The organism is Anaerococcus faecalis, assembly GCF_013371425.1.
GTDB classification, from domain to species: domain Bacteria; phylum Bacillota; class Clostridia; order Tissierellales; family Peptoniphilaceae; genus Anaerococcus; species Anaerococcus porci.
Genome location: NZ_JABVBA010000002.1, coordinates 228,227 through 285,897 on the forward strand (window position 1 = coordinate 228,227; position 57,671 = coordinate 285,897).

Genomic DNA, 57,671 nt, shown 5'->3' on the forward strand with positions numbered 1-57,671 from the left:
CTAGAATATTAGCTTATAATATAATTAAAAAACAAGGTCTAAATTCAAATATTATTTTAAAAGACTATGCTATAAGTGCAGACGAAAAATTCATACAAAAAAAAGCAAGCCTTAATAATATTTATCCTAGTATTGATTTAAATTCTAAGGCAAGTGATGATTTTTATGAAATAGTTAAAAAGTCATCTGTCAAAGAGTTTCTAAAATCTGCAAGTATAAATGAAAAAGATGGGTCTTATATGATACCAGCCAATGAACTTATAGAAAAATTGGAAAATAAAGGGATTTATGCAAATTTTACAACAGAAGTAAAAACTGAAACAAAAGATGATAAAAATATTTATTCTGTAGACATCAAATTTAAAAATTCCCAAGCAGGTGATCCTGTAGAAGAGCTTGCTGTACTTGCTGATAAAAATAATCTTTTAAAACCTGTTATTTTAGATAAAAATTATAAGTATTTAGCTCAAAATGCCAATACTCTAAATAATGTCTATCCTTCAATTGATATATCAGAAGATGACATCAAGGATTGGGATTATACCTTTAATATTGATAAAAAGGACTTTTTTGAATATTATGCTACAAAAGATAAGCTTCATGACAAGGATACTGTAATAAAAACTCTTAGTAAGTCAGATAGTGCTAAGGAAATTCTTGATTATATTAAACTTATATCAGGAATAGAAAATGATAACGATTATGAATCTATAGGTGTGCTTACTATTGATAATCTAATAAATAGGCAAGGATCTTTTGGTTTTAGGCCTATAAATTTGGTTTATAATCTAGATGAAGCTACAGTATTAAGAATAGAAGAGAATATAGATAAGGCAAAGGGAATAAGTGTTGCAACAATTCCTATAAGGTCTTATCCTAATAGAAATTTAGCAAGTCATATCCTAGGTTACATGGGGCCTATTGCAACAGATAATGAAGTTAAAAAATATGTTAATGAAAAATCTTATCTAAGAGATGAAATTATAGGTAAGACTGGAGTTGAGGAATCATATCAAGATAGCTTAAGGGGAAAAAATGGTAAATCAGTAGTGACTGTAGATTCATCTGGTAATAGAATTGAAACTTTATCAAAAACTGATTCAGAACCAGGCAATGATGTATATCTTTCAATTGATGCTAATTTGCAAGCACAAGCAGAAAATTCTCTAAAGGATGTACTGGCTGCTCTTAGACAAGGTAAATCATATAGTTCAGAATATGGAAATTTCACTCCTTTAAGATCAGCTCCTAATGCAACAAGTGGAGCAGTTGTAGTAAGTAATGTTAAAACAGGAGAGGTTCTCGCTATGGCTTCCTACCCAAGTTATGATCCAAACTTATTTGCGACAGGAATATCTGCGACTGATTGGGAAAGCCTACAAGTTCCTGATGATGCTAGTGTACTTGAGGCAAGGCCGATGATGAATATAGCAAGTCAAACAGCAGTAATGCCAGGTTCAACCTTTAAACTTGTAACAAGTTTAGCAGCACTTGAAAAAGGACTTGATCCACAAAAAACAAATTTGTGTAATGGTTTTATGGACATTGGTAATAAAAGATTTTCATGCTTAATTTGGTCAGAAACAGGTGGTACTCATGGTGAAGAGACCTTATATGGCGCTATAAGAGATTCATGCAACTATTATTTCTATTGTTTAGCTTTGGGAGAAAATCCAGCAACTGGAAACTCCTTGGGCATAAAGTTAGAGTTAAATGATATAAGAAAAGCAGCCGAGATGTTAGGACTTAACAATATTACTGGTATTGAGATAAATATACCCCAAGAAAGTAAGGGTAATATTCCATCAACCGATAAAAAACTTGAAGTAACAAAAGCAATGATGAAAAAATATCTTGATGGAAATCTTAAAAAATATATTAAGGAAAACACTAAAAAAACTCAGGCAGATTTAGATACAGATATTGATACAATACTTAAGCTTGCTGAAAATCCAAATTCTTTAGATAGAAATGGACTTATAAAAATGATAGATGAGATGGGATATGAACCTATAGAAATAAAAGAAGGGGATAGTGCAGGTCTAGTAGATACCTTAAAATATACTTATTTAAATCAAGCACAATGGGATATTACTGATATGTTAAATATAGTTATAGGTCAAGGTCAAAACTCCTACACTCCACTTCAAATGAACAGAGTGATATCTACTTTATCAAATGGTGGATATTTAAATAAATATACACTAATAGATAAAGTAACTAAGCATAACTCTAAGGATGTCTTATTTGAAAATCAAACTGAAAACAAAAAGATTGATATAAAAGATTCAAAATATTTAGAAGATATTAAATATGGTACTTTATTAGTATCTCAAAATAATCCAATCCTTAAAACAATTCCACTGGATATAGGTACAAAGACAGGTACGGCTGAAGTAGAAGGAAAAAATGCAGATGGAACTTTGTATGATCCTTATGCATGGATGGTTGGATTTGCTCCATATGATGATCCGGAAATAGCTGTATCTATGGTTTTAACCCAAGGAGATACTTCCTATAATTGTGCTCCTATAATGAGAGATATAATATGCAAATATTTTGATATTAAAATAAATCCAGAAGACCAAAAAATAAATAATCTAAAAAATGAACAAGAGCAAGGAATAAATCCAGCTGATAGACTTGGCGAGATTAATCAAGTAGATGAACATGAACATGGAGATGAATAATGCAAATATATTTAATTGAAGGTAAGCTAGAATATAGGCTTCCTTTTATGAATAATTTATCAAAGGATTTGTCTAAAGATAAAAGATGTCTATTAATATCATTTAAGAGAAATACTAGTCTGAATTTAGAAGATATTTACGACATGGAAGGAATGATTACATATGATATATGTGATCATTTCTTAAACTATGTTAGTTTAGAAAATGTGATTAACAAAGCAGATAAAAATATAGATTTTATAATAGCTCCTCTATTAGAGGATAAGTATGAAATAAAAAAGGATGATATAAATAAATTAATTGAGGACTTATCTTGCTATGATTATTTGATTTTTGATAACTTAGCTAAGAATATGATTGAAAATAAAAAAACCATAACGATAGTCAGCGATGAGGATATAAATAAGAAAATAGATGCAGATTATTTTTTTATCGAAGCAGAGGATGGCTTTGATGAGAGAATAGTGAGAAATGAAATCCTTGAAAAATCTTCTAAATTTTTAGGTGTAAAAAGAAAAAATGAAGACTATATAGATATTATTAACAATCTTAAGGATGACAAAAAAGCTGATATTGAGAAGCTTAGCTTTATAGAAAAAATAAAAATGAAATTTAAAAAATGACAGATTATATATTTATAGATGACAAAAATAAGGCCTTTGGTAAGGTAGTAGAAGATAAGCTTTATGAATTGAATTTTTACAATCCTGAACTATATAATATATACAGGGCTAGAGTTGTTGGAAAAATAGATTCCATAAATGCTTATTTTTTATTATATGATAAAGATAAAAGGGGCTTTTTAAAAACAAAAAAAAGCTTTAAAATTGGAGATTCTATTATCGTACAATTAGTAAAAGAAGGATTTGATGATAAACTTCCAACTATGAGTGCAAATTTCAGGATAGAAAATGAAGAATATTATCTATATAGATTTAAAAATAAAGGCTATCCTAAGTTAAAAAAGAACAGAATTTATAATAAGAAGTCATACAATGATTTGATAAATCTTAGAGATAAGATTATAAGAGAAGAAAACTTTACACCTAGTCCAAAGTTAATATTATCTCAAAATGAATTAGACTTCTATATTGAAGAAAATAAAGAATTAGAATTAGCTAAGGTGGATATAGTAAATGATAAATTATTTAAAGAGTCTTTAAAAAGTGTAAGAAAAGATAAGCTATATAGAGGCAATCTATCAATTATAATAAATGAGTTAGAAACTCTTACAGTAATAGATGTAAATTCATCAAAGAAAAATTCTACTCTTAATGAAAGCGACTTTTTCTATCAGATAAATAAATCCATACTCGAGTTTATTTTTTATAATATAAAATTAAGAAATATAGGAGGTATGGTTATTATAGATTTTTTAAGATCTAGTAGAAATGATAATTTAATTAATTTAGTTAAAGAAACAATTGTTAAATTCTTTGAAAATTATGAAATATTTGGATTTACTAAGATGGGTTTATTTGAATTAAGTATTGAAAGGAAAGGAGAAAGACTTAAAGATAAATTAAAAAAAAGGGGCTACCTCAAATAGCTCCATTTTTATTTTGGAAATTTCTTACTATGTTTTCCTTATATTCCTTTTTTAAATTTTTTAATTTAATTTCAAGCTTTAAAGCTTCACTTTTACTATTTATCTCTTTAAAAAAAACCAACTTACAGGGTCTACGACTTCTTGTATATTTAGCTCCTAATCCGCTATTATGTTTATTTAACCTATCATCAATGTTTTTACACCATCCAGTATAAAGACTGTTATCAGAGCATCTTAACATATAGACATATCCATAAGTCATTGGTATAAGTCCTCTAAAACATTCTTAATAATATCATAAGAAAATGCCCTATTAGCTAAAAACCTAAATACTTTATCCTTATCATGACCTAGGTCAAACCTTTTTTGAGCTAAAAAATTAGCCTTTTCGTATTCATCCTTATAAGTAATTTTATCCAGATATTTATCAATTAACTTATCATCTATATGCTTAGCCTTTAACCTAAACCTGATTTTAGCCTTAGACCAAGATGAAATTTTTGACTTATCATTAACAAAGCTTCTTACATAGTAATCATCATCTATAAAATTAAAGGATTTTAAGAATTTAATAACCTTACTAATGTTATCATCTGAAAATCCCTTTCTATACATTTTATTTCTTAAATCAAAGCTAGTATTGTTAGAATATGAAATTTGTTTTAAGGCATAAGATTTACATCTATTATAGTCATTTTCATTTAAAATTTTCTTATAAAGATTAAAATCAACTTCATCACCAATGTTTATATCTAAATTATTATAAAACTCATAAGATAAATAAAAAATTTCGTTTGATATTGTAAGTTTTATAATATTTTCTTTTTCTGAGTAATCTATATTTTCTAAAATCATAAAGACTCAACAGCATTCATAACTATAGGAATTATCATAGATAGGGCTATAACAATAGCGAAAATTTTTAAGATAAGTTTACTTTTTGACTTTTTTTTCATGAAATCACCTCAATTTCTAGTCAATCCTAAAAATATTTTACTATAAGAGTTCTTTTTTGTAAAACTATAAGTTTTTAAAAAAACTTGCATTAACCATTAAAACGTGGTATTATAATCAAGTCAGAAGAGACAACTTAGAGTAAATATGAAAAATAAAAAGAATATTTTTAAATTTATTTGACAAGTAGCTTGATTGGATGTATACTTATATAGTAAGTTATTTACTTGGTGGGTATGGTCCAGTTGGTTAAGACACCTGGTTGTGGCCCAGGAGATCGAGAGTTCGAATCTCTCTACTCACCCCATATGCGGGATTGGCGGAATTGGCAGACGCGCTAGACTTAGGATCTAGTGAGATTTTCTCGTGAAGGTTCAACTCCTTTATCCCGCACCAATATTTAAAAGAAGCGTTAGTATTTTAACGCTTCTTTTTTTGTTGTGGTTAATGAGTGGGAAATGGATTGTTTATCCCACTTTTTTATTTGATTTTTTGTGATTCTTTAAAATATATTACTCTAAATATTAGATTTAGGAGTATGTGTGCCTTAAAATTAGTAAAACCTATTAATTTTTGCAAAGCTTTGCCATCTACATTATTATTATGTACAAAAATTATAAAGGTTTAATTAAAAGAATAAGATATCTTTTTCTTAATATCAGCTTTCTTAAAATCTGGATAATACATTTTTTATTAAAAGTATTTTCTCTAATATTTCTATTTTCAAAAACACTTCTCTAAAAAAATATATTTTAAGTTTTTTTCGTCAAATATATAATTTAAGTATAAAGTCTACAAATTATATCAATAGTGGACGTAATTATACATTAGAATCAGCAAGTAAGATGATTGTAAGAACTACTTTAAATCAAATGACGGGCGAGATATCTATGGATAATGCTAAGGATATGGGGCAAGATTTGATGGAGATATCGGCTCATGCTGGAGCTAGACCAAGCCATGCGGTATGGCAAGGGCAAGTTGTGTCTATATCGGGTGAGAATAGTAAGTATTTAAGTTTAGATGACATTGGATATGGAGAAGTTACTGGATTTATGGGTGCAAATTGCAGGCATAATTGGTATCCGTTCTTTGAGGGGATATCAGAAAAAGAGTGGACTAAAGAAATGCTTGACGATATAGATCCAGAGCCTTTTGAGTTTGATGGAAAGGAATATACTTATTATGAAGCAACCCAAAAGCAAAGACAGATTGAAAGAACTATAAGAAAATATAAGCATAGGGTTATGATGTATGAAAGGATTGGAGATGATGAAAGTAGACTGATAGCTCAGGTAAGGTTACAAAGGCAAAGGCAGTTATATAAAGATTTTAATAAGGCTGGAAAACTTCGCCCTGCCAGTGTAAATACCAGCGTTTATGGGTATAATAGAAGTAAGGCAAGTAAGGAAGTTTGGGCTACTAAAAAAGCACAAAAGAAAGCTAATGAACTTTATAATTTAGGTTCTAATAAGATTAACTTAGATATTTATTTAAAAGATGAAAAACTAAGAAAAGCTATTAGAAATGATTACAACCTTAATATAAATCAAGGAAGACAAGACAAGCATATTCAAGGCACAAATAATTATAATCAAGAATTGGCAAAAGGCATACACAAAAGCTACTTACTAGACGACGTAAATCCACAAGATTTGGTTGATAAGTATGCTGGGACTGGAGATTTACTTAGAGTTAAAAAAGTAGGAAAATGGATTAATAAAGAATTCATTGAAGCAGATGAAGATATAGGATATTGGATAAATAGTAAAAATGATGATGAAGTAATCACAAATAGATTTTCAATATCTTATAGCAAGGAAAAAGGAGTTCACATTGTACCAGCAAAACCAAAACATTATAGGAGATGATTCTATGACATTAATAGACATGATGTATAATTCTGAAGGTAAAAATATAAAAGTATTTTTCAAGGATGGATCAGTGGAAGAGTTGTATTGTGAAGAATACATACAAGCAGAAGATGAATGGGACGAACCAATGCTTTTCTACGGGGGCAATGGTGTAATTCTCCAATCACAAATAGAAAAAATAGAAATATTAGATTAAAAGCACACTAATGAAAGTTGGATGTGCTTTTTTTAAGGGGAGTAATTATGGAAAGTGAAAATTGTAATGGTAATGGTATAGGTTTTTTCGGTTTATTAACCTTGTTGTTTATATTTTTAAAACTCACTAATCATATTAACTGGTCGTGGATTTGGGTGTTGTCGCCCTTATGGATAAGTTTATTAATTGGGATAACATTTATAGTAATAGCTTTAATAATAAATAAAAAAATAATCTAAAATAATCGTGCGATAATCGTGAGTTATTACGTTTAGAGGTAGTCATAGCCTAGTAATAATCATGAGTTAATCGTGCGATTTTTTTTGGAGCTTTAGTTTAATCAGGAAAAACACCAGACTCCAAATCTGGAAGATAAAGGTTCAAATCCTTTAAGCTTCGCCATGGTCAAAGCAGACCTAAAATGCAAAAAAACAAATATCTAAGTCAGAGCAACGACTTAAAAAGCTTAAAAGGAGATGTTTTATGAAGACGGAAGAGTTAAAAGAGATAGGTTTAAATGATGAACAGATAGCGGCAGTTTTTAAGTTAAGAGGAAAAGAAGTTGAAGATTATAACCAACTTAAAAATAACTTTGAAACTTTAAAAACTGAAAATGAAAATTTTAAAAATCAAGTTGCAAGTGCAAATGAGCAGATAGAAGCCTTTAAAGATATGGATATTGAATCAATTAAGGCAAGTGCTGAAGAATATAAAAACAAGTATGAACAGGCACAAATCAAAGCTAAAGAGGATATGGACAATATAACTTTAAATAATGCTATAGATTTAGGCTTGGTTAATGCTGGTAGTAGAAACTTAAAGGCAGCTAAGGCTTTACTTGATATTGATAGTCTAAAGGATTCTAAAAACTTAAATGATGATTTAAAGGCACAAATTGATGGGCTAAAAGAAAGTGATTCATACCTATTTAAAATTGAGGAAGAACCAAAGCAAAGAAGCATGGGTAAGTCTGGATCTATAGGAGAAAAGGAATTAAAAGATATGACTTATGAGGAAATGCTTGAAGCTAACAAGAAAGGTATTTTATAGGAGGATTTAGATGCCTAAATTATTTGATAAGACATATTTTAATGCAGAAGTATTTGAAAAATACGTTGATACAATCGAAAGAGAAAGAACTAATTCAATAAATAGAAAAAACATTACAGTACTGGTCAAATATTTTAATAAAATGGGCTGTTGCAAAATTATGAATTCTAAAGTTGAATCATTACAAGTTACTTTTAGACAATTTGAGTATAGCCTGTCGGCTTATAGAGTCCAAATTGTCGTGGAGGAGTTTGTAATAATTTTAGAACGATTAATTTATTCTGCAATAGTCCATCGTACTATAGACAAAATATATTAAAATTTTAAGGATTTATCTGATTTATCCATAGGCTGAGTCAAGTGAAAGCTTGACTATTTTTTATAAAGATTTTATTTTTCTGATTTGGGTAGATATACATATAGTAAACTATCTAATAAAATTTTAAAACTTATAACTTATAACTTTATGAAAATTTCAAAATAGGATATAATTTTACTAATAGGAGGAAAAGTTTTGCGCAATATTAAAAGAGTAGTTTTAAAATTAAGTGGAGAAGCGCTTGCCAAAGACAAAGGATTTGGATTTGATGATGCTACAATAGACAATATTTGTAACAATATCAAAAAAACCAAAGAAATGGGTCTTGAAATAGCCATAGTTGTAGGCGGAGGAAACTTCTGGAGAGGTAGAAGTGGTAGAAATGTTGAAAGAGCTACTAGTGATACTATAGGTATGTTAGGAACAGTTATGAATGGTCTTAGAGTTCAAGATGCACTTGAGAAAATGAATCTTGAAACAAGACTAATGACAGCTATAAATATGCAAGAAGTAGCGGAACCATATATAAGAAGAAGAGCAGCAAGGCATCTTGAAAAAGGGAGAGTCGTTATTTTTGCAGCTGGTACTGGACTTCCATATTTTTCAACAGACACTACAGCTTCTTTAAGAGCTCTAGAAATTGGTGCAGATGTAATACTTTTAGGAAAGAAAGGTACTGATGGTATTTATGATAAAGACCCTAATAAGTATGACGATGCAAAAAAATATGATAGGTTAACCTACAGTGAAATTTTACAAAAGAGATTACAAATTATGGACTCCACTGCGACAAGTTTATGCATGGACAATAATATGCCGATTTTAGTTTTTGGTATAGATGATCCAAGTAATTTAGTTAAGATAGTTGAAGGAAAAGAAATAGGAACAATTGTAAAGGAGAGTTTTTGATGTACGAGAAGATTATTAAGGATACAGAATCTCAAATGAAAAGGGCGGTAGAATCATTCGAAATTAGAATTTCCAAAATTAGAGCAGGTAGAGCCAATGACTCAATATTAGATGGGATTACATTTTCATATTATGGAACCCAAACACCAATCAATCAAGCCGCAACAATTTCTACACCAGAACCAAGATTGTTAGTTATTAAGCCTTGGGATAGGTCAAATATTAAAGAGATTGAAAAAGCTATTAATAAATCAGATATAGGAATCAATCCTCAAAATGATGGTGAAGTAATTAGGCTTCCTTTTCCATCTCTTACTGAAGAAAGAAGAAAAGAATTGACAAAGCAAGTATCAGAATATTCTGAAGATAGCAAAATCCAAATTAGAAATATAAGAAGGGATAATATGGATGTTGTAAAAAAAGCAGAAAAAACTGGGGATCTTACAGAAGATGATAGATATTCTATAGAAGAAGAAATTCAAAACATTACTGAAAAATATATTGATAATATAGATATAATAGTAGATAAGAAAAATAAAGAATTATTAGAAGTATAATTGAATAATATTAACTTAAAAAAGCTCAAGGAATTTTTTAATAAAGATATTGGAAATATTAAAATTAACTCCAATATCTTAGCTTTATTTTTAAAGCAACTCGCCTTATTGCTTGATTCATCAATATCGCTTTATGATAGTTTAGAAATAATAATTAGTCAAGGACTTGATAAGAAGCTTAATAAGTCTTTGACTAATATAAAGGCAAAACTTAATGAAGGATACCAGGCTTATGATGCCTTTAAATTTGAAGAAAAAGCCATGGGACCTTTAATTATAGCTTTTATAAAAAGTGGTGATGAAAGTGGAAACCTTTCTTATATATTAGATGAATTATCAAAATATTTAACCGAAGACAGCAAAAATAAAAGTCAGATTAAACAGGCTTTTATATATCCAGTAATACTTTTGTTAGTGACATTTATAGTTATTATTATAATGACTACAAAAGTTTTGCCCACATTTATATCGGTATTCGAAAATAGTCATAATGAGCTTCCACTGGCTACAAGATTTCTTTTGTCAATATCTGAGTTTATGACAAAGAATGGACTAAATATATTATTAATATTAATAGTATTATGTTTATTTTTAATATATTTAATGAGTAAGAAAGAATATAGAATAAAAATAGATAGTATTTTATTTAAATCTTTTCTATTTAAAAAATTTAGGATGCTTAATGTAGAATACCAAATCACTTCTCTGCTTTATATATTAAAAAGAGGTGATATTTCTATAATTGATTGTATGGATATAATAAAAGATTCTTTTAAAAATAAATATATTAAAGCTAAGTTTGAAAATATCAAAAGCAGCCTAAGGCATGGTTTGTCCTTATCAGATGCAATTAGTAAAGAAAATATATTTTCAAATCTTATGATTTCTATGGTGAAAATTGGAGAAGATAGTGGTAATATGTCAAGATCTTTGGAAAAGGCATCATCTTATTATGCCAATGAATATATTTTTAGGCTAAAAAGAATTTCTGCCCTCGCTGAACCTGTTCTTATACTTATAATGGCAACGATTGTAGCATTTGTTGTATTTTCTGTAGCAATACCGATGTTTGACTCGGTAAATAATATAGATTTCTAAGGAGGATAGTTATGAAAAAGATAAGAAAGAGAAATGGTTTTACCTTAATTGAGCTTGTAATAGTGATAGCAATCATAGCAATACTTGCAGCCATTGCTATACCTAGATATCAAAAGTCTAAAGATCAGGCAGCTATAACTGCTCATAATTCAAATGTATCTATGCTTAAGACAGCTGGGTTGGTTAAGCTAAATGAAATGAATGGCGTTGGCGAAGAAGTTACTTGGACAAAGGGACAACATGAAAAAGCTTATGTAGATAAGTGGCCTGAACTTCCAAGATTTGAGAATGATAATTTTGATAATAAGGTAACATATACTGTAACTATAGATCCTAAAAATGAAACGGTTACTGTAGATCCAGATGAAGTCAAATGATATACTGGATATTTGTATTTTTTCTGGGAACCATATTTGGTTCCTTTTCTCATTTATTAGTAGATAGGAATATTAGACAAATAAGTATAATATATCCAAGAAGTCATTGTCCAAACTGTAAGCATAAGATTTCTAACATTGATCTTATACCATTAATTTCTTTTATAATGCTTAGGGGAAAGTGTAGAAATTGCAACTATAAGATAAGCTTAACTTATCCCTTATTTGAATTGTTAGGGGCTGTTCTTTCAGTACTGGTCTTTAGATATGGAATTACTATTCAGAGCATTATTATTTTTTTTAGTTTGATTCTTTGCTTAGTAATATCAGCAATCGATATCAAAAGCTTATATATAGATATGGTATATATTTACATATTAATGTTTTTAGGACTCATTTATAGGTTTTTTTACCTATCTTTTAATATAGGATTTCTAAAAATTGCATTGATATTCTCCTTTATTTTCTTATTTATATATATTATTTCAAAAAGAAATATTGGAGATGGTGACTATTTTTTCTATCTAAGTTTATTTTTATTTATAAAGAATGAAAATATTGTAGAATTTTTATTTTATTCTATTTGGATAGGAGCTTTTTTTGCTATAATAATGGCTATTAAAAGAAAGTCTACTAAAATAATGATTGCTTTTTGTCCATATATATTTTTGTCTTATCTTTACATTATAAATATATGAGGTGGGTTATGAAAAAAAGAGGATTTAGCCTTGTAGAGTTGATTATAGTTCTAGCAATAATCTCTGTATTATCAAGTGTTTTTATTATTAGAAGCGGTATCTATAGAAATATAAAAGAAAAAAATGAAGCTAAAACCCTATTTGCAGATCTTAATTATTGTAGGGAAAAGGCGCTTTCTAGTGGTCACATCTATAGCTTTAAAGCTGTTGATGATACATATACTATAAAAAATATTACTGATATTAATAATAATGATGATAAATATGTAAAGTTTAGGTATTTAAGGGCAAATAAGACATACAAACTAAAATTTAGGTCGAATGGTGTTGTAGTTAATGCTCAGACTATTTATTTTAGTTCAGATAAGAGAAGATATGGATATATAATTTCTCCAATAGCAGGAAGGATAAGAATGAATGAATAAAAAACTTAAGGCTTTTACTTTGGTTGAAGTAATAATTGGTCTATTTTTAATTTCAGTAATTGCAATATATCTTCTACCTTCCCTATATTCTGTATATAATGATTCAGATAAAATAAAAAGTGATTCAAGGTTAATTTTTGCTATGCAAGAAGTACTAGAATTATATAAGGAAAATGATGAAGGCACATATATAGAAAATTGTAATGGTTTTGACATAAATGTTGAGATAAGTGAATATAATTATAAGTTAAAACATATAAAAGTTTATAAAAATAAATATGTTCTTGACTTGGTGGTAGAAAAATGAAAAAACGTGGATTTACTTTATTAGAACTAATATTGGTTTTATTTATAAGTTCTATATTGATTTTATTGATAAACAATTTAATCTTTGTAAATTTCAAATTAAGCAATAGAAGTTTTTATCAAGAAATGGACTACAAGAATTCTACTAATTGCATGCTTTATATAGAAAATCTTATAAGAAGTTCTAAAGAAATAGAAGAAAATAATTCTAAATCAAATTTTATTCTTTACGTTCAAAATGAAGAATCACTATCCACTTATAGGTTTGAACAAAATGGCAATAATCTTTATGCATATATAAGAAATACTGATTCTAGAAAAAATAGGGAGGTAGCTGTTCCTATAGGTATTTGCAAAAATTCCAATATTGTTTATGATAAAAAAAGGCAAGGATTTGATATAAGTATTGATTTTATAGAAGAAGAATCGACTTCTTTTTATAAAACTTTTATAGGAAAAACTTATGAAAAATAAGGCATTTATAAGTATATATGTATTAATAATTCTTAGCATTATATCCATAAGTCTAAGTTTCATTTACAGGCAAAGTTTGAATAACCAAGATTTAAATGAAGATATTTACAATAAGAAAAAAATAATTTATAAACTTGAATCTTTAAATAATATAGCTCTAAGTAATGATGAGAGGCTTACTGAGTTTTTAGAAAAAATTAACGAGAACAAAGCTAGTAGACAAAAATTTTCTTATAAGATTGATTATATGGGAGAAGAAGAGAAATTATTAATATCGAAAATATCTGATAATAATTTTTTAATGGAAAAAGATATTTCATATAAAAAGGTAAGAGCGGAAAGTAAAGTTTTCTTGGAATTATATGATAAGTACCAACTATACAATGAAGATAAGATAATTCTTAATGACAAATTTGATGAATTTTTTAAAAATTTAAAATTCAAAGAATATGAATTTAAAGAATATGAAAAACTTGTTTTAGACGGGGACTTAGATTCAAAGATAAAAGTTACAAATGAGCTTATAATTAAAAATGATAGAAAAAATTCAATAGTAGAAGCTAAATCAAGCGAAAATAATGATAATAAGAGTCTAGATGATTTTAATGATAAATCAAAGACAGCTTGTAAAATAAGTGGTATACTTATAATTGATGGAAATTTAATATTAGAAAAGGATTTAGAAATTAATGGATTACTTATTATAAGTGGTGATATAAAATCGATAAATGATTGCAATTTAAGCTTAAACGGACAAATTATTGCAAAAAATGATTTTGATATAGACTATAATTATGATAAAAGCAGGTCATATGATTTCATAAAAGATATTTACAATCCTAAGATTCTAAAAGTTAAATCAAAAGAAGTATATTAAAGTATTTATGGAGGATGAAATGAAAATATTAGTAATTAACTGTGGTTCTTCATCACTTAAGTATCAATTATTTGATATGGATAATGAAGAAGTTCTTGTAAAGGGTCTTGTAGAAAGAATAGGAATTGATGGATCAAGACTTAAGCAAGAAAAAGGTGAAGATGAATTTATAATTGAAGAAGACATGAAAGACCATACCCAAGCTGTAAAACATGTATTTGATGCTTTAACAGATGAGGATAATGGTGTTATATCAAATCTTTCTGAAATTGATGCAGTAGGACACAGATTCGTACACGGTGGTGAAAAAATTACAAGCTCTGTGCTAATAGATGATGAGGTTAAAAAAGCAGTTAAAGAATATTCTAAATTCGCACCATTACACAATCCAGCAAATATGATGGGACTTGAAGCTTGTGAAAAACTTCTTCCAAATGTTAAAAATGTTGCAGTATTTGATACAGCATTCCACCAATCAATGCCAGAAGAAAATTTCCTTTATGGAATTGATTATAAATACTATGAAGAACAATCAATTAGAAAATATGGTTTCCATGGAACAAGCCATGACTTTATAACTCAAAAAACAGCTGAACTTCTAGGAAAAGATCAAAGTGAACTTAATATGATTTCATGTCATTTAGGAAATGGTTCAAGTATATGTGCAGTTAAAGATGGTAGGTCATATGATACAAGTATGGGACTTACACCTCTTGAAGGTCTTGTAATGGGAACAAGAAGTGGTGATTTAGATCCAGCTGTAGTAACATTTTTAATGGATGAATATGGATATGATACTAAGAAAATAGATAATGTATTAAACAAAGAATCTGGGGTATTGGGAGTTTCTGGAGTATCTTCAGACTTTAGAGATTTAGAAGATGCAGCTAATAATGGAAACAAGAGAGCTGAGATAGCACTTAAAATGTTTGCAAATAGAGCCAAAAGATATATAGCAGGATACATGGCAGAAGTTGGAAATGTTGAAGCTATAGTATTTACTGGAGGAATTGGCGAAAATTCAATCACTATGAGAGAAGATATAATGAATGGATTTGAACAATTTGGTATAAAGATTGACTCTGAAAAGAATAATGTTCGTGGAGGAGCTCACCTAATATCTACAGATGATTCTAGAGTAAAAGTATTTGTTGTTGCAACTAATGAAGAATTAATGATAGCTAGAGATACTAAAAGACTAGTTTAACTTGACAATTTTAAAATTAGCTTATATAATATTTAAGATTGCTAAAACTCATAGCTAGGAGGTGTTAGAATGGCAGTACCTAAGAGAAGAACATCAAAAACAAGAAAAAATAAAAGAAGAGCTTCAGCTTACAGATTAAACAAAGCATCTTTTGTAGAGTGTCCAAATTGTAATGAACCAATGTTACCACATAGAGTTTGTCCAAGCTGTGGTTATCATAAAGGCAAAGAAGTTCTTGAGTTAGATTAAGATAGTGGTAACACTATCTTTTTTTTAAATTTTAAAAAAAGAGGAAATTATGAAAATTATAGTAGATACTTATGGAGCTGATGATGGCATCGAAATACCTATAGAGGGTACTATAGAAGCCTTGAAAGAAAAAGATTTTATACCAGTCTTTGTTGGAGATAAAGAGGAAATTGAAAATATAATTTCACAAAGAATAGATATCTATGAAATTATAGATGCAAAAGATAGAATAGATAACAATGAAGATCCAGTAAGAGCTATAAGAAAAAAGAAAGACTCAAGCCTAGTAAAGGGATTTGAAAAATTAAATGAAGATAATTATAGTGGTCTTATTTCGGCAGGATCAACTGGAGGACTTTTAGCAAGTGGCTTATTTATTTCTGGAAGAATAGAAGGAGTAAAAAGAGCCTGTATAGCAACAAGTTTACCAACTTTTGAAAATAAAACACTTTTATTAGATACTGGAGCAAATATGGACTGTAAGGCAGAGTTTTTAAGAGACTTTGCAATTATGGGAAGTGTATTTGCAAAAAATGTACTTCATATAGACAATCCAACAGTTTCTTTATTAAATGTGGGAGTGGAAGAGCATAAGGGAAATAAAGTAAGCAAGGAAACTTATGCACTATTAAAAGATACAGACCTTAATTTTAAAGGCAATATCGAAGCAAGAGACCTTTTTACTGGAAAAACTAATATAGTAATAGCTGATGGATTTGATGGTAATATTGCTATAAAAACTGCAGAAGGTATAATTAGCCTGCTTAGTAAGGAAATTAAAAATTCAATATATAAATCATTGAAAACTAAAATTGGTGGAGCACTTTTAAAGGATAGTTTAAAAGAAAATTTATCAAAGTATAATACGGATGATATAGGTGGAGCACCACTTTTGGGTATAAATCAATATGTCTATAAGGCACATGGAAATTCTAATAAAAAGGCTTTTAAGTCAGCAATTCTTGGACTTATAGACTATATAAATACAAATACAATTGAAAAAATAAGAGGAGAATTAAAATGATTAGAGACGAATTAATAGAATTAGTATTAGAAAATTTAGATATTGACAGGGATGATATTGATTTTGACAAAAATATATCTGATTATGACATAGATTCAATAGATATGCTTGATTTTATAATGGCAGTAGAAGATAAGTATGATATTGAATTTTCTGATGATGAACTAGATGAGATAGAAAAATTCTCAGATGTAGTATCTTTAATTGAAAGCAAAAATTAATGAATTTATCAAAAGAAAGACTTGAAAAAATAAAAAAATTTGAAGAAAGTATAGGTTACACATTTAAGGATAAAAATCTTATAGATGTGGCCTTTACACATTCTTCATATATAAATGAAACAAAAGAAGAAAATAAGCTTTCTAATGAGAGACTAGAATTTCTTGGGGACTCAGTTCTTGATTTAATTGTAAGCGAAGAGCTTTATAAAAATCATAAAAATTACCCTGAAGGTAAGCTTACAAAAATCAGATCGAGAATTGTTTGTACTTCGTCATTTTCGAAAGCAAGTGAAAAATTCAACTTATCTGATTACTTATTATTTGGAAAAGGTGAAATTAATCATCAAGGAAAAAATAAGAAGTCTGTTAAGGCAGATACTTTTGAAGCATTTTGTGCAGCACTTTATCTAGATGCAGGTTATGATTATCTTAAAAATTTTTTACTTAAAAATTATTTAGGAACTGTTAAGAAACTTTTAAATGATGACCTTCTTTTTATAGACTATAAAACTAAACTACAAGAATATTTTAATAAGACTTCAAAAATTATATTGAAATATAAGCTTGTAAAGGAAGAAGGACCAGAGCATGACAAGACTTTTTATATGGAAGTTTATGCGAAAAATAAAAAGCTAAGTCAAGGCTTTGGAAAAAATAAAAAAGAAGCTGAGCAAATGGCTGCAAAGAAAGCATACAAGAAGTTAACAAATGTCTAAAAAAGAATATATTATTCCAATCTTTATACCTTTTTTAGGATGTCCACATGATTGTGCATTCTGTAATCAAGTTAAGATTACAAATTATAAGGATTCAATAAATACAGAAAATACAATTAAACAAATTGAAAGCTACCTATCTTATTTTCCCAAAAATGATAATTTAAAGGAGATAGCATTTTTTGGCGGATCTTTTACAGGGCTAGACACAACTCTTATGATTTCTTATCTTAAAATAGCACTAGACTACAAAAAGAAGGGAATTATTGATAGAATCAGATTATCGACCCGACCTGATTATATAAATAATTCTATTCTTGATATATTAAAAAAATATCAAGTAGATATAATTGAGCTAGGTATCCAGTCATTGGATGATGAAATTCTAGAAGCAAATGAGAGAGGGCATACAAGTCTGGATTCTCTTAATGCATCAAAACTTATAAAAGAATATGGTTTTATCCTAGGTCATCAAATTATGCCAGGGCTTTTTAAGGATTCTTATGAAAAATCTATAGAAACAGCTATAAAGTCTGTGAAAATGGAACCTGATATGGTTAGAATCTATCCTACGCTTGTAATAAAAGATACTAAACTCGAGAGCTTATATAATGAAGGTTCATTTGAAGCTTTAAGCCTTGGTGATGCTATAAGAGTTTCATCTGAAATATATATGATTTATTTCTATAAAAATATTAATATAATTAGGGTAGGTCTTCAACCTACTGATAATATAAACAAAGGTAAGGACGTGGTTGCAGGTCCTTTTCATGCTGCTTTTAGGCAATTGGTAGAATCTTTCATTAATAGGATTTATTTAGAAAAATTAATAAGAGACTATAATTTAAAAGAGTCCATAAAAATCAATATAAATCCTCGAGAAATTTCCATAATAGCAGGAAATAAAGCTTCAAATAAGAAATACTTTTATGATAAATATGGAATAAAGCTTAATTTCAAAGAAAGTGATAAGTCATATATATCTTATAAAAATGTAAATATAACATATGATATAGGTAAATTTATAAAAAATTATGTGGAGAAAACTTACGGTGGTGAATTAGTATAAAACTTGAAAGCGTTGAATTAAAAGGATTTAAGTCTTTTGCTAAAAGGACTAAAATAAAATTTGATAATCAAATTACTGCAATAGTTGGTCCGAATGGATCAGGAAAATCCAATATAGCAGATGCTGTAAAATGGGTGCTTGGAGAACAATCTGCGAAATCACTCAGGGGAAAGAACATGAATGATGTAATCTTTCAAGGAAGTGATGATAAGAATCCAATGAATATGGCGGAAGTGAATCTGTCTTTTGAAAATAAAGATAGGAAACTAGATAGCAACTATGATCTTATAAAAGTATCAAGAAGAATATATAGAAATGGAGATAATGAATATAGATTAAATGGAAAAAGAGTAAGGCTTAAGGATATAAAGGAACTATTTTTAGATACAGGTATTGGAAAAGAAGGATATTCTGTAATAGGTCAGGGGAGGATAGATGAAATTTTAAATTCATCTAGCCAAGAAAGACGAAATATATTTGAAGAGGCAAGTGGAATTGCAACCCACAAGTATAGAAGAGAAGAATCACTTAAAAAACTAAGTAAGGTAGATGAAGATCTTGAAGTTATCCAAAGGGAATGGGAATATAAGAAAAAAGATAATGAAAGATTAGAAGATGAAGCTAAAAATTTTGATAAGCATAAAGAAATAGTTGATAAGTTAGATTCTCTATCTCTAATATATTTAAAGTCTAAATCAAAAGGATTAAATGACAAGAAGAAAAGTTTATATAAAAAGCTAGACGAGATAAATCTTAAAAAAGAAGAAAAAACTGCCTATTTTAATAAGGTAAAAAAAGCTCTTGAACCTATAGCTAAAGAGTTGAATGAATTAGAAGAATTAAATGATTCTATGGAAAATGAATCTCAAAATCTCGAAAAAAAGATTGTAGATTTTAATAATCAAATTAAACTAGATTTTCAAAAGTTAGATTATAATCAAAAAGATTTAGATAGAAATACAAAAGATAAGGAAAATTATAAAAATAAATTAGAAGATACTCAAAATACACTTGAAATTGAAAATAAAAAATTAGAAAAAACTAAACAAGATATTAAAAATATGCTTAGTCTTAAAAGCAAAAAAGATAAAGAGAAGTCGAATATAATAATAGATCTTGATGGAAATAAGAAAAACTTAAAGAATATTTCCAAAGAAATATCTATTCTTGAAAAAAATGTATATGATTATGATTTAAATCAGAAAACTAAGTCTATTTTAAAAAAACAAAGAGAAGAAGAAAACCAAAGAATAAAAGAAAGACTTAAGAATTTAGAAAAAGATATTGAAAAAATATCTTCTTATAGTGAAATTCTAAGAAACAAATATCAAGATTTAAATGATAAGAAAGAAGAAAGCGAAAATAAACTCAGTGATATTTCAAAAAAAATTAATGAAAATTCCAATGAGATAGAAAGATTAAAAAATCTTATTAATCAAAATAATATCTCTAGTAAAGAAGAAATTTCAAACTATAAGATTCAAAAATCTCTTTTAGAAAAACATGAAGGGTATTTTTATTCTGTTTCTGATTTTTTAAACAAAAGTAAGGGAACCAAAATAGAAGACTTATATATTGATACTTTAGCAAACCTAATAACGGTTAAAGAAGGATATGAGAATATAATAGAAAATCTTATAGGACAAGGTCTACAAAATATTATAACAAGGACTAAGATAGAAACTAGGGAAATAATTAATTTTGTAAATAAAAATAAACTAGGAAGGCTTACATTTTTACCTATTGACTCTATTAAACAAAGTAGAAAACCAAAAGTTAATGAAGACGAAGTAATAGCTATGGCATATGAGCTAGTAAGATATGACCCAAAACTTGAACATATTGTTAACCATTTTTTATATAATACAGTAGTTGTCAAAAATATAGATGATGCAATTAGTTTATCTAATAAGATAAAAGGGTATAGAATAATTTCGTTAAATCTTGATCTCATAAATACTTGGGGTTCAATGGTTGCAGGCGTCAATAAATCCAGAAGAAGTAATACTGCTATACTTAATAGAAATAAGAAAATAAGTGATATAAGAAATAGTATTTTAAAATTAAGAGAAGATAAAAAAGACTTATCAAAAAAAATTACTATAGAAGAGAATAAGTTTAATGATAAAATTAAAGAAAAAAACAAGATTAGTCAGTATCTAGATGAGTTAAAAATGTCTATGGATAAGCTTAATAGAGAAATTGATAAGTCAAACTATGAATTAGAAAGTAATAGAAAAAGAATTAATGAATTAAATGAATCACTTAAATTAGAAGATTTAAAAGAAGATGACTCAAACATTGATATTTATAAGAAAAATTTAGAAAATCTAAAAAAAAATAGAGAATCTTTAGAAAAGGTAATTGAAAATCTTACAACCACTTTGAATGATTTATCTAATAATATATTTAAACTAGAAAATAATATTGAAATAAATAAAAGGGATTTAAATATATATGTTAATAATATAAGAGATAAAGAAAGTGAAATTCAAAATTTACAAGATTCTATATCTTATTCTAATAAATTTGAACAGTCTATAAAAAAAGATATAAAAAAATTAGAAGATACAATTGAAAAAATAAGACTTAAGATTGAATATTCAAACAAAAGAAAAATTGAATTAAAAGATAAAGTTAAAGCTATACAAAATAACATCGAGGATAAGAAACTCAAAAATTCTAAACTTATTATCGAAGCAAAAGAAATTGAGAAACTATTAAATGATCTTTCCATGCAGAGTGTGAAGATAAATTATAGTCTAGAGTCTATATCTAAGGACTATAAAAATTTGGAAGATGAAATTAGACCTTTTATATCTGAATCAATTGAGCTCCTAAAAGATAAGAAAATCTTTGATGATAAAATTTCTGTTAAAAAAGAAGATATATTAAAATTACAAAAAGACCTATCAAAAGTAGGATTTTTCGATGAAAACTCTAAAGAATCTTATAAAATATCAAAAGATGAATTTGATTTTCTAGATAAACAAAAAACTGATTTGGAAGAGTCAAAAAAAGATATAGAAGAAATGATAAAAAAACTTGAAGTAGAGATGAAAAAAGAATTCATTAAAAATTTCAATATAATAGATGATAAATTTCAAAGAATATTTAAAGAATTGTTTATGGGAGGAAAGGCGAAACTTAGCCTTGACTCAGATGATTTCTTAAATGCAGGAATAGAAATAAGTGCATGCCCACCAAATAAAACTACAAAGTCACTTTCACTTTTATCAGGAGGAGAAAAGTCTTTGACAGCAGTAGCTTTATTGTTTGCAATATTTGAAACAAATCCAGCACCATTTTCACTATTAGATGAAATTGATGCAGCAATGGATGAATCTAATATAAAAAGGTATATAAATTATCTAAAGTCTTTATCAGATAAAACACAGTTCATAATGATAACCCATAGACAAACCACTATGCAATTAGCTGATAAAATCCATGGTGTAACTATAGAAGATAACGGAATTTCAAAGATATATTCTATTGATTTTGATAATTGAAGCTAAATTCTATTAAAGTAAAGTATTTAAAGGAGGCTTATATGGCAATTAGAAATATAAGACAAGTTGGAGATCCAATTTTAAGAAAAAAATCAAAAGAAATTAAAGAAGTTACAGATAAAATAAGAGTTTTACTTGATGACATGGCTGATACAATGTATCAAGCCGATGGTGTGGGACTTGCAGCACCACAAGTAGGTCTTTTAAAAAGAGTTATAATAGTAGATGTTAGAGATGAGGATGGTTTAATCAAGCTAATTAATCCCGAAATAATAGAAGCTGATGGCGAACAAATTGGAGTAGAAGGTTGTCTTTCTGTACCTAATTTTAATGCAAATGTAAAAAGACCAGCACATGTTATAGTAAAATATTTAAATGAAGATGGAAAAGAAAAACAGATAGAAGCAGAGGGACTTAAGGCAGTCTGTTTATGTCATGAGATTGATCATTTAAATGGCAAACTTTTTATTGATGATTATGAAGAGGAAGTCAAAGATGTACAATAGAAAAATAAATATATGTTTTATGGGAAGTCCAAAGTTTGCTCTAAAAACTTTGGATGTTCTTTATAATAATGAAAATATAAACGTAGATTTAGTTGTTAGTGGTAAAGATAAAAAAAGAAATAGAAATAAATTTAGACCAACACTTGTTAAACAATATGCCCTTGATAAAGGAGTTGATGTCTTAACTCCTGATTCTGTAAACACTGATGAATTTCTAAAAGAACTTACAGATAGAAAAATTGATTTTATAGTTGTAGTTGCCTTCGGGCAACTTATAGGAGAAAAGCTACTAGATAAATTTGAAAATAAGATTATAAACCTTCATCCTTCATCTCTACCAAAATATAGAGGAGCTAGTCCAATCCAATATACCCTCTTAAATGGTGAGAAAATAACGCATGCTACAGCAATGCTTATAGAAAAGGGGATGGATAGTGGAGATATATTAAATCAAAAAGAATATGAAATAAAAGAGGAAGATGATTTTATAAGTTTAAGTGAAAAGATGTCGGATCTTGGGAGTAAGGCGATTCTTGAAGCTGTTCTTAACTATGAAGAAAAGTTTGCCAAAAGAATAAAGCAAGATGACACTAAGGCAACTTTCACAAAAAAGATTGATAAGAAAATGGGTAAAATCGATTGGAATGGAAATAAGCAAGATATAGTAAATAAAGTTAGAGCATTTGTAGAATTTCCTAAGGCATATTTTAATTATAAGGGTGAAAATATAAAGATTCTTAAAGCTAAGGCGATAGTTAAAGAAGACTCTAAACCATCTTTTGTATATGAGGCTAATAAAAATGACTTGATAGAGATAGGATGCAAAGATGGGGCTATAAAAGTAGAAATTATACAATTTCCGGGAAAAAAAGCTATGGATGTAAAATCTTTTTTATTGGGAAATGACTTTGAAAAGGGAATATACATAGATTAGTATGGATGACTTTAAGTTGATAATAGATGGACTTTATGAAGTTTTTTACGAAAACAAAAAGTCTACAGATATTTTAAATAAAATAGCAAGCAAGAGAGAGGATATTTCATATATAACAAGAAGTATATACGGAGTTATTGAAAGAAAACTCTATCTTGACTATATTATTAGTAAATTATCGAAGATAAAAATAAAAAAATTAGATAAAAAAGTCCTTCTAATTCTCGAAGTAGGTATATATAATATTCATTTTTTAGATAGGAAAAACTATGCTATTGTAAATGAATTAGTAAATGTTACCAAAAAAGAATCTAATAAATCAAAAGGTTTTGTAAATGCTATTTTAAGATCTTTTATAAGAGATGAAGAAAATTTATCTAAGATAAATATAAAAAATGAATACGAGTACTTATCTATAAAATATTCTTGTCCAATTTGGATAATCGAATATCTAAACCTATCCTATGATGAAGATTTTACAAAAAAATTTCTTTTATCATTAAATGATAAAAGATTCATATCTATAAGAGTAAATAACAAAAAAATAAGCAAAGATGATTTGAAGAAAATTCTAATAAAGAGGGGATATAAGGTTTCAGATTCAAAAATTTCCAAATTGTCTTTAAGAATTACAAATCCAAGTAAACTTGCAAGTACAAATGAATTTAAAGCAGGTCTTTTTACTATCCAATCTGAAGCATCCATCAAAGTATGTGAAGAACTTAATCCTAAAGAAAGATCAAATATTCTTGATCTATGTGCAGCACCTGGGACAAAGACTTCTCTTATAGGAGAATTAGTAAATAATAATGCAAATATTTTTGCAAATGATATTTCTTTTAATAAACTATCAAAAATTAATGAAAATATAGAGAGATTAAACCTTAAAAATATTGAAATTACAAATTTTGATGCAAGTGAATATATAGCTGAATATAAAGAAAAGTTTGATTATGTTCTTTGTGACCTACCTTGTTCAGGACTTGGTGTTATGGATAGAAAACCTGAGATAAGATATAATAGAGATATGGATGGAGTGAAAAAACTAGCAAGTCTTCAAAAAAGAATATTAGATAGGGCATTTATGTATTTAAAAAAAGGAGGAATTCTTCTTTATTCTACTTGTACTCTGGGTATGTATGAAAATTTAGACAACTATATTTATCTTACAAAAAAGAAAAGACTAAAAAATATAGCAATAGATGATAAACCATATATTGAATACACTCCATTTGAAGATAATACAGACGGATTTTTTATGACGAAATTTGAAAAGATATAATTATGAAAAGAACTATTAATGACAAATCAATTGAGGAATTAGAAGAAATATTTGATAATTTAGGGATTAAAAAATTTAGAGCTAAGCAAGTTTTTAGGCAAATTCATATTAATAAATTAAATGATTTTTATAAGATGACTGATCTTTCTAAGGATTTAAGGAAAAGACTTGACTCGCTTTTTTACTTTCCTAAATTAAAAATAGTAAAAAAATTCAAATCTAAACTTGATAATACCAAAAAATATTTAATAGAATTAGATGATAAAAATATTATAGAAGCAGTTTTCATGCAATATGAGGATAGGGTGACAATTTGCATATCATCTCAAGTTGGTTGTAGGATGGGATGTAAATTTTGTGCCTCTACAAAAAATGGTCTTGAAAGATCCCTGCATGTATCAGAGATTATAGAAGAGATTTATCTATTAGAAAGAGAAAATTCAACTATAAACAACATAGTAGTAATGGGCATAGGAGAGCCTTTAGATAATTTTGATAATATTATTAAATTTATAGAAATAACAACAGATCCTAGAGGAAGAAATCTTTCTCATAGATCCATTACTATTTCAACTGTAGGACTTGTTGATAGGATTAGAGAACTTGCTGATTCTAAATTAGATGTAAATTTGGCAGTATCTTTACATTATGCATTTGATGAAAAAAGAAAAAAATATATGCCAACTGCTAACAAATATAAGATTTCTGATATAGTGAAGGCTTGTGATTGCTATTTAGATAAGACAAAAAGAAGAGTATCTTATGAATATGTGGTAATAGACAAGGTAAATAATCTAGAAGAAGATGTTAAAGAATTGTCTAAACTTTTTAAAGGTAAAAATATCCACATTAATTTGATACCTCTTAACCCAATTGAAGAGTTTAGACACTCAAAAACTAAATCCAGCATTATGAATCAATTTCAAAATAAACTCAATAAATATGGTCTCAATACTACAATAAGAAGATCTATGGGAAGGGATATTGATGCATCATGTGGACAACTTAGAAATAACTATGCGAGGTAGAAATGAAATTTAGTACGATTTCTAACATCGGCAAGGTAAGAAGTCAAAACCAGGATTACTATGGAAATTTAGAAATAGATAATCAATGTTTTTTTATTGTAGCTGATGGTATGGGTGGTTATAAGGGTGGCGAAATAGCCTCAAGGCTTGCTACAAAATATTACATAGAGTTTATTAAAAATTCTGATATAAAATCTTATAAATCACTTATAGACTTACAAGAAGACGCCTTAAAGGATGCAAATATTAAAATATTAGACCTTTCAAAGACCCATGAGGAATATTCTAATATGGGTACTACAGTGGTTTGTGTTTGCCTAGATTATGATAAAAAAACCTATCATATAACCCATATTGGGGATTCTAGAGCATATATTTATACTGATAATGAATTGCACCCTATTACAAGAGATCATTCTTTGATTAATGACTTAATTGATTCTGGATCTCTTACAAAAGAAGAAGCAATGAATTTTGATAATAAGTCTGCTATAACGAGAGCTGTTGGAGTAAGTGAGACTCTTAGACCAGAATCGAGATCTTGCGATATGAAAGATGGAGATTATGTCTTGATGGTTACTGATGGTTTAACAAACGAAGTATCAGACTTAGAGATTGAATCTATAATAGCTTCTAATAATTCTGCAGATATAATATCTAGTAATCTTGTCGATTTAGCAATAAAAAAAGGCGGTCATGATAATATCACAGTTACTACAATTATGATTTGAGGTTAGAATGGATAATATAATATTAGGAAATAGGTATCAGTTAAGAGAACTTATTGGCGTTGGAGGAATGGCCAAGGTCTATAAGGCTACTGATAGACTATTGCAAAGAGAAGTTGCAATAAAAGTATTAAAAGATCAATATGAAGAAGATGATGAGTTTGTAAAGAAATTCTCAAATGAAGCCTTATCTGCGGCTAGACTTAGTCATGTTAATATAGTAAGTGTATATGATATAGGTGAAGATTTAATATCTGGTAAAAAAATACATTATATAGTAATGGAATATGTCAATGGAGAAACCTTAAAAGATCTTATTGATAAGAATAAAAATGGACTTTCAAATCATGATATAGTTGACTATTCAATACAAATTGCTCAAGCCTTAAGCTCAGCTCATCAATCAAATATAATACACAGAGATATAAAGCCACAAAATATATTGATGGATAAATATGGCTTATTAAAAGTCACAGACTTTGGAATAGCAAGAGTATCAACCAATGCAACTATAACTTATACATCATCGATTCTTGGAACGGTTCACTATATTTCACCAGAACAGGCTAAGGGAAAATTTGTTGATGAGAAATCAGACCTTTATTCTCTAGGCGTAGTTATGTATGAAATGGCAACAGGAAAAGTCCCTTTTGATGCAGATAATTCTGTTGGTATCGCTGTAATGCATATACAAGATGAGGCTGTTGAGCCTAAAGAGATAAATAAAAATCTATCCAACAGACTAAATGATATAATAATGAAATTACTTGAGAAAAATCCTCAAGATAGGTTTACAAATGCTAAGGAGCTAATAAGAGCCTTAGAAGATGAAAATTATAATATAGGACCTATAAAAAAAGAACAAACAGCCAAAATTCCTGTAGTTGAAGATAATATAGAAGAAACAAGCTTTATTCCTATAGTTGAAGAAAAGATTCCTGCAGAAGAAAGAAATGATGAAGATAAAGTTTTAGAAGAGAAAAAAGAAGATAAAGAAGATGATGAAGCTATATATGTCAGTCCTGGAGATGATAATAAAAATCTTAAAGAAAAAAAGAAGAAAAGAAAAATTCGGCCTATATTTCTTGTAATTTTAGCTTTAGCTTTAGGCGTATTTTACTATGTTAGAAGTTCTAACTCAAATATGGTTGAAGTTCCTACTGTATTAAACTTAAGTGAGGATGAGGCAGTTAAGCTTCTAAAATCAAAAAACTTAAAGGCTAATGTTTCACGCTATGCAGAATCTAATAACTATGGTGAAGGAAAAGTAATGGAACAAGATCCAAGTCCCAAGGCAAAGGTAAAACCTTATTCAACAGTAAACTTAGTTATAAGTCAAGGTAGAGAGGTTAAAGTTCCAGACCTTTCAAATATGACTGTAAGTCAAGCAGAAGAAAGCTTAAAAGAGGTAGGACTTTCTTTAGGAAAAACAAATAGCGAATATTCTGATACAGTCGAAAAAGATAAAATTATTAGTCAAAATCCAAGAGTTGGAGAAACAGTACAAAGTGGTAGTGAAATTGACATTAATGTAAGTCTTGGTAAAAAAGAGCCAGAAGTTAAGAATGTAAGCGTACCTAACCTTGTAGGACAAACTGAGGAAAAGGCAATATCTATTGCAGAAAATTCTTCTATAAGTGTAAGAAATATAAATTATGAATATTCTGAGTCAATCGAAAAGGGAATAGTAATTTCACAATCTATATCAGCAAATACAGAAGTTGCAGAAAATTCTAAGATAGATCTTGTGGTATCAAATGGTAAGGATCCAAGTCGCAAAGAAAATACTGATAATAAATCTAATGAAGAAGAAAAAGATGGAAAAGACAAGAAAAAACAACAGGAAGCTGTAAATGTTAGTTTTTCAATTACTCCACCAAAAGATAAAGAAAGTTTTAATATAAAAATATATAAGCTTTCAGATGATAATCAAAAAACAGATTTATTATATAACCAAAATCATACTAGCAAAGAAGTTGGAGATGATGGTACCTTAAGTTTAAATTTTAAGTCAGTTGTAGGTACAAGGGTTCAAATTTTAGTTGATGGAGAATCCAAAGGAGTATATGAAGTAAATAAATGATTGGTAAAATAATAAAAGCCCAAAAAGAAATATACTATGTTTTAGCTAATGATGAAAGTTATATGTGTAAGGCAAGGGGAGTTTTTAGAAATCAAAATATAAAACCTTTAGTTGGGGACAATGTTGAGTTTGAAATTAGAGAAGATAATAAGGGATATATAAATAATATCTTAGAGAGAAAAAATGAAATCAAAAGACCCAATATAGCGAATATTGACCAAATCTTATATTTTGTAACTATAAAAAATCCCAGTCTAAACTTATTTAATATAGATAAGTACTTAGCCATGTGTGAATATATAAATATAGATGTTGCTATAATATTATCCAAAAAGGATTTAGCTGAAGAAAAAGACTTGGAATTTATAAGAATGTATGAAAATATTGGTTATAAACTAATATTTATAGATAATTATAATGACTTTCCAAAAGACAAAATTATGAATCTTTTAAAAGGTAAAACATCTGCAGTTTCTGGGTCATCTGGCGTTGGCAAATCTACATTTTTATCAAACCTTGTTGACTATGATATTGAAATAGGGTCAATATCTGAAAAGTCAAAAAGAGGTAAGAATACTACTAGACATATAGAAATATTCAATCTAGGTAAAAATACCAACATTTTTGATACACCAGGATTTGATAGTTTTGACCTAGACTTTATAGATGATGAGAAAAATCTTAAATACTGTTTCAAAGAATTTGACAATAAGTCATGTAAATTCAATAATTGTAACCATATAAATGAACCAAAATGTAAGGTTAAAGATGATTTACTAAATGGATATATTAGCAAGACAAGGTATGAAAATTACTTAACTTTATTTGATGATATAAAAAGAAGGAGAGAAAAATGGTAGAATTAGCACCATCACTTTTGTCATCTAACTTTTCAAATATCCAAGCTGACTTGGATAAGTTAAAAGATGCAAATATAAAATATCTTCATCTTGACATAATGGATGGGATTTTTGTGCCAAATATTTCATTTGGCTTTGGATTAATAAAATCAATTAGAAAAAATAATGATTTTATTTTTGATACTCATCTTATGATAGATGAGCCAATCAGATATTTAGAAGAATTTAAAGATAGTGGATCTGATATAATTACTGTTCATTATGAAGCATGCTCAGACCTTAATAAAACTCTTGAAAAAATAAGAAAGTTAGGACTTAAGGTAGGACTAACTTTTAAACCAAAAACAAAAGTCGAGTGTATACTTCCATATCTTAAAAAAGTAGATGTATGTCTTGTTATGAGTGTAGAGCCAGGATTTGGTGGTCAGTCATTTATGGAAGATTCATTAGATAAAGTAAGAAATATTAAAAAATATATTGACGAGAATGAATTAAATTGCCTTATTGAGATTGATGGTGGAATAAAAACACATAATTTAAAAAGGGTGATTGATAGTGGAGTAGATCTTGTAGTAAGTGGATCAGATATATTTTCAAATGGTGAAATTAAAGACCAAGTTTTTAAATATTATAAAATATTTAATTCATAAAAAAGGACAGTTGCAAAAGTAATCTTGCAACTGTCCTTTTTTATGAAAAAATAATGCTTTTAGCACTATTGTCATTAATATTAAGCTTTTTCAACTTTACCGCTTTTCATACATTTAGTACAAACGTTGATTGTTTTAACGCTTCCATCGATTTTAGCTCTTAATTTATGAACGTTTGGTTTAAAGTTTCTGTTTAATCTTCTATGGGAGAAAGTAACTTTGTTACCGAATTTTGTACCTTTTCCGCAGATATCACACTCTCTTGCCATACTTTACACCTCCAAGTCTTAGTTTAATCTTAGTCATTATATCAAATTTATATTAAATTATCAAATATAATCGCCTTTAGCTATTATATATAAAAAAAGACAAAAAATCAAATAAGAGTATAATAAAATTAGTTAAAGTAAAGAAAATAGATAGGAGGCTTTATGGATTATAAGTCAGTATATGAAGGTAAAAATTTTGGAATTATACTTTTTGATGAGCCTTTAAAACTTCATACAAATTTTGGAATAGGTGGACCATGTGATGTATTTGTGGAGCCTAGCAAAGAAGATGAATTAATTAATCTTATAAAATTTAATAAAGAAAATAACATAGAAACTACAATTATAGGAAATGGCACTAATATTCTTGTAACTGATAAAGGGATAAGAGGGTGCGTTATAGCCTTATCAAATAATTATGATAATATTGAAATAAAAGAAGACCACCTCATAGTTACAAGTGGAACTTTGTTATCAAAAGCATCAAAACTATCATTTAAAAATGAACTTACAGGAATGGAAGAAGTTTCAGGAATCCCTGGTACTATAGGTGGGGCTGTAGCTATGAATGCTGGAGCTTATGGGAGAGAGATGAAAGATATAATTGAATCTGTAAGACTTATAGATAGGTCTGGTAATATAGTTGAACTATCAAATCAAGAGATGGATTTTTCATATAGGCATTCTAAAGTTTTTGATGACGATTTAATTGTATCCTCTGCAAGCTTTAGATTGAAAAAAGGAAATCCTGAAGATATAAATGAAGCTTATAAAGATTTCACATATAGACGAACAAGTAAGCAGCCACTTGAGAAAAAATCGGCTGGGTCAACCTTTAAAAGACCGGTAGGATCTTTTGCTTCAAAACTTATAGATGAAAGTGGACTAAGGGGATATTCTAGAGGAGATTGCCAAGTAAGTGAAAAACACTGTGGTTTTATAATAAATAATGGTGATGCCAGTTTTGAAGAGATGGATAATTTTATAAAGGAAATTGCATCTATAGTTAAGGAAAAAACTGGTTTTATTCTAGAAAGAGAAGTTAAAATACTAGGTGATTTGTAATGAAAGTTAAAATAATTACAGGTCTTAGTGGCTCTGGAAAAACCACAGCCTTAAGAATACTTGAAGACTTAAATTATTATGCTATGGATAATGTGCCAGGATCCTTAATAGAAAGTTTTATATATTTAAGCAAGTCACAAGATAAGCCAATAGAAAAATTAGCCTGTGTAGTTGATTTTAGATCAATGGAAGTAGAAAAAAATCTTAAGGAAACTTTAACAAATCTTAAAAAAATCAACAAGGATACAAGCATCATATTTCTAACAAGTAGGGATGATGTAATAATTAAAAGATATAATGAGTTAAGGCGACCTCATCCTTTAGGCTCTTTTGGTGATGTTAAAGATGGTCTTGAAAGAGAAAAGATAATGTTATCTGATATAAAAGATATGGCAGATTTAATCATAGATACTAGTAATTATAATAACAAAAACCTAAAACAAGTTCTATTGAATATATCTGATAGGAAAGAGAGTTTTATTATTAACTTATTTTCTTTTGGATATAAAAATGGTTTAAGTCTTGACTTTGATGTAGTATTTGACATGAGATTTTTACCTAATCCTTATTATATTGATGATTTAAAACAATTAAATGGCACTGATAAAAAACTTAGGTCATATTTAGATGAATTTGAAATAGCTCAAGAATTTAAAAATGAAGTTTATAAAAACCTAATTAAACTTATACCATATTTTGCTAAAGAAGGAAAGAACTCTATATCAATAGGATTTGGATGTACAGGTGGTCAACATAGATCGGTTTATATGTGTGAAAGTATATACGAAAAGTTAAAAGAAACAAATTATATAGTAATAAAAAAACATAGGGATAAGGATAAATGGAGAAAATAAAATACTTAAAAAGACTGCCCTTTGAAAGTATAAAAAATGCTAGAGACCTTGGAGGTATGCCTACCTTAGATGGAGAAATTACCTCTTGGTCTAAATTTATCAGATCTGCAAATCTTGATGATATCACAGATAAGGATATATCATTATTAAAAGATTTAAATGTATCTACTATAATAGATTTAAGACGTGATGATGAAGTTTATAAAAACCATAAGAGATTAGAAAAAATAAATGAAAATTTTTCTTACCATCAGGTTTCACTTTCACCAAGGGCCATGAGATATGAAGAAATACAAAGAATAATAGATAAAAAAGATTCAATAGGAAAATCATATATATCTATAATAGATAATTACAAGGCTATAAGAAAGGTTTTTGAAATACTAGCAGATAATGATAAGGTTACACTTTTTCATTGCCAAGAGGGAAAAGATAGAACAGGAATCATAAGCATGGTATTATATGGTTTAGCTAATGTAGCAAGGTCGGATATAATTGCAGATTATGAGATATCTTCAGCAAATCTTGGTTATATTGAAAGGTATGATCAAGATGAAAAGGGATCTATTTTTAGAGTAACCAACCCTTATAATATGAAAGAGGCTATATCTTACATAATTAGAAAATATCAAAGTTTTGAATCTTATCTGTATTATGCTAAACTTGATAGAAATTCTATAGATAAATTAAAAAAGAAATTAATTGAATAGAGAGTGATTAGATGTCTTTTTCAAAAAGATGTAAAAAAGAAATATTAAAAAAAGAGCCTGAAACAAGTCAAATAGATGTGGAATTATTAGCCTACCTATACTTCTCAGGCTCTATTAGAATTAGAAATAATTCATACAAAATATTATTTAAAGCAAGTGAGAATATAGAAGCAAGATATATTTATAAAATTATAAAGGCAAAATATGATTATTCTCCTGCCATAGAAATTCAAAACAAAAGAAAATTTTCTAAAGATAGATCATATGTTGTCATAGTTGAAGATAGTTACATAGCAGATTTAATACTTGATTTAGCAGATTATTATCAAATATTTGATTTGGAAAAATTTTTAAAAAAAATAAAAACTCAAAAAGAAAAAAAAATTATATTGAAACTAGCTTTTTTGTTAAAAGGCTCAATCAATGATCCTTACAGAGGTTATAACCTTGAAATAAATTTATCTGATAAAAATGAGGTTTATTTAATAGAAAAACTTATGAAAGATTTCAATATAGATGCAAAAATAAATAAAAGAAATGATAATTATAGTGTATATATAAAAGATTCAGATAAGATATCAGACTTTCTAGCTATAATTGGAGCAAATAAATCCTTATTTGACCTTGAAAATGTAAGAGTTATTAAATCAATAAGAAATGATATAAATAGGCAAAATAATTTTGATAAGGCAAATATAGATAGAACAATAAAAGCATCTTTTAAGCAAGTAGAAGCAATCAATAAGCTTAAAAGAAATAAAATTTTTGATAATCTATCAAAAGAATTAAAAGAACTTGCTGACTTAAGAGTAGAATACCCTTATATTTCTATAGAGGAATTAGGAAAGATGGCAAATCCTCCTTTAAGTAAAGCCAAGGTTAATTATAGATTACAAAAGTTTATAAAACTTGCAGAAAGTGATAATAATGATGAGTGATTTTACACATTTACACCTACACACAGAATACTCTTTATTAGATGGATTCACAAAAATTGATAAGCTAATTAAAAGGCTTAAAGAGTTAAATATGAAATCTTGTGCCATAACAGATCATGGCCAAATGTATGGAGTTATTGAATTTTATCAAAAATGTAAGAAAAATGGCATAAAACCAATAATTGGTTGTGAAGTTTATGTTTGTGAAGATGATTTATCTATAAAGACACCTACTAATAAAAGATACTATCATTTAATACTTCTTGCCGAAAACAACGAAGGTTATAAGAATCTTTTGAAAATAGTTTCAAAAGGATATACTGAAGGATTTTATTATAAACCTAGAGTTGACTTTGATACTATAAAAAAATATTCAAAAAATATAATTGCCCTATCAGCTTGCTTAAATGGTGAGATTAATCAAAGAATTTTAGAAAATGATATAAAAAGAGCCTATGAGACTTGTGAAAGATACTTAGATGTTTTTGGTAGAGATAATTTTTATCTGGAAGTTCAAAACCATGGTTTGAAGGAACAAAAAAAAGTAAATGAAATCTTATTAAAGATGCATGAAGATCTTGATATTGAATTGGTTTGTACTAATGATGTTCATTATGTCGATAAAAAAGATGCTTATTATCAAGATGTACTCTTGTGTATACAAACAGGTTTTTTACTTAAAGATGAAGATAGGATGAAGATGCCAGTTGATGAATTTTACTTAAAAGATTCTTCTATGATGAAAGAAATTTTCAAAGAATTTCCTCGTGCATATGAAAATACTAAAATAATTGCAGATAGGTGTAATGTTGAAATTAAATTTCATGAGCCACATTTGCCTTATTTTACAAAACTTCCAAAAGGTTTATCTAATCTAGAATATTTAAAAAAACTTGTATATAAAGGGCTAAAAAGAAAATATAAGAATATAACAAAAGAGATAATAGATAGGACAAAAAAAGAAATCAATGTAATTAATAATATGGGTTATGTAGATTACTTTCTTATAGTATGGGACTTTGTAAGATATGCAAAAGACCATAATATAGCAGTAGGCCCAGGAAGAGGATCTGCAGCAGGTTCTATTATTTCATATGCCCTAGATATAACTAAAATTGATCCTTTAAAATATAATTTACTTTTTGAAAGATTTTTAAATCCTGAAAGAGTATCTATGCCAGATATAGATATAGATTTTTGCTATGAAAATAGGGACAAAGTTGTAGATTATGTCTATGAATTATATGGAAAAGACCATGTATCTCAAATTGTAACTTTTGGTAGAATGCAGGCAAGAAACGCAATAAGAGATGTTGGTAGAGTTATGGATGTATCCTATAATAAGGTAGACAAGATAGCAAAACTTATTCCTCAAGCAATAGGAATGACAATAGATCTTGCCCTAGAAAATACAGAAAAATTAGCCCATGAATACGAAAATGATGTGGAAACAAAAAGAATGATTGATACAGCAAGGGCTATAGAATCCCTACCACGTCATACATCAATTCATGCAGCAGGAGTAGTTATCTCAAAAGATATTTTAACAGATATAGTTCCTCTTTCCATGAGTAATAATCAGATAGTAACTCAATTTAATATGGTAGAAATAGAAGAATTAGGGCTATTGAAGATGGACTTTTTGGGTCTTCGTAATTTAACCGTAATACAGGATACTGTAGAAGATGTAAAGAAAAACAAAAATATTGATATAAATATTGAAGATATAGATGAAAATGATTCAGAAGTTTTAAGTCAATTTACTAAAGCTGAAACTATAGGTATATTTCAATTTGAATCAGCTGGTATGAGAAATTTCCTAAAAAATTTAAAACCTACAAAATTTGATGACTTGGTAGCAGCAAACTCATTATTTAGACCAGGTCCTATGGATCAGATTCCAAATTATATAAAAAATAAAAATAATCCAAAAAATATCACTTACATTGACGATAGTCTAAAACCTATACTTGAGCTAACATATGGAATTATTGTCTACCAAGAACAGGTAATGCAAATAGTACAACAACTTGCTGGATTTTCCTTAGGAGAGGCAGATAATCTAAGACGTGCCATGAGTAAGAAGAAAATGAGTGTCATGGAAGAAAATAGGGATATTTTTGTAAATGGAAAACTTGATGAATCTGGAAATGTGGAAATTAAAGGTTGTGTTAGAAATGGTATATCAAAAGAAAAGGCTAATAAAATATATGATGAGATGATATCTTTTGCCAAATACGCATTTAACAAATCGCACTCAGCTGCATACTCATTAGTTGCCATGCAAACTGCTTATTTAAAATATAATTTTAAGGAAGAATATATGGCAAATCTTTTAACTTCTGTAATGGGAAATACTTCAAAAGTATACCTTTATATTTCTGAAGCTAAAAGGTTGGGAATAAAAATTCTACCACCTGATATAAATAAATCAAAAAAAAGATTTGTAGTAGATGATAATAAGATAATATTTGGTCTATCAGCTATAAAAAATGTTGGAGCAAATTTGATAGATGCTATAGTTATGGCAAGAGGAAATTCTAGATTTAATAATTTTAAAGAATTTCTTGAAAGAGTAAATGAGGTTGATAGGACTGCTTTAAATAAAAAGGCTTTAGAATCTTTGATAAAGGCTGGGGTATTCGATTCTTTGGGACATAATAGGTCAACTCTTATTGCAAGATATGAGAATGCTTTAATATCTGTTCATGAAAATGAAAGGATAAATGTAAAAGGTCAAATCAATTTATTAGATTTTGCAAATCAGAGTAGTACTTATAAAAAAAACCAGGAATCTATCAAAGAAATAAATGAATATTCTCAAAAAGAGAAATTAAAGAATGAAAAGGAGGTCTTAGGTTTTTATATATCAGATCATCCTTTGAATGCAATTAATAAAAAATTAGAAGGTTTTGTTAATTTTAATTGTGGTATAAATGAAGAATTAGATGAAATTAATATTGACAATTATGATAAAAAAGATGTAATATTGCTTGGAATTATTACTAATAAGTCCGAGACAATGACTAAAAAGTCTACCCTAATGGCATTTCTAAATATTGAAGATATGTCAGGAACTATAGAAACAATAATTTTTCCTAATATATACAAAGACTATAGGTCAATGATAAAAGAGGACGGAGTTGTATTAGTTAAGGGAAGGCTTAAATCAACTGATAATGAACTTAAGTTAATAGCATCCTCATTTATAGATGTTGAAGATCCGGATTTTAAAATTTTATATATAAAATTGAAATTTATAAGGTATAATGAGATAAGAAATGATTTGTCAAACTATAGAGGAGATACACCTGTAGTTTTATATTTCTATGATAAAAATAAAATCAGATATATGAAAACAAATCTTTGGATAAATAAAGAATCTGATCTTATTAACTTATTAAAACAAAAATTAGGAAAAGAGAATGTTATATTAAAGTAAGGAGATAAAATGAAGACAATTGGTATACTTACTAGTGGTGGAGATGCTCCAGGTATGAACTCTGCCATAAGAGCGGCGGTTAGGACAGCTCTTAATAATGGAATGAGAATAAAGGGTATCAGAAATGGATATGATGGTCTAATGAAAGGCGACATATACGAAATGAATGTATCATCAGTTGCCGATATAATCCATAAGGGAGGTACCATACTTGGTACAGCAAGAAGCACTGAATTTAAAGAAGCAGAAGGTCAAAAAAGAGGAGCACAAATACTCACAGACTACGGTATAGAAGGACTAATAGTTATAGGTGGAGATGGTTCATATAAGGGAGCTAAAGCACTATCTGATCTAGGTATCAAAACAATAGGAATACCAGGAACAATTGATAATGATATGGGTTATACTGACTTTACTATCGGATTTTTTACAGCAATTGAAACAGTAATAGATGCTATAGGAAAATTACGTGATACTTCATCATCACATGGTAGAGCGGTTGTTATAGAAGTTATGGGACGTCATTGTGGAGATTTAGCTTTATTTTCAGGGCTTGCTGGTGGAGCAGAATCAATAATAGTTCCAGAACATAAATTTTCTATTGATGAAATAGTTGAAAAAGTAAATCATGGTAGAAAAAGAGGTAAACTACACCATCTAATCGTACTTGCAGAAGGAGTAGGTAATCCTTATACAGTAGCAAAAGAAGTAGAAGAGAGAAGTGGAGTTGAAACAAAAGTAACGGTTTTAGGTCACGTTCAAAGAGGTGGTTCACCATCTGCTACAGACAGACTTTTAGGCTCTATTATGGGAGCTAAGGCTGCTGAACTACTAAAAGATGAAAAAACAAATATTGCATTAGGCTATACTAATGGACAAATTACTCAAGTAAGCCTTGATGAAGCTGTCTCAATAAAAGGTGACTTTAATGAAAGTCTATATGAATTAGCCAATAAATTATCAAAATAAGAGGAGGATAGTATATGACACCTGAGATACTAAAAAAAACTAAGATAGTTTGTACTATAGGACCAGCTTCAGAATCACCTGAAGTTTTAGAAAGATTAATTAAAAATGGTATGAATGTTGCAAGGTTAAACTTCTCTCATGGTAGCCATGAGGAACACCTTGAAAAAATAAAAACAATAAAAAGAATTAGAAGAAAACTCAATGTACCTTTAGGAATAATGCTTGATACAAAGGGACCTGAAATAAGAATAGGAAACTTTGATAAAAAGGAATATTTTTTAAAACCAGATGATACCTTTGTTCTAACAACTAGAGATGTAATTGGAAATCAAAATATAGTTTCAGTTTCTTATGAAGGGCTTCCTAGAGATGTAGAAAAAGACTCAATTATTTCTATTGATGATGGTTTAATCCAACTTAAAGTTTTGGAAATAAAAGATGGAACAGACATAGTTTGTACAGTCCAAAATAATGGTGTAATTTCAAATCATAAGGGAGTTAATCTTCCAGGAAGAGTTACCAATTTACCAGCTATCACACCAAAGGATGTTGATGATATCAAATTTGGTATAGAAAATGGAATTGATATTATAGCAGCTTCATTTATAAGAAAAAAAGAAGATATCTTTGATATAAGAAAAGTACTTGAAGATCATGGCGGAGAAGATATCCTAATTATTTCAAAAATTGAATCACAAGAAGGTGTAGATAATGTTGATGAAATAATTGAAAATAGTGATGGAGTAATGGTAGCTAGGGGAGACTTGGGTGTTGAAATTAGAACTGAGTTAATTCCTTTAGTACAAAAAGATATTATTAGAAAATGTAATAAAGCAGCTAAACCAGTTATAACAGCAACTCAAATGCTCGATTCTATGCAAAGAAACCCAAGACCAACAAGAGCTGAAACTACTGATGTTGCTAATGCCATAATAGATGGGACTGACTGTGTAATGCTTTCAGGTGAAACAGCTGCTGGTAAATATCCAGTTGAAGCTGTAAAAACAATGAGAGATATTTGTATTACAACAGAACTATCTGATGACTTTGAAGAAAATATCTATAAGACAAATATTGACTCAGAGATTACAACAACAAACTCAATTTCAAGATCTACATGTACTATAGCAAGTCAATTAAATGCAAAGGCAATAATTACATGTACATCTTCAGGTAATACAGCAAGAGCTGTATCTAAATTTAGACCAAGAACAAATATAGTTGCTTGTACTTTAGATGAAAGAGTTGCGAGAAAACTTTCAATTTCTTGGGGAGTATATCCTGTAGTAGTAGAAGCAGCTAAAGAAACTGATGAACTAATAGAAAGAGCTATAGTAGGTGCTTTGAAAGGAAATTATGTTCAAGAAGGAGACCTTACTGTAGTAACAGCAGGAATTCCTCTAGGAGTATCAGGAACAAGCAATCTGATAAAAGTTCACGTAATTGGAGATATAATTGCAAATGGAACAGGTGTTGGTAATAAATCAGTATCTGCAAAAGTTGTAAAAGGATCTACAAAAGAAGAACTTGAAGGAAAATTTGAAGATGGTGATATAATTGTAGCAGAATATACAGATAAAGATCTTAATGAATTTATGGAAAGATCTTCAGGAGTAATAGCTGAAAATGGAGGACTAACAAGTCATACAGCAGTTGTATCAATTCATTTTGGAATACCAGCAATACTTGGAGTAAAAGGTATCTTCGATGCTGTAGAAGATGGAGAAGTAGTAACTCTAGATCCTGTAGGAGGAATCGTATATAAGGGAGAAGCAAAGGTATTATAATGGTAATTAAAGATATCAAAATAATTGATATCCTACAAGATGGTAGGGGAGTTGGAAGAACAGACACAAAAATTGCTTTTATAGAAAAGGCGATTTTTGGTGAAACTTGCCATATAAAAGTAAATAATGAAAAAAAGAATTTCTATGAAGCAGAAAAAATTAAAACTTCAAAGAAATCTCCCTACTATAGAAAACCACCATGTCCATATTATAATGAATGTGGTGGTTGTTCTATTATGGATATAAACTATGAGACACAAATTGACTTAAAGAAAAATTTAATAAAAAATGCCATAGAGAAATTAGCCAATATAAGAACTGATAAAATTGAGTTAGAAAAAAGTCCAGGGTTTTTTTATAGAAATAAGATTAGATTGAAAGTGGATAGAAAAGGAAGACTCGCCTATAACAAAAAATATTCAAATGACCTAGTTTTGATAAAAGACTGCCTACTTGCAAGGGACATAATTAGAGATAATTTAGAAGAAATAGAAAAATTAACTATGGACATATCACAAAAATATCCAGAGTCTATAAGTGAGATAAGTATTAGGACAAATAATAAAGAAATAATGCTTAATTTAACTATTAATAATGAAAAAGCTAACTCATACATTAAGAAAAATTATATAAATTCTAAATTTCATATTAACTTAATAACTGATAATAGTTTAGTTAATATATCAGGTAAAGATTATCTATTATATAAGATTGATAAGAATAAATTCAAAATTTCCTTAAATGATTTTTATCAAGTAAATGATTTTATGGTTGATAAATTATATAAAATAGCAAAATCTAATCTAGATAAAGACAAAAAAATTCTAGACCTATTTTGTGGGTCAGCTACAAGCTCTATTGCTATAAATAAAGATCATATAATAGGCGTCGAGATAAATAAAAATGCAATAAAAGATGCAAATGAAAATGCAAAATTAAATGAGCTAAATGATTATAAATTCATAGCTAAAAATGCTAATTTTATAAATCAAAAATTTATAAAAGAAAATAATGTAGAAGCAGTAGTACTAGACCCACCAAGAGCGGGACTTAGTAAAGAAATAATAAAAACAATTTCAAAAACAAATATTGAAAAAGTAGTATATATATCCTGTAATCCTCAAACTTTGGCAAGAGATATAAATAGATTTCAAAATAATGGTTATAAAATGAAAAATATAAGAGCAGTTGATATGTTTCCACAAACTATGCATGTGGAGAGTGTAGTATTGATGTCAAGAAAATAAGATGATGGGTTATAAAACTGTTGAAATCAATGGCTTTTAGGATTTTAAAAGAAATCTTAAAAGCCATTTTTCTATTTGTAAAATACCTTGTGGGAACATATCAATAGTAAAAATCGTAGGGGTGTGTAGACAGGATAGATATTTATAGGGAGAGTGAACAGAATAGATATTAGGACTTGACACATCAATTAATAAGTTGTAAAATATAAACAAGTTAGCAGGTTAGCTAATAAAGTAATAGGAGGTAATCATGAACAATCACGAACTGACTTTTGGGGATTTTATTTCTCAGAAGAGAAAGGATTTAAGAATCACCTTAAAGGATATGGCGGACAGGCTTAATATTTCCTCACCGTATCTAAGCGATGTAGAGAAAGGAAAAAGAGATTCTTTTGACTTAGATAGGTTGAACCAAATTGCTAAAATATTAAACTTGGATGAAGAAGAATCATCCATTATGATGGATTTAGCTGGAAAGCAAAGAAATACGGTGGCACCTGATTTGCCAGAGTATATTTTAAAGACTAAAGGCTTAAGCGTAGCTTTGAGAAAGGCTAGAGACTTAGATGTTAAAGAAGAAGAGTGGATAAAATTCATTGAAGAAATTGAAAAAGAGAGGTAGGCATGTATCAATATAACTTCAACAAATCAAGTACAGGTGCTCCATTTATCACTTTAGATCAAATTGAATCACTGACCGAGCAAATTCTCAATAAATATTGTCCTTCTGCAATTGAAAATTTTGAAGCAGTAGATATTGAGGGGCTTGCAGAATTTGATTTAGGGTTTAATGTTGAGTATGCCTACTTATCTCATAACGGATGCTATGCAGGGATGATGGTCTTTAATGATGACCAAGTAATACGAACAATGAAAAGCCTAATGCCAAATATTGAAACTGGACAATGGGAACTAGAATATCTTACAGATAGAGCTAATACTATTCTAATAGATAAGCAATTAGATAATCCAAGAGATAAAGGATTTAGAAGATTTACCCTAGCTCATGAATGTGGACATGGTGTAATTCATCCGTGTGTATTCTATAGAGATCCAAACCAACTATCTTTTTTTAATGAAGAAGAAAAGCCTGCATCACTAGCTTGTCGAACTGGCGATGTTAATAGGAAGAAAACTAAGCGTTGGGGATTTATGGATACAATAGAATGGCAGGCGAATACATTTGCTTCTTGTCTTTTGATGAATAAAAAAGCGATTATAAAGTATTTATACTATCTAGGTTATGATAAGCATATTAAGGATGAGACTTATCTATTTGATTTCATCATGAAAGTATCAGAGCAATTCCAAGTATCAAAAACAGCAGCATTAGTTCGATTAAAAGTATTAGGCTATGCACCTAATGACTTTGAATTAACAAAAGAACTATATAACGAATTTAGTTTTTAAAATATAGCTTAGCTATATTTTTTTAAGAAAGAAATTAGCAAAGAAGCTAATAAGGAAAGATAAGGAGGTATTATGGAACAAATGGCATGTCCAGTCTGTAAAAAGAGATTTTTTGATGTATCAAGAATTCCTTTAGAGAAAATAGAGATACAAGCTAAATGTCCACACTGTGGGAAAATCTCAACACTGGAAATATCAAATAAAAATAAGAAAAAACCATACCGAGCAAAGAAGTAAAAGTAACTATCAAATAGCCGGATGAGTATTCAAAAAGAAACTCATCTGGTTATTTTTATATTAAGGAGGTGATCCTATAGAAATAAGAAACAAAGAAGGAAAAAGAGTCTGTGATATTAGTGAAGATAAGAAAAAGCTAACTATCAGGCGAGGTAAAAGTACAACCATAGCCTATGTAGTTAAAGGTGAAATAAAAATATTAAATAAATAAAAGATATCCGCAAGAACGCTAGACGGCAGTCGGAAAACCAAAATATGGTTTTCTATTGCCGTCTTTTTTGTTTTTACGGATGGCCTTCTTGCGGATCTAGAGATTTTGCAAGGAGGCAAAAGATGGCAAAGAAAAGATATTTAGAAATAAATGGCAAAGAAATCGAAGTTAGTGAAGAAGTCTACAAAGAATATATGAAACCAATCTGGAGAGAAAAAAAGAGAATCCAAAGAGCCTACAAGAATTTAGAAGGGCTACAGGATAAAGAAAGAATTAAAACAGCGGCTGAGAAAAATGGAAACTACGTCCAAGCAGGAAGCTTAGAAACAGGATTTGTCGAAACAAAAGAATATGGTCTTCCCTTATCCCTTGATGTTGCTGAAGAAGAATACGACTTTGAAGTAACTAGCGTTAAAAATACTGAGGACATAGTAACGTACAAACTTCTAGAAGAAGCATTCTTAGAAGTCATTAGTGAATTTTCTGAAAGAGATAAAAAAGTTCTAAAACTACTTTTTCTCTACGAAATGAAAGAAAGAGAAGTCGCAGAAGTAGTAGGAATATCCCAAAAAACAGTTAATAACATCAAAAATAAGCATTTACCAAAGATTCAAGAGAAATTGAGACCTTGGAAAAAATAATTACTCAAAAACTTACTAGATGTCCTAAGGAATATGAGGGAAGAAGTCTTACTCAAATACAAACAGGATGTCCTAAGAAGTATGAGGAGATACAACTTACTCAAAATGAAGGCAAATGTCCTAAGGAGTATGAGAGGAGAAATCTTACTCAAGAATTTAATGAATGTCCCAAGGAGTATGAAAGGAGGAACAAAGTGGACTTAGTAAAAAACGAACAGATGGCAGAAAGTTTAATAGCCATCTCAATTGTTGCCAAGAAGATAGCTATGGAATTAATGCAACCAGAGAAAGGAGAAAAAAGTGTCAAAAATAAAGCTACTAATGGAAATCAAAGAAGATGCAGAGAATCTTGCATCTAGTATAGGTGTCCTTCTAACAGCACTAGAAAGTGATGAGGAACTACCTAAAGAAGAAAAGGTGAAACAAGAAGAAAAGACCTATGAGATTGAAGATGTTAGAAAGATACTAGCTGATAAATCAAGATTAGGTCATACAGCAAAGATAAGAGAACTCTTAGAAAAGTATGGAGCTAAAAAGTTATCTGAGATTGAACCAAGTAACTATAAAGACTTGGTGGCAGATGTGGAGAAACTCTGATGGGCGATCATGCAATATTATCTGCCTCAAGTAGTTCACGCTGGATTCACTGTCCGCCAAGTGTTAGGCTCTCTCAAAAATACGAAGATGAAGTTAGTCCTTATGCACTTGAAGGCACCTCAGCTCATGCCTTAGCAGAATATAAACTAAAGAAGTTATTAGGCATAGATGTAAAAGATCCTACTGATGATTTGGATTTTTATGATGAAGAAATGGAAGAACTTATTGAAGGCTATGCATCATACGTAATGGAGATTGTAAGTAGATACGAAAGCTCAGCCGTCTTTGTGGAAGAAAGACTTGACCTATCAGACTATGTTAAGGAGTCCTTTGGAACTGCTGACTGTGTAGTTGTTGGAGGAAAAGAACTTCATGTAATAGATCTAAAGTATGGTCAGGGAGTTTTAATAGAGGCTAAAGAAAACACACAACTCATGTTATATGGACTTGGTGCTTTGACTATCTTTGATGGAATTTATGATATCGAGAAAGTAGTTCTTCATATCTATCAACCAAGAAGATGCAATATCTCAACTTATGAAATCAAGAAGATAGAACTTTATGAGTGGGGAGAAACCATACGAGAAATTGCAGATAAAGCCTACAAAGGCGAGGGGGAATTCTCTTGTGGAGAATGGTGCATCTTCTGCAAAGCTAAGAATAAGTGTAGAAAAAGAGCAGAAGAGAATCTGAAACTAGCACAAGAAGAATTTACCCTACCACCAGAACTATCTGATGATGAAATTGAAAAGATTTTACCAAGACTAGACGAAATGGAGCAATGGGTCAAAGATATCAAAGCCTATGCTTTAGAAAGAGCAATGAAGGGCCATAGATGGAAGGACCTAAAACTAGTTGAGGGCAGGTCTAATCGAAGATACAGAAATGAAGATGAAGTTATTAAGAAAGTAAAAGAACTTGGATTCAATCCCTTTGAAGAAAAGTTACTTGGCATCACAGCTATGACTAAGTTACTAGGTAAGAAAGTCTTTGATGAAAATATTACAGACTTATTAGAAAAACCAAAAGGAAAGTTAACCTTAGTAAGCATTAGAGACAAACGAGAAGAAGTAAAAATTGACAATGTTAAAGAAGAATTTGGAGGATTTAATTATGCAAAATAAAACAAAAGTAATTACAGGTGAAGTTAGATTATCATATTTTAACGGATGGGAACCAAAGTCAATCAATGGTGGTAAAGAAAGATACTCAGTATCCGTCATTATCCCAAAGAGCGACCAAAAGACAATCGAGAAGATTGAAAAAGCAGTAGATGCTGCTATTGATGAAGGACTTTCTAAATTCAATGGGAAAAAACCTAATAAGAAAGCTATCAAACTTCCATTAAGAGATGGCGATACAGAAAAAGATGACGAGGCTTATGCAGATGCATACTTCTTAAATGCCAACTCTATGACAGCACCTCAAATTGTAGATAGAAACGTAGAGCCTATTCTTGATAGAAGTGAAGTCTACTCAGGAGTTTATGCAAGGGTATCCCTTAACTTCTATGCCTACAATGTAAATGGCAATAAAGGAGTGGCCGTGGGCCTCGGGAACATTCAAAAACTAAGAGATGGTCAACCTCTAGGAAATAGGTCTAATGCAGCAGATGACTTCGATGCTATGGACGATGATGACGAAGATTTCTTAGCATAGGAGGTAGAAATGGACTATTTAATTACAGCGATAGTTTTAGCTATTTGGTCCTTTTTATGGTATAAGCTTGGATTTTTACAAGCTCAACTAAAAGAACTAGATAGAGATATCAGAAAAATAGAAAAACAAATAAAAGAAGATAGAAAAAATAATTTAGCGGAATTAACAAAGCTTAGTGATAGCTATGAAGAGATTGTCCATAGATCTTGAGACCTATTCTTCAGTTGACTTAGGCAAAAGTGGTGTATACAAATATGCCGAGAGTGAGGATTTCGAGATCCTCCTCTTTGCTTATTCTATTGATGATGGAGAAGTTAAGGTAGTAGATTTGGCAAGTGGAGAGATTATTCCTGAAGAAATATTAGCAGCACTTAGTGATGAAAGCGTAGAAAAGTGGGCCTTTAATGCAAACTTTGAAAGGGTGTGTCTATCTAGGTTTTTAGGTAAGAGACTAAAACCTCAAGGTTGGTACTGCACCATGATTTGGTCAGCCTATATGGGGTTACCTCTATCCCTTGAAAAAGTAGGAGAAGTATTAAGACTTGATAAGCAAAAGATGAATGAAGGCAAGGCTCTTATAAGATATTTTTCTATTCCATGTAAACCTACTAAAACCAATGGTATGAGGACAAGAAATTTACCACACCATGATTTAGAAAAGTGGTCTACCTTTAAGGAATATAACCAAAGAGATGTGGAAACAGAAATGGCGATAAAGAAAAAATTAACAGCCTTTCCTATGCCTTATTCAGAATGGGAAAACTACTGGGTAGACCAAAACATAAATGACAGAGGAATTTTAATAGATGAAGTTTTAGTTGATTCAGCTATTAAATTTGATGAAATCTTAAGAGAAGAAAATATGGACAGAGCCAAAGAATTAACTGGTCTTGAGAATCCAAATTCTCCCTTACAGCTAAAAGAATGGCTTAATAAAAAAGGTTTAGAGATAGATTCCTTAGCTAAAAAAGATGTAGAGTCTGCTCTTAAAAATGCTGAAGGAGATATTAAAGAGGTTTTGGAACTTAGGCAAGAACTGTCCAAGTCTTCAGTTAGAAAATACGATGCTATGAAAAATGTCAAAGGAAAAGATAACCGAGCAAGGGGTCTGATCCAATTTTATGGAGCAAATAGAACTGGAAGATATTCAGGAAGGCTTATTCAAGTTCAAAATTTAAGAAGGAACAATCTAAAGGATTTAGACCTTGCAAGGAGTCTTGTAAAAAATAGAGATTATGAAACTATGGAAATTCTATATGATTCACCAGCTGATATCTTATCCCAATTAATAAGGACAGCTTTTGTACCAAAAGAAGGCACCAGGTTTATTGTTTCTGACTTTTCAGCAATAGAGGCCCGTGTCCTTGCATGGCTTGCAGGAGAACAATGGGTATTGGACGCCTTTGAAAATGGAGAAGATATCTATTGCAGAACAGCATCAAGGATGTTTGGGGTGCCAGTTGAAAAGCATGGAGTTAATGGTCATCTTAGACAAAAAGGCAAGATAGCGACTTTAGCTTGTGGTTATCAAGGGGCCTTAGGTGCTCTTAAAGCAATGGGTGGTATTGAGATGGGTTTGTCTGAAGATGAACTTCAATCAATAGTCGATTCTTGGAGAGAGGCTAATCCTAACATCGTAAGCTTGTGGTGGGATATAGATTCAGTCGTAAAAAGAGTTGTAAAGACTAGAAGTAAAGAAAGATACAAAAACTTAGTTATCAGCTATGAAAAGGGGATTCTCTTTATAGAACTTCCTTCAAAAAGAAGACTTGCTTATCCAAAAGCAAAAATAGGGATGAACCGATTTGGTGGAGAGTCAGTAGTCTATGAAGGAATCGTAGTAGGAAATAAGTGGGACAAGATTGAATCCTATGGTGGTAAATTTGTAGAAAATATTGTTCAAGCAATAGCCAGAGATATTTTAGCTGAGGCTATGATGAGACTTGAGAAAAAAGGATTTAATATCGTCATGCATATTCATGATGAAGTTGTAATAGAAAGTGATTCATCTAGTATCGAAGAAATAAATGAAATTATGTCCGCTGTTCCAGAATGGGCACCAGGACTTATTCTCGATGCGGATGGATTTGAAAGTGAATTTTATAAAAAAGATTAAAGAGGGGGTTAAAAATCTCCTCTATTTCTTTGCCTGTGATTTAGGAGGGAGACCTCTTAAAAATTCACAGGAGGTAATTCAATGAAGGAATTAATACCAAAGAACGATTATGGAATATTTGCAGATCACAATGATGTTGCAAGAGTGGATAGTAGATTTGTAGCAGAGTTTTTTGAAAAGAGGCACTCTAATGTTATAAGAGATATACAAACAATCACTCAACCCAAATCTGGGCTCAGTGAAGAATTTATTGAACTCAATTTTGAGCTCAGCAGTTATAAGGATGTAACTGGAAGAAATCTACCATGTTATTTATTAACTAGAGATGGATTTACTATTTTAGCTATGGGTTACACGGGCAAAAAAGCCATGAAATTTAAAGAGCTCTATATTAAGAAATTTAACGAGATGGAAGAATTCATAAAGACTCTAGTATCAGCTAGAAAAGAATTCCCTCTTTTAACCGAGAATATAAGATTGCTTCATGACAATCCAAAAGCTTATCACTTTAGTAATGAGTGTAATATGCTGAATCGTATCGTTTTAGGTAAGAGTGCAAAAGAATTTAGATTAGAAAATGATATACCAAAAGGAAAAAGTATAAGACCATATCTGAATCAATCACAAATAGAGATGATTGAAACCTTGCAAAAGGTAGATATTGGTTTATTAGTAGCATTTCCTAATTATCAAGATAGAAAGAAGCACCTTGAATGGTACAAGCAAAAATTGGAGGTACAAAATGTTTTATGTGAAAGAAAAAATCAATGATTCTATGGAAATAAGCATTGAAATAAATGATGAGAATGTCTTTTGCACCTGTCCAAAGTGCGGAAAAGAAGTTCGAGTAGAATTAAATAAAGTATTGGAAGATGGCGATTTATTTTCTACTCAAGTTTGCTGTAATACTTGTAGTGAAACAATGAGGGATATTTATGAATAAGGAACTATACAACAGGAGTGGGTGCAAGGATCCCACTCCTTATCAAGCAATTAAAAATGCAGAGAAGAAGTACTATCCTTTGGTATATATCTGCAGTCCATTTTCTGGAGATGTTGAAAATAATGTAATCAAGGCACAGAAGTATTCTCGATATGCCTTAGATAAAGGAAACATTCCCATAGCACCACATCTTCTATTTCCTCAGTTTATGAGTGATGAAAGTGAGAGAAGACTTGCCATGCATTTTAATTATGTCCTTCTTGGTAAATGTGAAGAAGTATGGGTCTTTGGTGACTATATAAGTCTAGGAATGGCTGAAGAAATAAGAGTTGCTGAGAAGAGAAAAATGAAGATTCGCTATATAAAGGAGGTATCCTAATTGAAAATATACACCTCAAATTTAATAGAAGTGGAGTCAAACTGTGTTTATCCAAATGAGGTCAATGCAGTAGATGTTAGGTCTTTTGAGAAAGCTGCGAGTTTTGACCATGTAATGGCTAAGTATAAAAATTCCTATCGATCCAACGATAATTTTATAGAGTCAGAATGTGTTCCCATGGATATAGATAATGACCATTCAGAAAATCCAGATGATTGGATTTCAACTAACGATTTAAAGAGAATATTTGATGGAGTTAAATTTGCTATAGTTTACAGCAGAAACCATAGAAAAGAAAAAAATGGAAAAGCTGCAAGACCAAGAATGCACATATATTTTCCAATACCTAAGATTACAAATCTTGATGACTATGTAGAATTAAAAGAAAGGTTGGCAGAGACTTATACTTTCTTTGATGGAAATGCCTTAGATGGAGCGAGGTTTTTCTTTGGAGTTAAGAATCCTGCTGTTGAAATAGTTAGGGGAAGAAAATATGTAACAGAAACCCTAAAAGATGACTTTGAGGATTTTGATAATTCTCAAGACTTGATTCAGCAAGGCTCTAGAAATTCAACTGTGAATCATTTCGCTGGTAGGGTTCTAATTCGATATGGAAATACAAATGAGGCGAGAGAACTATTTGATAAAAAAGCCAGTCTTTGCTCACCACCACTTCCAGATGATGAACTAGAACAAATATGGAGGTCTGCTTCCAAATTCTATAAAAAGGTAGCTGCAAGTGAAGATTATGTTCCACCTGAAGAATACACTGAAGGCATAAATTTAAGGCCTTCTGAATTTTCAGACATAGGTCAAGCAGAAGTTTTTGTAAGAGAATACCAAGATAGAATTCGTTTTTCTCCTTCTACAGGTTTTCTTGTTTACAACGACTCTTACTGGGAGGAATCTGAACTAAAAGCACAAGGATATTCTCAAGATTTAGTGTTAAAACAGATAGAGGAAATAGACAATGAACTCTTAAAAATGGATGAAGATATTAAGAAATCGGGAATTAGAGATATCATGTCTTCAATGAGTGAGAAAAAAGCAATGGAGGTTTTTGATAAAAGTCAAAAATCCATATACTATAAATTAACTTCGCTTGAGGCATATAAGAAATATGCAGTAAAACGAGGGGACACCAGAGCTATTCATGCAACTTTAAAAGAATCAAAGCCAATGTTAGAAATAGACCAAAGAGAACTTGATACGGATGAGTTCTTGCTTAATACACCATCTTTTACAGTAGATTTGAAAACTGGAGAGTGTAGAGACCATAAGGCAGAAGACTATATAACAAAAGAAACATCTGTAGATCCAAGTGATGAAAATATGGATATATGGCTTGATGCCTTAGAGACATTTTTTGTAAAAGATAGTGAACTTATAGAATACGTTCAGAAAGTAGCAGGAATTTCTCTTATTGGAAAAGTATATATTGAGGCTCTCATTATAGCTTATGGTGATGGAAGAAATGGAAAGTCTACCTTTTGGAATACTATCTCAAGAGTTCTTAATCTATATAGTGGGTCAATCTCAGCAGATATTCTTACAGTTAATTCTAAGAGAAATGCCAAGCCAGAACTTGCTGAAACAAGAGGTAAAAGGCTTTTAATTGCAGCTGAACTTCAAGAAGGATTAAGGTTAAATACTTCAAATGTTAAACAGCTTTGTTCTACAGATGAGATTGTAGCAGAGAAAAAATATCGAGATCCATTCAAGTTCATACCTTCTCATACCCTTGTCCTATATACTAACCACCTACCAAAGGTGGGTGCCTTAGATGAAGGAACCTGGAGAAGACTCATTGTAATTCCATTTGAGGCAAAGATAGAGGGCAGTAGTGATATTAAAAACTACACTGATTATTTAGTAGATAAGGCTGGGGGAGCAGTTCTCAAGTGGTTAATCGAGGGTGCTAAAAAGGCTATTGATGAAGATTTTAAATTCAGCCTACCTAAAAAAGTAGCAGATGCCATCAATGAATATAAAGAATCGAATAACTGGTTCAAGCATTTCTTAAATGAGTGCTGTGAGATTGATTCATCCTATGAAGAAAAGTCTGGAGAAGTCTATCAAGAATATAGAGCCTATTGTTTAAGAACTGGAGATTATGTAAGGTCTACAACAGATTTTTATTCTGCTCTTTCATCCAATGGATTTATGAGGAGAAAAACTAATCAAGGAATTGTGATTAATGGACTTAAATTAAAGTCAGATTTTGTGTAAAAATACAAGAAGTGCAGGTCGTGAATGTCATATATATAACTATTATATAGTAAGTAAATTAAATTTTAGTTATATATAAAGGTTATATAATAGAGTTTCACGACTTGCACAATGGCTAAAAATAGAGGTTTATATGTTAGAAAATGAAATAGAAAAAGCCTTAGTCGACAAGGTAAAACCCCATGGTGGTCTTTGTCTTAAATTTACATCTCCTTCAATGACGGGAATACCAGATAGGATAATACTTCTACCTAAAGGAAAGATAGGATTTGTGGAAACAAAAAGACCTGGAGGAGAACCAAGACCAATTCAGAAAAGGAGAATAAGGCAATTTAAAAACTTAGGTTTTAAGGTTTATGTTCTTGACTCAAAAGAAAACATTGATGAAATAATAAAGAGGATTGGAGGTGACTAATTGGAATACACTCCACATAAATATCAAAACTATGCTATTGAATTTATAAAAGAAAATAAAGAATCTGCACTTCTACTAGATATGGGTCTCGGTAAGACAGTCATAAGCTTATCAGCTATAAAAGACTTACTCTTTGATTCTTTTGAAATTTCTAAAGTTCTAATAATAGCACCATTAAGAGTTGCTAGAGATACATGGAAGGAAGAAATAGAAAAATGGTCCCATCTTGATATCTTAAAATATTCAGTGGTCATAGGTAGTGAAAAAGAAAGAATAAAAGCATTAGAAGAACAAGCAGATATTTATTTAATCAATAGGGAAAATGTAGACTGGCTAATAAATAAGAGCGAACTACCCTTCAACTACGATATGATTGTAATTGACGAACTATCCTCTTTTAAGTCTCATAGGTCAAAGAGGTTTAAAGCTTTGATGAAAGTTAGACCAAAGATAAAAAGAATAGTTGGACTTACTGGCACGCCATCTCCCAATAGTTTAATGGACCTATGGGCTGAGTTTAGACTGCTTGATATGGGCCAAAGACTTGGAAGATTTATTGGTAAGTACAGGGAAGTCTACTTCAAACCAGATAAGAGAAATGGACCAATCATATATTCCTACAAGCCACTGCCTTTTGCTGAAGATGCAATCTATGAAAAGATATCAGATATAACAGTTTCTATGAAAGCTGAAGATTACCTAAAAATGCCAAAGAAGATAAACAATGAAGTCTTTGTAAATCTATCAGATAAAGAAAGAGAAATCTATGAGACATTAAAAAAAGACTTGGTTGTTAGCATTAAGGATAAAGATATAGATGCAGTCAATGCTGCAGCCCTTTCTAATAAATTACTGCAAATGGCATCAGGTTCTGTTTATGATGAAGATAAAAATATGATTCATATTCATGATAGAAAGCTTGATGCTTTAGAAGATTTGATAGAAGGTGCAAATGGTAAACCTGTTCTTATTGCTTATTGGTATAAGTCAGATCTAAAAAGAATAAAAGATAGGTTTGATGTAAGAGAACTTAAAACAAGTGAGGACTTTAAAGAATGGAATCAAGGCAACATTCCTGTAGCCATTATCCATCCAGCGTCTGCTGGTCATGGACTTAACCTACAAGCTGGAGGTTCAACACTTATTTGGTTTTCTCTCACTTGGTCCTTAGAACTTTATGAGCAAACCAATGCCAGACTTTATAGGCAAGGTCAGAAAGAAACAGTTGTGATTCATCATATTCTAGCTAAAGGAACTATTGATGAAGATGTGATGAAGGCGTTGGAAAATAAGAATAAAACACAAGCAGCACTTATAGATGCAGTAAAAGCAAATCTAGAGAGTTGATGTCATAGAATGTCACTATCAAAATTTGCTAAGATTAATACAAGAGTAGAGGTTCTATAGAGAACTTACCTCAAAACATATGGAGGTAAGAAATGAACGCAAAAGAATATTTAAAACAAGCTTTTTATTTAGACAAGAGAATCAACAGTAAGCTAGAGCAAGTTGAAAGTTTAAATGCCCTAGCTACAAAAGCTACATCGACCTTATCCGATATGCCTAAGAGTCCTAATAGAGGATCATCAAAACTTGAAGATACTATCGTAAAGATTATAGATCTCCAAGAAGAGATTAATAGGGATATAGATAAGTTGGTAGACTTGAAGAAGGAAATAGCTAATTCGATTTTTGAATTAAAAGATAAAGAGGAACAAACAGTGCTTGAAAAAAGATACCTTTGTTTTAATACTTGGGAGCAGATTGCAGTAGATATGAATTACTCAATTCAGTACTGCTTTAATGTCCATAGAAATGCACTAGGAAAGATTTCTATTCCGATTAAATCTATGTAGTAAAGTTGATAGAATGAGAGTATGTAGTTGTAGTATAGTTAGAATAGCAAAAGAATAATTAAAAGAGCCTTGGAGATTTAATCTTCGAGGCTTTCTTTAGTTTGACGGGCATGTCATATGTCTAGGTGAAAGTCCAACGGAGCGTAGTTATCGACGAATCCAATAGCAACTTGCAAGTTTCACGCCGTGAGGCGTGGGAGAGAGGAAGCAATAGCAAAATCGTGGCCTGACGAACAGGAACAGAATACAAGGCGAGTTAGGAGGATAAGTTGGCTAAAGACAACAAAGTCCAAAAGATAACCGTAACCCTAAAGCGTAAATTCTGCAGGTAAACGAGGAAAGATATATGGCTTAACCCGTGAGGTCTCATAGACGAATAAGTAGTAACAACGAACTATGAGAAGTCAGCAAAATCCATAGTAGCGAGGAAGTTTCTGTAATGGAAATGGAGCGAAGGGAGGAACAATATTTATTGTAATATTTGAAAAGGATGGTCTATGACTTGATGGAATACAAGGAATGACGTATTCAGTCCTCGAGGTTCGGATACAAAAAAGAATAAAGTTAAATAGATACATCAGAAATATATAATATGATACAAGGAAATATTGAACCGCCGTATGCCGAACGGCACGTACGGGTGGTGTGAGAGGGGCTACAGGTTAGCCCCTACTCGATTGGAGTGATAGAGTGCCAAGCAAACCTAAGAGACCATGTTCACATCCAGGTTGTCCTGAATTAGTTGATGGACGATTCTGCAAAGAACATGAGAAAGAATACAACAGAAACTATGAAAAATATAAACGAGATCCTAAAACTCATAAGCGATATGGAAAAGCGTGGAGAGTTATTAGAAAAAGATATGTAGCAGAGCACCCGCTTTGTGAGATGTGTTTAAAAGAAAATAGAATGACAAAGGTAGAGGAAGTACATCACATACTTCCTCTTTCTCGTGGTGGGACTAATGACGAAGACAATCTTATGAGTCTTTGTAAATCTTGTCACTCAAAGATTCATGCTGAGCGTGGAGATAGATTTGGACGAGAAAAGTTTTGAGGGAGGGGGAGTCGTTATCTTAAAAGCTGATTTTCCTACCAACGGTGCCGCCCTCTCACGCACAAAAAAACGGGTTCAAAGGCCCTATTAAAGAAGATGACGAATTAGGAGGTGATACTATCGCTAAAGACGGAACATACAGAGGTGGAAGAAGAGTAAAAGCAGGAGGGAAACCACAGCCCGCTGCTGAGAAAATAGAAAAAGGTAAAAAAGTAGAAATACTAATGAATGATATTCCAACCTTCACTCCAGAAGAAATAGATGCAGTTGACTTACCAGATGGAGCAGTTCTTGATGGAACAGATATGCCAACACCTAGTGATTATCTATCTGCAAAACAAAAAAATGGTATACCACTTGGTGCTGATGAAATATATAAAGAGACTTGGTCTTGGTTAAAACAGAGGAACTGTGAAAACTTAGTAAATCCAAGATTATTAGAATCGTATTCCCAGGCTTTTGCAAGATACATCCAATGTGAAGAGGCAATCAGTCAATTTGGACTACTGGGAAAGCATCCTACTACAGGGGGAGTTATTGCATCTCCATTTGTACAGATGTCTAGTCAGTTTCAAAAGACAGCGAACCTTTTATGGTATGAGATTTATGACATAGTTAAAGAAAACTGCACTGAAGTTTATGAAGATTATCGAGAAGATATGATGGAAAAATTACTAAGGCAAAGGAGGTAATAAATTTGTTTGAAAAAGTAAATTCAAAGCATCCAGATAAAATAGCAGATTGTATTGCTGGTGCAATTGTAGATTTAGCATATAAAGAAAAAGATAATCCTAAAATAGCAGTTGAAGTTTTGCTGGGACATGGAAATTGTCATGTGATTATTGAAACGGACTGCAAGTTAAATAAAAAAGAAATTGAAACAGCGATTAGGAGAATAACGGGAGATGTCATAGCTGATATTAAAATAGTAGAACAGGATATCCACCTTTCAAATAATCAAAAAGGAAAGATAAGATGTGGTGACAATGGAATCTTTAAGGGAGTACCTACATCAGATGAAGAAAAGAAACTATCTTTAATTGCTCGTGAAATCTATTCTAATTATCCCTACGATGGGAAATACATCCTTGATGGAGAAAAACTCATCATCTGTCAGTCAAATGTATCTACAGAAATTTTAAAATCGGTTTATCCAAGAGCAATAGTAAATCCATTAGGAGATTGGACGGGAGGGTTTAATGTTGATACTGGAGCGACTAATAGAAAGCTCGGCTCAGATATGGGAAGAGCAGTAACTGGTGGAGGTCTCCATGGTAAAGACCTATCCAAGGCTGATGTATCAGTTAATATTTATTCCCACCTAAAGGCACAAGATGAAAATAAAGAGATTGAATTATCCTGTGCAATCGGAGATGAGACCGTTGATGGTAGACCATATTCTGAAATTGTAGAAATTGCTAGAAAATATATTAATTCTATTGGTGGTTTTGAAGAATTTGCTAAGTGGGGGCTAATATGATTACAACAAAAGAAATGAAATTAGTTGATGTTGAAAAACTTGTACCCTATGTAAATAATGCAAGAACTCACTCACAAGATCAGATTAATAAACTACGATCATCAATTCGAGAGTTTGGTTTTATAAATCCTGTAATTATTGATAAAGACTATGGAGTTATTGCAGGTCATGGAAGAATTATGGCAGCCAAGGAAGAAGGTATAAAAGAAGTACCTTGTGTCTTTGCAGACCACCTAAATGAGGCACAAAAGAAAGCATATATCCTAGCTGATAACAGAATGGCTCTTGATGCTGGTTGGGATGAAGAACTATTAAGGGTAGAAATTGAATCTCTGGAAGATTATGGTTTTAATGTAGAACTTACTGGTTTTTCACCAGATGAGTTATCAAGTCTTTTTGACCTTGGTGTAGAGGCTGAAGAAGATGACTTTGATGTTGAAGAAGAACTAAAAAAGCCTACTTTTTCAAAGACTGGAGATATTTGGACTTTAGGTAGTCATAAAGTTATTTGCGGTGATTCTACTCAATGGGAGACTTTTGAAAAGTTATTAAATGATACAAAGGTCAATCTGGTCTGTACCGATGCGCCCTATTTTGTAGATTTGAAAAACAAATCGGGAACAATCAAAAATGACAATCTTAATGATGAGGAAGCCTATGAATTTTTAATGAAGGTCTTCACAAATTTTAAAGAGGCAATGGCCAAAGATGCATCTATTTATGAATTCTATGCAACAAT

General features: G+C 30.0%; 64 protein-coding genes and 3 tRNA genes (2 of these 67 running past the window's edge). 64 read left to right on the top strand and 3 right to left on the bottom strand.

The features are described 5' to 3' along the window. The 3 genes in view from HV819_RS03250 to HV819_RS03260 are tightly spaced (each overlapping or abutting the next) and all read left to right on the top strand, a layout consistent with a single transcriptional unit that may run on beyond the window. A protein-coding gene (locus tag HV819_RS03250) for a penicillin-binding transpeptidase domain-containing protein (RefSeq protein ID WP_154539068.1) crosses the window boundary here: on the top strand, positions 1-2,690 show its 3' portion. It extends 715 nt beyond the left edge of the window; the window shows 2,690 of its 3,405 coding nt (coding positions 716-3,405); its start codon lies beyond the left edge, outside the window; the stop codon is at positions 2,688-2,690. Continuing rightward, complete coding sequence (locus HV819_RS03255) at positions 2,690-3,313, top strand: hypothetical protein (RefSeq protein WP_154539066.1); 624 nt, start codon at positions 2,690-2,692, stop codon at positions 3,311-3,313. Before HV819_RS03250 ends, HV819_RS03255 begins: the two co-directional genes overlap by 1 nt. After that, a complete protein-coding gene (locus tag HV819_RS03260) occupies positions 3,310-4,239 on the top strand; it encodes a ribonuclease E/G (protein WP_154539064.1) in 930 nt (309 codons plus the stop codon). Before HV819_RS03255 ends, HV819_RS03260 begins: the two co-directional genes overlap by 4 nt. Here HV819_RS03260 and HV819_RS03265 read toward each other — a convergent pair. After that, positions 4,232-4,501: a GIY-YIG nuclease family protein gene (locus tag HV819_RS03265; RefSeq protein WP_154539062.1), complete on the bottom strand. Its 270-nt coding sequence runs from the start codon at positions 4,499-4,501 to the stop codon at positions 4,232-4,234. The two genes, HV819_RS03260 and HV819_RS03265, sit on opposite strands and share 8 nt — an antisense overlap. Next, on the bottom strand, positions 4,498-5,094 hold the full coding sequence (locus HV819_RS03270) for a regulatory protein RecX (protein WP_154539060.1): 597 nt from the start codon (positions 5,092-5,094) through the stop codon (positions 4,498-4,500). The genes HV819_RS03265 and HV819_RS03270 overlap by 4 nt, the downstream gene beginning before the upstream one ends. 329 nt (positions 5,095-5,423) lie before the next feature. Here HV819_RS03270 and HV819_RS03275 point away from each other — a divergent pair. From HV819_RS03275 to rpe, 32 genes are all read left to right on the top strand, one after another. Next, positions 5,424-5,500: transfer RNA gene (locus HV819_RS03275), tRNA-His, on the top strand. 3 nt (positions 5,501-5,503) lie between these two features. Next, positions 5,504-5,589 (top strand) — tRNA-Leu (locus HV819_RS03280). Between the two features lie 407 nt (positions 5,590-5,996). Further along, positions 5,997-7,064 carry a phage minor capsid protein gene (locus tag HV819_RS03285; protein WP_328700338.1) on the top strand — a complete coding sequence of 356 codons (1,068 nt, stop codon included), beginning with the start codon at positions 5,997-5,999 and terminating at the stop codon, positions 7,062-7,064. Further along, entirely contained in the window at positions 7,030-7,263 is a 234-nt protein-coding gene (locus HV819_RS03290; RefSeq protein WP_176269496.1) for a hypothetical protein, read from the top strand. Before HV819_RS03285 ends, HV819_RS03290 begins: the two co-directional genes overlap by 35 nt. Before the next feature lie 47 nt (positions 7,264-7,310). After that, positions 7,311-7,502 carry a hypothetical protein gene (locus HV819_RS03295; RefSeq protein WP_154539054.1) on the top strand — a complete coding sequence of 64 codons (192 nt, stop codon included), beginning with the start codon at positions 7,311-7,313 and terminating at the stop codon, positions 7,500-7,502. An 86-nt stretch (positions 7,503-7,588) separates the two neighbouring features. Next, positions 7,589-7,665: transfer RNA gene (locus HV819_RS03300), tRNA-Trp, on the top strand. 81 nt (positions 7,666-7,746) lie between these two features. Further along, a complete protein-coding gene (locus HV819_RS03305) occupies positions 7,747-8,313 on the top strand; it encodes a phage scaffolding protein (RefSeq protein ID WP_176269497.1) in 567 nt (188 codons plus the stop codon). 10 nt (positions 8,314-8,323) lie between these two features. Continuing rightward, positions 8,324-8,632, top strand: coding sequence for a hypothetical protein (locus HV819_RS03310; RefSeq protein ID WP_176269498.1), 309 nt, complete (start codon positions 8,324-8,326; stop codon positions 8,630-8,632). 195 nt (positions 8,633-8,827) lie between these two features. After that, a complete protein-coding gene (gene pyrH / locus HV819_RS03315) occupies positions 8,828-9,541 on the top strand; it encodes a UMP kinase (RefSeq protein ID WP_154539050.1) in 714 nt (237 codons plus the stop codon). Then, positions 9,541-10,098 (top strand): ribosome recycling factor, encoded by a 558-nt coding sequence (frr, locus tag HV819_RS03320; RefSeq protein WP_176269499.1) that lies wholly within the window; start codon positions 9,541-9,543, stop codon positions 10,096-10,098. Before pyrH ends, frr begins: the two co-directional genes overlap by 1 nt. Beyond that, positions 10,099-11,196 carry a type II secretion system F family protein gene (locus HV819_RS03325; protein WP_176269500.1) on the top strand — a complete coding sequence of 366 codons (1,098 nt, stop codon included), beginning with the start codon at positions 10,099-10,101 and terminating at the stop codon, positions 11,194-11,196. Positions 11,197-11,207: 11 nt separating this feature from the next. After that, a complete protein-coding gene (locus HV819_RS03330) occupies positions 11,208-11,573 on the top strand; it encodes a prepilin-type N-terminal cleavage/methylation domain-containing protein (protein WP_216629204.1) in 366 nt (121 codons plus the stop codon). After that, positions 11,570-12,271, top strand: a complete 702-nt coding sequence (locus HV819_RS03335; RefSeq protein WP_176269501.1) for a prepilin peptidase — start codon at positions 11,570-11,572, stop codon at positions 12,269-12,271. The genes HV819_RS03330 and HV819_RS03335 overlap by 4 nt, the downstream gene beginning before the upstream one ends. An 8-nt stretch (positions 12,272-12,279) precedes the next feature. Beyond that, positions 12,280-12,696: a pilus assembly FimT family protein gene (locus HV819_RS03340; protein WP_176269502.1), complete on the top strand. Its 417-nt coding sequence runs from the start codon at positions 12,280-12,282 to the stop codon at positions 12,694-12,696. After that, positions 12,689-13,003 carry a competence type IV pilus minor pilin ComGE gene (gene comGE / locus HV819_RS03345; protein WP_176269503.1) on the top strand — a complete coding sequence of 105 codons (315 nt, stop codon included), beginning with the start codon at positions 12,689-12,691 and terminating at the stop codon, positions 13,001-13,003. Before HV819_RS03340 ends, comGE begins: the two co-directional genes overlap by 8 nt. After that, positions 13,000-13,476: a prepilin-type N-terminal cleavage/methylation domain-containing protein gene (locus HV819_RS03350; protein WP_176269504.1), complete on the top strand. Its 477-nt coding sequence runs from the start codon at positions 13,000-13,002 to the stop codon at positions 13,474-13,476. Before comGE ends, HV819_RS03350 begins: the two co-directional genes overlap by 4 nt. Beyond that, the gene (locus tag HV819_RS03355) at positions 13,466-14,353 is read left to right on the top strand and encodes a hypothetical protein (RefSeq protein ID WP_176269505.1); all 888 of its coding nucleotides are present in this window, start codon (positions 13,466-13,468) and stop codon (positions 14,351-14,353) included. The genes HV819_RS03350 and HV819_RS03355 overlap by 11 nt, the downstream gene beginning before the upstream one ends. A 19-nt stretch (positions 14,354-14,372) precedes the next feature. Beyond that, entirely contained in the window at positions 14,373-15,560 is a 1,188-nt protein-coding gene (locus HV819_RS03360) for an acetate kinase (RefSeq protein ID WP_154539032.1), read from the top strand. 69 nt (positions 15,561-15,629) lie between these two features. After that, positions 15,630-15,809, top strand: a complete 180-nt coding sequence (rpmF, locus tag HV819_RS03365; RefSeq protein ID WP_154539030.1) for a 50S ribosomal protein L32 — start codon at positions 15,630-15,632, stop codon at positions 15,807-15,809. 49 nt (positions 15,810-15,858) lie between these two features. Next, entirely contained in the window at positions 15,859-16,833 is a 975-nt protein-coding gene (gene plsX / locus HV819_RS03370; protein ID WP_154539028.1) for a phosphate acyltransferase PlsX, read from the top strand. Further along, positions 16,830-17,054, top strand: coding sequence for a phosphopantetheine-binding protein (locus HV819_RS03375; protein WP_154539026.1), 225 nt, complete (start codon positions 16,830-16,832; stop codon positions 17,052-17,054). The genes plsX and HV819_RS03375 overlap by 4 nt, the downstream gene beginning before the upstream one ends. After that, positions 17,054-17,770, top strand: coding sequence for a ribonuclease III (rnc, locus tag HV819_RS03380; RefSeq protein WP_154539024.1), 717 nt, complete (start codon positions 17,054-17,056; stop codon positions 17,768-17,770). Before HV819_RS03375 ends, rnc begins: the two co-directional genes overlap by 1 nt. Then, a complete protein-coding gene (locus HV819_RS03385) occupies positions 17,763-18,839 on the top strand; it encodes an elongator complex protein 3 (protein ID WP_176269506.1) in 1,077 nt (358 codons plus the stop codon). The genes rnc and HV819_RS03385 overlap by 8 nt, the downstream gene beginning before the upstream one ends. Further along, positions 18,836-22,351, top strand: a complete 3,516-nt coding sequence (gene smc, locus HV819_RS11550; protein WP_176269537.1) for a chromosome segregation protein SMC — start codon at positions 18,836-18,838, stop codon at positions 22,349-22,351. Before HV819_RS03385 ends, smc begins: the two co-directional genes overlap by 4 nt. A gap of 41 nt (positions 22,352-22,392) precedes the next feature. Further along, positions 22,393-22,857, top strand: a complete 465-nt coding sequence (gene def, locus HV819_RS03395) for a peptide deformylase (RefSeq protein WP_176269507.1) — start codon at positions 22,393-22,395, stop codon at positions 22,855-22,857. Then, positions 22,847-23,791 (top strand): methionyl-tRNA formyltransferase, encoded by a 945-nt coding sequence (gene fmt / locus HV819_RS03400; RefSeq protein ID WP_229771199.1) that lies wholly within the window; start codon positions 22,847-22,849, stop codon positions 23,789-23,791. The genes def and fmt overlap by 11 nt, the downstream gene beginning before the upstream one ends. A gap of 1 nt (position 23,792) precedes the next feature. Beyond that, positions 23,793-25,073 (top strand): 16S rRNA (cytosine(967)-C(5))-methyltransferase RsmB, encoded by a 1,281-nt coding sequence (gene rsmB, locus HV819_RS03405; RefSeq protein WP_176269508.1) that lies wholly within the window; start codon positions 23,793-23,795, stop codon positions 25,071-25,073. 2 nt (positions 25,074-25,075) lie between these two features. Next, positions 25,076-26,101, top strand: coding sequence for a 23S rRNA (adenine(2503)-C(2))-methyltransferase RlmN (gene rlmN, locus HV819_RS03410; RefSeq protein WP_176269509.1), 1,026 nt, complete (start codon positions 25,076-25,078; stop codon positions 26,099-26,101). Between the two features lie 2 nt (positions 26,102-26,103). Further along, positions 26,104-26,832 (top strand): Stp1/IreP family PP2C-type Ser/Thr phosphatase, encoded by a 729-nt coding sequence (locus tag HV819_RS03415; protein ID WP_154539012.1) that lies wholly within the window; start codon positions 26,104-26,106, stop codon positions 26,830-26,832. 7 nt (positions 26,833-26,839) lie between these two features. Further along, complete coding sequence (gene pknB / locus HV819_RS03420; RefSeq protein ID WP_176269510.1) at positions 26,840-28,912, top strand: Stk1 family PASTA domain-containing Ser/Thr kinase; 2,073 nt, start codon at positions 26,840-26,842, stop codon at positions 28,910-28,912. Then, the gene (rsgA, locus tag HV819_RS03425) at positions 28,909-29,772 is read left to right on the top strand and encodes a ribosome small subunit-dependent GTPase A (protein WP_154539008.1); all 864 of its coding nucleotides are present in this window, start codon (positions 28,909-28,911) and stop codon (positions 29,770-29,772) included. Before pknB ends, rsgA begins: the two co-directional genes overlap by 4 nt. Next, a complete protein-coding gene (rpe, locus tag HV819_RS03430) occupies positions 29,766-30,422 on the top strand; it encodes a ribulose-phosphate 3-epimerase (RefSeq protein WP_154539006.1) in 657 nt (218 codons plus the stop codon). The genes rsgA and rpe overlap by 7 nt, the downstream gene beginning before the upstream one ends. 80 nt (positions 30,423-30,502) lie before the next feature. Here rpe and rpmB read toward each other — a convergent pair whose 3' ends face one another. Continuing rightward, positions 30,503-30,691: a 50S ribosomal protein L28 gene (rpmB, locus tag HV819_RS03435; RefSeq protein ID WP_154539004.1), complete on the bottom strand. Its 189-nt coding sequence runs from the start codon at positions 30,689-30,691 to the stop codon at positions 30,503-30,505. Positions 30,692-30,853: 162 nt separating this feature from the next. On the opposite strand from rpmB, the gene murB reads away from it, so the two are divergent. The 29 genes from murB to HV819_RS03580 all read left to right on the top strand — a co-directional run. Next, a complete protein-coding gene (murB, locus tag HV819_RS03440; protein WP_154539002.1) occupies positions 30,854-31,756 on the top strand; it encodes a UDP-N-acetylmuramate dehydrogenase in 903 nt (300 codons plus the stop codon). Next, entirely contained in the window at positions 31,756-32,610 is an 855-nt protein-coding gene (gene rapZ, locus HV819_RS03445; protein WP_154539000.1) for an RNase adapter RapZ, read from the top strand. The genes murB and rapZ overlap by 1 nt, the downstream gene beginning before the upstream one ends. After that, entirely contained in the window at positions 32,598-33,320 is a 723-nt protein-coding gene (locus HV819_RS03450; protein WP_154538998.1) for a tyrosine-protein phosphatase, read from the top strand. The genes rapZ and HV819_RS03450 overlap by 13 nt, the downstream gene beginning before the upstream one ends. An 11-nt stretch (positions 33,321-33,331) precedes the next feature. Then, positions 33,332-34,258, top strand: a complete 927-nt coding sequence (gene whiA, locus HV819_RS03455; protein WP_176269511.1) for a DNA-binding protein WhiA — start codon at positions 33,332-33,334, stop codon at positions 34,256-34,258. Then, positions 34,248-37,700: a DNA polymerase III subunit alpha gene (locus tag HV819_RS03460; RefSeq protein ID WP_176269512.1), complete on the top strand. Its 3,453-nt coding sequence runs from the start codon at positions 34,248-34,250 to the stop codon at positions 37,698-37,700. Before whiA ends, HV819_RS03460 begins: the two co-directional genes overlap by 11 nt. A 9-nt stretch (positions 37,701-37,709) precedes the next feature. Then, positions 37,710-38,669: a 6-phosphofructokinase gene (gene pfkA / locus HV819_RS03465; RefSeq protein ID WP_154538995.1), complete on the top strand. Its 960-nt coding sequence runs from the start codon at positions 37,710-37,712 to the stop codon at positions 38,667-38,669. A 14-nt stretch (positions 38,670-38,683) separates the two neighbouring features. Continuing rightward, a complete protein-coding gene (gene pyk / locus HV819_RS03470) occupies positions 38,684-40,456 on the top strand; it encodes a pyruvate kinase (protein WP_176269513.1) in 1,773 nt (590 codons plus the stop codon). Further along, positions 40,456-41,703, top strand: a complete 1,248-nt coding sequence (gene rlmD / locus HV819_RS03475) for a 23S rRNA (uracil(1939)-C(5))-methyltransferase RlmD (protein ID WP_176269514.1) — start codon at positions 40,456-40,458, stop codon at positions 41,701-41,703. Before pyk ends, rlmD begins: the two co-directional genes overlap by 1 nt. Before the next feature lie 250 nt (positions 41,704-41,953). Next, positions 41,954-42,325, top strand: a complete 372-nt coding sequence (locus HV819_RS03480; RefSeq protein WP_002834913.1) for a helix-turn-helix domain-containing protein — start codon at positions 41,954-41,956, stop codon at positions 42,323-42,325. A 2-nt stretch (positions 42,326-42,327) separates the two neighbouring features. After that, the gene (locus HV819_RS03485; protein ID WP_176269515.1) at positions 42,328-43,113 is read left to right on the top strand and encodes an ImmA/IrrE family metallo-endopeptidase; all 786 of its coding nucleotides are present in this window, start codon (positions 42,328-42,330) and stop codon (positions 43,111-43,113) included. 72 nt (positions 43,114-43,185) lie between these two features. Beyond that, positions 43,186-43,350, top strand: coding sequence for a hypothetical protein (locus tag HV819_RS03490; protein WP_176269516.1), 165 nt, complete (start codon positions 43,186-43,188; stop codon positions 43,348-43,350). Between the two features lie 333 nt (positions 43,351-43,683). Continuing rightward, positions 43,684-44,202 (top strand): sigma-70 family RNA polymerase sigma factor, encoded by a 519-nt coding sequence (locus HV819_RS03495; protein WP_071027603.1) that lies wholly within the window; start codon positions 43,684-43,686, stop codon positions 44,200-44,202. After that, complete coding sequence (locus tag HV819_RS03500) at positions 44,190-44,561, top strand: hypothetical protein (RefSeq protein ID WP_176269517.1); 372 nt, start codon at positions 44,190-44,192, stop codon at positions 44,559-44,561. The genes HV819_RS03495 and HV819_RS03500 overlap by 13 nt, the downstream gene beginning before the upstream one ends. Further along, complete coding sequence (locus HV819_RS03505; RefSeq protein ID WP_328700334.1) at positions 44,503-44,799, top strand: hypothetical protein; 297 nt, start codon at positions 44,503-44,505, stop codon at positions 44,797-44,799. Before HV819_RS03500 ends, HV819_RS03505 begins: the two co-directional genes overlap by 59 nt. Then, positions 44,799-45,923 (top strand): DUF2800 domain-containing protein, encoded by a 1,125-nt coding sequence (locus HV819_RS03510; protein WP_176269518.1) that lies wholly within the window; start codon positions 44,799-44,801, stop codon positions 45,921-45,923. The genes HV819_RS03505 and HV819_RS03510 overlap by 1 nt, the downstream gene beginning before the upstream one ends. After that, positions 45,913-46,458: a DUF2815 family protein gene (locus HV819_RS03515; protein ID WP_044565544.1), complete on the top strand. Its 546-nt coding sequence runs from the start codon at positions 45,913-45,915 to the stop codon at positions 46,456-46,458. The genes HV819_RS03510 and HV819_RS03515 overlap by 11 nt, the downstream gene beginning before the upstream one ends. Before the next feature lie 9 nt (positions 46,459-46,467). Beyond that, positions 46,468-46,668, top strand: a complete 201-nt coding sequence (locus HV819_RS03520) for a hypothetical protein (protein WP_002834902.1) — start codon at positions 46,468-46,470, stop codon at positions 46,666-46,668. Next, positions 46,643-48,574 carry a DNA polymerase gene (locus tag HV819_RS03525; protein ID WP_176269519.1) on the top strand — a complete coding sequence of 644 codons (1,932 nt, stop codon included), beginning with the start codon at positions 46,643-46,645 and terminating at the stop codon, positions 48,572-48,574. The genes HV819_RS03520 and HV819_RS03525 overlap by 26 nt, the downstream gene beginning before the upstream one ends. 81 nt (positions 48,575-48,655) lie before the next feature. Then, positions 48,656-49,345 carry a Rha family transcriptional regulator gene (locus HV819_RS03530; protein WP_176269520.1) on the top strand — a complete coding sequence of 230 codons (690 nt, stop codon included), beginning with the start codon at positions 48,656-48,658 and terminating at the stop codon, positions 49,343-49,345. Then, entirely contained in the window at positions 49,317-49,517 is a 201-nt protein-coding gene (locus HV819_RS03535; protein WP_004835125.1) for a hypothetical protein, read from the top strand. The genes HV819_RS03530 and HV819_RS03535 overlap by 29 nt, the downstream gene beginning before the upstream one ends. After that, the gene (locus HV819_RS03540) at positions 49,510-49,896 is read left to right on the top strand and encodes a DUF7768 domain-containing protein (RefSeq protein ID WP_004835178.1); all 387 of its coding nucleotides are present in this window, start codon (positions 49,510-49,512) and stop codon (positions 49,894-49,896) included. Before HV819_RS03535 ends, HV819_RS03540 begins: the two co-directional genes overlap by 8 nt. Next, positions 49,897-52,125, top strand: coding sequence for a phage/plasmid primase, P4 family (locus HV819_RS03545; protein ID WP_176269521.1), 2,229 nt, complete (start codon positions 49,897-49,899; stop codon positions 52,123-52,125). Positions 52,126-52,258: 133 nt separating this feature from the next. Next, positions 52,259-52,540: a VRR-NUC domain-containing protein gene (locus HV819_RS03550; RefSeq protein WP_176269522.1), complete on the top strand. Its 282-nt coding sequence runs from the start codon at positions 52,259-52,261 to the stop codon at positions 52,538-52,540. Next, positions 52,541-53,887 carry a DEAD/DEAH box helicase gene (locus HV819_RS03555; RefSeq protein WP_176269523.1) on the top strand — a complete coding sequence of 449 codons (1,347 nt, stop codon included), beginning with the start codon at positions 52,541-52,543 and terminating at the stop codon, positions 53,885-53,887. A gap of 92 nt (positions 53,888-53,979) precedes the next feature. After that, complete coding sequence (locus tag HV819_RS03560) at positions 53,980-54,396, top strand: DUF1492 domain-containing protein (protein ID WP_148466062.1); 417 nt, start codon at positions 53,980-53,982, stop codon at positions 54,394-54,396. 690 nt (positions 54,397-55,086) lie between these two features. Next, the gene (locus HV819_RS03565; protein ID WP_176269524.1) at positions 55,087-55,452 is read left to right on the top strand and encodes an HNH endonuclease; all 366 of its coding nucleotides are present in this window, start codon (positions 55,087-55,089) and stop codon (positions 55,450-55,452) included. Between the two features lie 44 nt (positions 55,453-55,496). Further along, entirely contained in the window at positions 55,497-56,144 is a 648-nt protein-coding gene (locus HV819_RS03570; protein ID WP_176269525.1) for a P27 family phage terminase small subunit, read from the top strand. A 5-nt stretch (positions 56,145-56,149) separates the two neighbouring features. Next, positions 56,150-56,932 carry an S-adenosylmethionine synthetase N-terminal domain-containing protein gene (locus tag HV819_RS03575; RefSeq protein ID WP_176269526.1) on the top strand — a complete coding sequence of 261 codons (783 nt, stop codon included), beginning with the start codon at positions 56,150-56,152 and terminating at the stop codon, positions 56,930-56,932. Then, positions 56,929-57,671 carry the 5' portion of a site-specific DNA-methyltransferase gene (locus tag HV819_RS03580; protein ID WP_176269527.1) on the top strand. 505 nt of this gene lie beyond the right edge of the window, so 743 of the gene's 1,248 nt are visible here — the first part of the coding sequence; its start codon is at positions 56,929-56,931; its stop codon lies off the right edge, out of view. The genes HV819_RS03575 and HV819_RS03580 overlap by 4 nt, the downstream gene beginning before the upstream one ends.

Coding starts and splice junctions, on each gene's coding strand:
- HV819_RS03495 (WP_071027603.1), top strand. CDS start 43,684: ATGGCAAAGAAAAGATATTTAGAAATAAATGGCAAAGAAATCGAAGTT.
- HV819_RS03360 (WP_154539032.1), top strand. CDS start 14,373: ATGAAAATATTAGTAATTAACTGTGGTTCTTCATCACTTAAGTATCAA.
- rlmN (WP_176269509.1), top strand. CDS start 25,076: ATGAAAAGAACTATTAATGACAAATCAATTGAGGAATTAGAAGAAATA.
- HV819_RS03265 (WP_154539062.1), bottom strand. CDS start 4,501: ATGACTTATGGATATGTCTATATGTTAAGATGCTCTGATAACAGTCTT.
- HV819_RS03450 (WP_154538998.1), top strand. CDS start 32,598: ATGGAGAAAATAAAATACTTAAAAAGACTGCCCTTTGAAAGTATAAAA.
- HV819_RS03520 (WP_002834902.1), top strand. CDS start 46,468: ATGGACTATTTAATTACAGCGATAGTTTTAGCTATTTGGTCCTTTTTA.
- comGE (WP_176269503.1), top strand. CDS start 12,689: ATGAATAAAAAACTTAAGGCTTTTACTTTGGTTGAAGTAATAATTGGT.
- HV819_RS03340 (WP_176269502.1), top strand. CDS start 12,280: ATGAAAAAAAGAGGATTTAGCCTTGTAGAGTTGATTATAGTTCTAGCA.
- HV819_RS03550 (WP_176269522.1), top strand. CDS start 52,259: ATGTTAGAAAATGAAATAGAAAAAGCCTTAGTCGACAAGGTAAAACCC.
- HV819_RS03305 (WP_176269497.1), top strand. CDS start 7,747: ATGAAGACGGAAGAGTTAAAAGAGATAGGTTTAAATGATGAACAGATA.
- HV819_RS03525 (WP_176269519.1), top strand. CDS start 46,643: ATGAAGAGATTGTCCATAGATCTTGAGACCTATTCTTCAGTTGACTTA.
- HV819_RS03490 (WP_176269516.1), top strand. CDS start 43,186: ATGGAACAAATGGCATGTCCAGTCTGTAAAAAGAGATTTTTTGATGTA.
- rnc (WP_154539024.1), top strand. CDS start 17,054: ATGAATTTATCAAAAGAAAGACTTGAAAAAATAAAAAAATTTGAAGAA.
- HV819_RS03515 (WP_044565544.1), top strand. CDS start 45,913: ATGCAAAATAAAACAAAAGTAATTACAGGTGAAGTTAGATTATCATAT.
- frr (WP_176269499.1), top strand. CDS start 9,541: ATGTACGAGAAGATTATTAAGGATACAGAATCTCAAATGAAAAGGGCG.
- pknB (WP_176269510.1), top strand. CDS start 26,840: ATGGATAATATAATATTAGGAAATAGGTATCAGTTAAGAGAACTTATT.
- HV819_RS03540 (WP_004835178.1), top strand. CDS start 49,510: ATGAATAAGGAACTATACAACAGGAGTGGGTGCAAGGATCCCACTCCT.
- HV819_RS03355 (WP_176269505.1), top strand. CDS start 13,466: ATGAAAAATAAGGCATTTATAAGTATATATGTATTAATAATTCTTAGC.
- rlmD (WP_176269514.1), top strand. CDS start 40,456: ATGGTAATTAAAGATATCAAAATAATTGATATCCTACAAGATGGTAGG.
- whiA (WP_176269511.1), top strand. CDS start 33,332: ATGTCTTTTTCAAAAAGATGTAAAAAAGAAATATTAAAAAAAGAGCCT.
- HV819_RS03530 (WP_176269520.1), top strand. CDS start 48,656: ATGAAGGAATTAATACCAAAGAACGATTATGGAATATTTGCAGATCAC.
- rsmB (WP_176269508.1), top strand. CDS start 23,793: ATGGATGACTTTAAGTTGATAATAGATGGACTTTATGAAGTTTTTTAC.
- pfkA (WP_154538995.1), top strand. CDS start 37,710: ATGAAGACAATTGGTATACTTACTAGTGGTGGAGATGCTCCAGGTATG.
- def (WP_176269507.1), top strand. CDS start 22,393: ATGGCAATTAGAAATATAAGACAAGTTGGAGATCCAATTTTAAGAAAA.
- HV819_RS03335 (WP_176269501.1), top strand. CDS start 11,570: ATGATATACTGGATATTTGTATTTTTTCTGGGAACCATATTTGGTTCC.
- murB (WP_154539002.1), top strand. CDS start 30,854: ATGGATTATAAGTCAGTATATGAAGGTAAAAATTTTGGAATTATACTT.
- HV819_RS03330 (WP_216629204.1), top strand. CDS start 11,208: ATGAAAAAGATAAGAAAGAGAAATGGTTTTACCTTAATTGAGCTTGTA.
- HV819_RS03485 (WP_176269515.1), top strand. CDS start 42,328: ATGTATCAATATAACTTCAACAAATCAAGTACAGGTGCTCCATTTATC.
- HV819_RS03255 (WP_154539066.1), top strand. CDS start 2,690: ATGCAAATATATTTAATTGAAGGTAAGCTAGAATATAGGCTTCCTTTT.
- HV819_RS03260 (WP_154539064.1), top strand. CDS start 3,310: ATGACAGATTATATATTTATAGATGACAAAAATAAGGCCTTTGGTAAG.
- HV819_RS03480 (WP_002834913.1), top strand. CDS start 41,954: ATGAACAATCACGAACTGACTTTTGGGGATTTTATTTCTCAGAAGAGA.
- HV819_RS03535 (WP_004835125.1), top strand. CDS start 49,317: ATGTTTTATGTGAAAGAAAAAATCAATGATTCTATGGAAATAAGCATT.
- HV819_RS03510 (WP_176269518.1), top strand. CDS start 44,799: ATGGGCGATCATGCAATATTATCTGCCTCAAGTAGTTCACGCTGGATT.
- HV819_RS03385 (WP_176269506.1), top strand. CDS start 17,763: ATGTCTAAAAAAGAATATATTATTCCAATCTTTATACCTTTTTTAGGA.
- HV819_RS03375 (WP_154539026.1), top strand. CDS start 16,830: ATGATTAGAGACGAATTAATAGAATTAGTATTAGAAAATTTAGATATT.
- HV819_RS03560 (WP_148466062.1), top strand. CDS start 53,980: ATGAACGCAAAAGAATATTTAAAACAAGCTTTTTATTTAGACAAGAGA.
- rpmB (WP_154539004.1), bottom strand. CDS start 30,691: ATGGCAAGAGAGTGTGATATCTGCGGAAAAGGTACAAAATTCGGTAAC.
- HV819_RS03310 (WP_176269498.1), top strand. CDS start 8,324: ATGCCTAAATTATTTGATAAGACATATTTTAATGCAGAAGTATTTGAA.
- fmt (WP_229771199.1), top strand. CDS start 22,847: ATGTACAATAGAAAAATAAATATATGTTTTATGGGAAGTCCAAAGTTT.
- plsX (WP_154539028.1), top strand. CDS start 15,859: ATGAAAATTATAGTAGATACTTATGGAGCTGATGATGGCATCGAAATA.
- HV819_RS03350 (WP_176269504.1), top strand. CDS start 13,000: ATGAAAAAACGTGGATTTACTTTATTAGAACTAATATTGGTTTTATTT.
- HV819_RS03460 (WP_176269512.1), top strand. CDS start 34,248: ATGATGAGTGATTTTACACATTTACACCTACACACAGAATACTCTTTA.
- HV819_RS03415 (WP_154539012.1), top strand. CDS start 26,104: ATGAAATTTAGTACGATTTCTAACATCGGCAAGGTAAGAAGTCAAAAC.
- rpe (WP_154539006.1), top strand. CDS start 29,766: ATGGTAGAATTAGCACCATCACTTTTGTCATCTAACTTTTCAAATATC.
- HV819_RS03270 (WP_154539060.1), bottom strand. CDS start 5,094: ATGATTTTAGAAAATATAGATTACTCAGAAAAAGAAAATATTATAAAA.
- rpmF (WP_154539030.1), top strand. CDS start 15,630: ATGGCAGTACCTAAGAGAAGAACATCAAAAACAAGAAAAAATAAAAGA.
- pyk (WP_176269513.1), top strand. CDS start 38,684: ATGACACCTGAGATACTAAAAAAAACTAAGATAGTTTGTACTATAGGA.
- rsgA (WP_154539008.1), top strand. CDS start 28,909: ATGATTGGTAAAATAATAAAAGCCCAAAAAGAAATATACTATGTTTTA.
- HV819_RS03295 (WP_154539054.1), top strand. CDS start 7,311: ATGGAAAGTGAAAATTGTAATGGTAATGGTATAGGTTTTTTCGGTTTA.
- rapZ (WP_154539000.1), top strand. CDS start 31,756: ATGAAAGTTAAAATAATTACAGGTCTTAGTGGCTCTGGAAAAACCACA.